This window comes from Rathayibacter sp. AY1C7 (assembly GCF_002931865.1).
In the GTDB taxonomy this organism is placed as follows: Bacteria; Actinomycetota; Actinomycetes; order Actinomycetales; family Microbacteriaceae; genus Rathayibacter.
In genome coordinates this window covers 1-55,451 of record NZ_PSWB01000012.1, presented here as the reverse complement: position 1 = coordinate 55,451, position 55,451 = coordinate 1, and the positions used below count along the sequence as shown (strand labels likewise).

Here is a 55,451-nt window from a genome sequence, read left to right as displayed (position 1 = left end):
GCCGAAGACCACCGGAGCGCCGAACGCCGAGAGGACGACGCCCGCCAGGGCCGGGCCGACCGCGCGCGCGCCGTTCACCGTCACCCCTCCGAGGGCCGACGACGCCGCGATCAGGTTCCGGGGCACGAGCTCCGGCTGGATCGCCTGCCAGGCGGGCGAGGTCAGGGTGGAGGTGATGCCGAGGAGGAAGGTGAAGGCCAGGATCGTCCACGGCGTCAGCGCGCCGACCGCCGCCACGACCGTCAGAGCGGCCGCCAGCAGCGCGCTGGCCGACGACCCCCAGATGAGCAGCCGCCGCCGGTCGAGCGAGTCGGCCAGCACGCCCGCGGGGAGGGCGACGAGGATCGAGGGCGCCAGGCTCGCCGTCTGCACGAGCGCGACGACCGCCGCGCCCGCGGCCGCCTCGACCAGGTACCACTGGGCTCCGACGGTCTGCATCCAGGTGCCGATGTTGCTGCCCAGCTGGGCGAACCACAGCACGCGGAAGGCGGTGATCGCCATGGGCGCCCAGGCCGACGGTTGCGCCGGCGCGGACGTCTGCGCCGGGGCGGCGGGAGCCGGAGCGACGTCCTCAGTCACGGGGCACGGCCTGCCGCACCGAGAAGAGGTTGCCGAACGGGTCCAGCAGCTGGCACAGCCGCTCCCCCGTGAACACCGTCTTCGGACCGCGGTGGGCGACGGCGCCGTTCGCCGTCCAGTCGGCGACGACGGCGTCGACGTCGGGGACCGTCCAGTACGGGCTCGTGCCGTCGGGTCCGGGCCGGTTCAGCTCGTCCCGCTCGTGCAGCGTCAGGCGGGTGCCGTCCAGGTCGTAGGCCACGAGCGCCCCGCCGCGGACGACGGGCTCGCGCCCGAGCCGCGCCGAGTACCAGTCGATCGCGGCGTCGAGGTCGTCGACGAAGTAGAAGACGTTTCCGACTCCGGCGAACTCCGTCGTCGTCATGCTCGGGCCGGCGGGAGGGCGTCGCGGAGGAAGGCGAGCGAGGGGCCGATGGCCGCCTCCGTATACCCCTCGGCGTGACGGGTGCCCGGGATCAGCTGCAGCGTGCTGGCGACTCCGACCGCGGAGAGCGCCGCCTGCATGGCCTGCGCGTCGCTCACGGGGACGAACTCGCCGAGCGAGTTGGCCAGGAACACCGGCCCGCCGTCCGGGGAGGCGTGGCGCGTCGTGGAGGCGGCGGTGAGCAGCCCGCGGTCGCCCCCGACCTCGTTGAGGATCGTCCAGCGCAGGAAGGCGTCGTTCCGGCCGGTCTGGTTGATGTCGGCGCTCTTCATGGCGTCGAGGTCCTGCGTCGTCGGCGTGGCCGGGAGGTCGTCGGTCGCCTCGACGATGCCGAGGAGGTCGAACATCCCCGACCAGCTGACGGCGGGCCGACCGGTGGCGATCGCGGCCTCCACGACCAGGTTCCCGCCCGCCGATCCGCCGAAGAACGCCAGCCTGCTCCGGTCGAACGCCCACTCGGACGCGACCGCCCACCGCTCCGCGGCGAGCACGTCGTCCCTGCTGGCCGGGAAGACCGAGTCCGGAGCCTCGCGGTAGTCCGCCGCGAACACGAGGTAGCCGGCGTCGACCAGCATCGTCGCGAGCGCCCGCTCCTTGCTCTTGTCCCCCCGGAACCACCCGCCGCCGTGGATCAGCACGACGGCCGGCCGAGCAGCGTCCTCGGCCGGGGACACCGACCTGCTGTACACGTCCAGCACCTGCGGCGACGACCCCCCTTCGACGTACGGAACCCCGATGCTCACTGACGGCTCGTCCGACACGGTGACCCCCTCCGGTCCAGATTCTCGACTGCAGTCAGACCGTAGGAGCCGGGGGCGGCGCGAGCCAGGCCCTGCCGGGGTCACCCAGGAGGGCTCCCGCAGGCCCGCCTCCCGCGGCGGCGCCGATCGCGACTAGCCTCGGAGGGTGTTCCTGACCGAGCCGTACGGCTTCCGCGACCGCTCCGCCCTCGACGAGCGCCGGGCCCTGCTCGAGGACGAGGCCTCGGTGCAGCCCCTCCGGGCGTTCCGCGAGGAGCTCCTCGCCCGGCGCACGCGCAGGCATCCCGGTGCCGTGGTGCCCGACTTCGACCCGGCCGAGGCCGGCGTCGAGGCGCGTGCGCTCATCGTGCTGGAGGCCCCGGGACCGATGTCGGCCGGCCCCGGCGGCTCCGGCTTCGTCTCGGTCGACAACGACGACGCGACCGCCGCCTCGACCTGGACCCTCCGCGACGAGGTCGGACTGCACGCCCGCACCCTGATCTGGAACATCGTGCCGTGGCAGCTCGACGGCGCCCCCGACGCGGACGAGGTGCGGCAGGGCGCGATGGAGCTGCGCCGGCTCCTGCCGCTGCTCCCCGACCTGCGGGTCGTCGTCAACGCCGGGACCGCGCCGACCAGCGGCTGGAAGAAGAACATCGAGCCGTACCTGGTCGACGGCCCGACGGTCATCGACTCGTGGAGCCCCGGCCAGCGGGCGATGAGCCAGCCCCGCAAGCGCGACGAGCTGAAGCGCGCCTTCGAGCGCGCGACGCACCTGGTCGGCTGAGCCCCCGAGGCTCCGAGGCGTCACGAACGGTCGTCATCCGAGCCGGGAGGCGGCCCTTCGCGACGCCTCGACCGCCGGCGGACGGTCCGCTCAGGCTGAGCGGGCGTCCCGCAGCGCGTCGGCCGACTGCTGCGCGGCGCGGCGGACGTCGCGGTCCGGGTCGCGGAGCATGCCCGTCAGGACGGCCTCGACGCTCGCCGCGAACTCGCCCTTCGCGTCGCGACCGGAGGAGATCCCCGCCAGAGCGGCCGCCACGAGAGCGCGCGCTCCTGCCGCGCGGACCCGGGGGTGCTCATCGGTGGTCAGGCGGGACAGCTTCTTCTGCCCGCCCAGCACGCGCTCGGCGCAGACGCGGGCGCACATCTCGCGGACGCGCCAGGAGGGGTTCGCGAGTCCGGCGGTCACCGCGTCGGCGGCGTCGTCGTCCCAGACGTAGAGGAGCGCGCGGGCACCCCAGAGCTCGGGCCAGTAGAGGGAGGGCGCTCCCTTGAGGATCCCGTCGGCGTGCTCGCCGCCCACGGTGAGGAGGAAGGACTCGCCCTCGTACCCGCCGGTGAGCAGGGCCGCGGATCGCAGAGCGACGTTGCGCTCCCCCTCGCGGGCGACCTGCGCGCGCAGGCGCTCCTCGAGCGGATCGGTGAGGGTGACGGTCGGTTCGTTGTCGCGTGCCATGAGGCTCCCGAGAGTACTCGCCCGCCCCGCGCCTTCGAAGACCCGCAGCGTTCGGCGCCGCGGCGGTCGGCCCTCTCCGTCCTGCGGCGATGGTCCGATCAGCACTCGTGCCACCTGCTGGTCGAGTGGCTCCGCAGGGATCACGGCTGAGGGACGCCTGGTAGATTCGATCCGATCGACCCCCTCCCAAGCCTCTCCGCGATGCTCACATGGGAGGGGCCTTTTTCTTCGGCACCGAGGTACTGCGATGGCACGGAAACCGAGCCTGTCGTGGAAGCAGCAGGTCCAGCTCCTCCGTGACCGCGGGCTCGGCATCGCCAACGGGGAGGCCTGCACGAGCTACCTGGCCGCGCAGAACCACTACCGCTTCTCCGGGTACGCCCGCTACTTCCAGCGGGCTCCGCACGACGGGGACGACTCGTTCGCGGACGGAGTCTCGTTCGAGGACGTCCGAGCGGTCTGCGACGCAGATGAAGCGCTGCGGCAGAGCCTGCGTGCTCGACTGGCCCGTGCCGAGATCCTTCTCCGCAGCCGTACGGCTCATGTCATCGCTCGTGAGGCACGGCCCGTACGAGTGCTATCTCGAGAAGAGCTTCTACTCCGAGTCTCCGAACGCGGAGTCGACAGTCGATTCGTGCCTCCGCGACATCGAGCGCAGCAGGGAACGGCATGTCCTCCGCTTCACGGAGCTCCCCGGCGGCAGGGGCGCGGCCGCCTTCGGCGAGCTACCGGTGTGGTCGGCCGTCGAGGCCTGGTCCTTCGGAACTCTGTCGAGATGCATCGAGCGAGGGGCGCGAGGATCGCTTGCGGGGGACGTCGCGTCCGGTCTGGGAGTCGCCCGAGCCGGTTTCGCCTACCGGGTCCGCGCACTCGTCTACCTGCGCAACCGGTGCGCTCACCACAGCCGGCTCTGGAACCACTCCGTGATCGATGCGGGCCCCACGCCCAACAACGTCCGTGCGAAGGCGAAACGTCTCGCCGGGCAGTTCACTCCGCGCTCGGTCGTGGACGTCATCGCTTCGTTGGACGACATCCTCCTACGAGGAGCGGACGCGGCCCCGATCCTTCCGGAGCTCGTCGCCGAGCATTCCCTGCACGACGTGTTCTGGCGAGGGCTCACGACGCCCCGGAGCCCCCTCGATCATCGAGGACCGCAGTGAGAGCAACGCGACCGGGACGGTCCCGCCCGCTCAGGAGGCGCCCACCGGGAGGTCGGCCCCGCCTGACTATGCTGGTGCCACCCCCGGCAGCCGAGCCCTCTGAGCCTCGTCCGCGCCGGGGTGGCGCGGCTCACCCGCCCGGGGAGCGGAGGAGGTCCTCTCATGGCCGATCGGCCGAACCTCCGCCATGTCGCGGCGGTCGCGGGCGTCTCGCACATGACCGTGTCGCGCGTGCTCAGCGGGCACCCCAACATCAAGGAGTCGACCCGCCAGAAGGTCCTCGAGGCGGTCGACGAGCTCAACTACAGGCCGAACATCGCCGCCCGCTCCCTCGTCACGCAGCGCACCGACCGCATCGGCGTGATGATCGAGAGCGGCGCCGAGTACGGGCCGTCGAGCACCCTCCGCGCGATCGAGCGCGCCGCCCGCGAGAAGGGGTACTCGATCACCTCCGTCGCGCTGCGGCCGGACCTCGAGATGACCCCCACCGACGCGATCGCCCACCTGATGGGCCTCGGGATCGACGCGCTCTGCGTGATCGCGCCGCGCTCCTCCTCCGTGGCGACCCTCCGCACCGTCGAGATCGGCGTGCCGACGCTCGTGGTGAAGAGCGACAAGGATCCGAGCTTCCTCACCGTCTCGGTCGACCAGCAGGCCGGCATGTTCCAGGCCGTCGACCACCTGGGCAACCTCGGCCACCGCGACGTGCTGCACCTCTCCGGCCCCCTCGACTGGCTCGACGCGCGCGCCCGCGAGCGCGCCTTCCACAGCCGCGCGAAGTCGTGGGGGATGCACGAGCGCCCCATCGTCATCGGCGACTGGACCCCGGACTCCGGGTACGACTTCGCCGCGAGCCTGCAGTCGGTGCCCGACTTCACCGCGATGGTCGTCGCGAACGACGAGATGGCGCTCGGAGTGATCCACGGCCTCGTCGAGCGCGGGATCCGCGTGCCCGAGGACATGAGCATCGTCGGCTTCGACGACCTGCCCACCGCCCGCCACTTCCTCCCGCCGCTGACGACGGTCCGCCAGGACTTCGACAAGCTCGGGACGACGGTCGCCGAGGTGATCCACGCGAGGATCCGCGGCCAGGAGAGCCCGCAGCGCACCCGGATCCCCACGGAGCTGGTGATCCGCTCCTCCACGGCCGCTCCCCGATCGTGACCCTCCTGTTCCCGTCCCGCCGCATGCGCTCGCGTATCATCGGCGGCAGCCCCTGGCACGCCGGACCCTGACGGCGCGCCGCACACGAACCGAGGACGGCACGTGGCGATCTCATCGAGGACGACCCGGAGCTCCGCGGCACCCGTCGTCGAGATGACCGGCATCCGCGTCTCCTTCGCCTCCGGACCCGCTCTGAAGGACGGGAACCTGCGGCTGGTGCCGGGCGAGATCCACGGGCTGATGGGCGAGAACGGCGCGGGCAAGTCCACGCTGATCAAGACGCTCACCGGCATCCACCAGCCCGACGCGGGCGAGATCCTCGTCGACGGCGTCGCCCGGCGCTTCAGCGGCCCGGCGGAGGCGAAGGCAGCGGGCATCACGGCCGTGTTCCAGGACGAGCGCCTCACCGACAACCTCAGCATCGGCGAGAACGTGATGCTCGGCCACGAGGTCCGCGGCCGCTTCGGCATCTCCTGGTCGCGCACCCACCACCGCGCGGCCGAGATGCTCGCCGAGCTGGGCCTGGAGGACCTCGATCCGCACCTGCCGCTGCGCTCGCTCTCGCCGGCGATCCGCCAGCTGGTCGCGATCAGCCGCGCGATGGTCGACCGTCCGCGCGTGCTCGTGCTCGACGAGCCCACCTCCAGCCTCGACCTCAGCGACGTGGCCCGCCTCTTCACGGTGCTGCGGAGGCTGCGCGACCAGGGCGTCGCGATCCTGTTCGTCTCGCACTTCCTCGAGCAGGTCCTCACCCTCAGCGACCGGCTGACGGTGCTCCGCGACGGCGGCACCGTCGGCGAGTACCCGGCGCACACCATGGACCGCGCGGAGCTGATCGCGAAGATGATCGGCAAGGACATCGACGCGCTGCGGCAGATCGGCTCCGACCGCCGCGAGCACCGCCGCCAGCCGGTCGGCCCGGCGATCTACCGCGCGCACGGGATCGGCCGCCGCGGCGCCGTGGGCCCGACCGATCTGGAGCTGCACCGCGGCGAGATCGTGGGCTTCGCGGGCCTGCGCGGCTCGGGGCGCACCGAGCTGGCGTCGCTGGTGAGCGGGGTCGAGAAGCCGGACACCGGCGAGGTGCTGATCGACGGCCAGCCCGCGCACATCTCCGACCCGGTGTCGGGCCTGCGCCACCGCATCGCCCACTCGAGCGAGAACCGCCGCGAGGACGGGATCATCGGCGACCTCTCCCTCCGCGAGAACCTCGTGCTGGGCCTGCAGGCTCTGCGCGGCTGGGCGCACCCGCTCTCGGCCGCCGAGACCGACACCCTGGTGCGCACCTACGTCGAGGCGCTGAACATCTCGCCGGCCGACCCGGACATCCCGGTGAAGTACCTCTCCGGAGGCAACCAGCAGAAGGTGGTCCTCGCGCGGTGGCTCGCGACCCGTCCGCGGCTGCTCGTGCTCGACGAGCCGGCGCGCGGGATCGACGTGGCATCGAAGGTCGAGATCCAGGCGCACATCGCGCAGCTCGCGAAGGAGGGGGTGACCGTCGTCTACATCTCGTCCGAGCTGGAGGAGGTGGTGCGCCTCAGCGACCGCATCGTCGTCTTCAAGGACCGCGAGAAGATCGGCGAGGTCAGCAACGGCCCCTGGCTCACCGTCGACACGATCGTCGAGATGATCGCCGCCGACCGCGACGACGACCTCGACGACGACGACTGACCTCCCCCGCCGGCCGAGCGGCCGCACCGTCCACCGGGTCTCGATGAGCCGTCCGGGCTGCTCGACCGCCAGGACCTCGGCGCGCCGGCGGGTCCCGCTCGGGCGCCGGGCCTGCGAGGATCCGGGGGTGGACGATCAGCGACCGGACGAGCTCGCGGAGCTGCAGCGGCGCGCCTACGGCCGAGGCTCCGACATCGAGCGGGACCCCGGCGCGCTCGCCCGGCTCTCCGCGCTCGAGGCCCGCGTCCGTCCCGCCCTCGGCACCGCACTGCCGGGCGCGGTGGTTCCCGCGGACTCCGGGGACGCGGCGCCGGAGGACGCGGCACCTCTCGCGGACGCCTCCGCCGACGAGGCGTCCGACCCCCTCGGCCACGTCCCGCCCCGCCGCTCCCGTCGGTGCGGCCTCCTCCTCCTCGCCGCGCTGGCCGCGACGGCCGCCGTCGCCGCGGGGGCCACCCGCCTCGCCACCGCCGAGGACGGACAGCCCGGCCGCGAGGTCGCCGTGCTGCCGCTGTCGAACGGCACCGACCTCCCCGGCTGGGAGGGACTGGGGTTCGACGGATCGGTCACCACCGAGGACTTCGGCGGGCTCACCGTCGTGCGGCAGAGCCTGCCCGCCGACACGGGGCTCACCGTCGTCCGGCAGCGCCGCTCCTCGAGCGCCGGCTCGTGCCTCTCCATCGTGCGGACCGCCGAGCCACAGGACGGCCTGTTCTTCCAGGGCTGCACGGCCGGAGCGTTCCCCGCGGTCGCGCAGTTCACCGTGACGTCGGCGGCGCCGGAGGCCCTGCGCGAGCGGTTCCCGATCGGCACGTCCCTGCGGTTCGCCCTCGAGGGCGACGAGATCCGCGTCCGATCCGACGCACCCTGACCACTCAGATCCCCGTCCGTCCGTGCGGATCGCCCACCTTCTTCGACTCGCTCGACCCGCGCTCGCGCAGGAACACGGCGAGCGCCGCCATGCTGCCCACCGCGAGGAACTCCGACTGCCAGTTCTGGAGCGTCCGGTTCCAGAAGTCGGCGGAGGAGACGTAGCCGAGCCAGTCGACGGGCGCCTCCAGGCTCGTCAGCTGCTCCTCGTTGTAGGCCACGACGCCCGTCACCGACTGCGCCGCCCAGGACAGCAGGAACACCGCCCCCATCACCAGCAGCAGCGAGTGCGAGAACAGCGCCTGCCGCAGGCCGCCGGCGGACGCCGAGGGCGGCGAGTCGTCCTCCGCGGACGCCCCCGCCTTCTGCTGCTCGTCGGTCTCGAGGCCCTCCTCGCCCACCCGCTTCGACTCGGGCGAGCCGCGCTGCACGAGCCAGACGGTCGCGCCGATGTAGAGGAAGAACTGGAGGTACTCCGACTGCCAGTTCTCGGCGACGTCGATCGCGAAGTCGGAGGAGGTGACGAAGCGCCAGTAGCCGACCTCCCGCAGCCCCTCCGCGACCTGGGTGTCGTTGTACGCGGCGAGCCCGGCGAACGACTGCCCGAGGAGAGCGAGCAGGAAGATCGCGAGGAAGAACAGCGAGAGTCCGTTCTGGCGCAGGAAGCGGCGCATCCGGCTCACCTCCCGAGGATCCCGACGGCGAAGAACCCGATCAGGCCGAGCACGATCACGGCGTAGTACAGGGCGGAGGCAGTGCGCACGTCAGCTCCCGTCCAGGACGCAGTCGAAGGGCGCGTCCGCCACCGGCGCGCAGCCGGCCGCGCGCACCAGCCAGCCGTCGTCGCCCGGAGTGAGGAACACCACGGTGCCGCCGGAGCGCACGATCGCCGCCCGGCCGTAGACCTCGGCGTCCCCTGCTCCGTCTTCCGCGATCCCGAGCTCCAGCACGCCGCCGGGGCAGTCGCCCTCCCGGTCCTCCACGGCCTCGCGGGCGGAGCCGGTGAGCAGCGCGCACGCCGCGCGGCCGTCGCCGTCGGCGAGCGCGGAGAGGAAGGCGTCGGCCGCGCGGCGGGCCGCCGTGCCGTCCGCGGAGCATCCGCAGAGCGCGAGCACGAGAGCCGCCGTCGCGGCCGTCGCGGGGACGGAGCGCGATCGAGGGAGCATCATGGCCAGGGAAGCTACTCCCGGGCCCGACCACCGGGCAGAGGGTTGCCATCGGGCCCTGCGGGCCCCGCGACCGGATCGTTACCGAAGCGCACCGCCGTGCTGTTGCGTCACAAGAATTGTTCACGGTAACATTTCGTCGTGGCGCTGCTTCGGCCGGCGCCCACTGCACATCCTGCACTCACCGCACCTCGGGCCGCTAGGCCCGCATTCGAGGCCCTTCGGGGTCCACCATCTCGGGCACTCTCTTCGTGCCCGCGATCTCAAGGAGGAGATCTATGTCCAAGACGAGGCGTATCGGCCAGTTCCTGGGTTTCGCAGCAGTCGGCGCACTCGCGTTCGGACTCGCGGGCTGCTCGGGCGGTTCCGGCACCGATTCGGGCTCCGGCTCGAGCGGTGACCTCACCACCGTCGGCTTCGTGGCCGTCGGCCCCGAGGGCGCGTGGCGCCAGGCGAACGAGACCAACATCGAGGACACGTTCACCAAGGACGCCGGCTTCGACCTGAAGTACGCACCCGCCACCAACGGAGACCAGAAGTCGCAGATCGACTCCTTCACCTCCTTCGTGGACGAGGGCGTCGACATCATCCTGCTCTCCGCCACGGAGGGCTCCGGCTGGGAGGACTCGCTCGAGCGCGCCCAGGAGGCCGAGATCCCGGTCATCCTGATCGACCGCGGCATCGAGCCGGACAACACCGACCTCTACGTGACCCGCATCGCGCCGGACAACATCGCGGTCAGCACCTCGGTCGCCGACTGGGCCAAGACCACCTTCCCGAGCGGCGCGAAGTACTTCACGCTCGAGGGCCCCGCGGGCGTCTCGGTCGTCAACGAGCGCAACGAAGGCTGGGACGAGGTCATCGGCGCCGACTCGAAGTTCACCAAGATCGGCGCGCAGACCGCGAACTGGTCCACCGAAGAGGCCAAGAGCGTCTTCGAGACCGTCCTGAAGTCGAACAACAACGACGTCCAGCTGGTCTTCGCACAGAACGACGAGATGGGCCTCGGCGCTGTCCAGGCCGTCCAGGAGGCCGGCCTCACCCCCGGCACCGACGTCAAGATCGCCACGATCGACGGCACCAAGAACGCCCTGCAGGCGCTGGCCGACGGCGAGCTGAGCTTCGTCGCCGAGTACAACCCGCTGTTCGGCGAGACCGCCCTCGACGCGGTCGAGAAGACCCTGGCCGGCGAGAAGGTCGAGTCCTCGATCGTCGTCCCGAGCGAGACCTTCGACTCGCCCGAGGCCGCCACCACCGCGCTGCCCGACCGCAAGTTCTAGTCGCTCAGCACCACCGGTCGCCCGGCGTCCTCCTCGACGCGGCACCACTCCCCCGGAGCGACCGGGGCCGGCCCACCCGCCGGCCCCGGTCGCTCCGACCCTTCGGCGCACCTGTTCGGCTGCGCCCCGCTCGAGAACGGAACGACGCGACATGACAGGTTCGCCTCCGATCGTCGAGATGAAGAACATCTCGATCAGCTTCCCCGGCGTGAAAGCCCTCGACGGCGTCGACTTCCGCCTGTTCCCGGGCGAGGTCCACACCCTCATGGGTGAGAACGGCGCCGGCAAGTCCACGCTCATCAAGGCCCTCACCGGCGTCTACCGCATCGACAGCGGAGACATCGTGATCGACGGGGAGACCCGTCGCCTGACCGGCACCGCCGACTCGCAGGCCGCGGGCATCTCCACCGTGTACCAGGAGGTCAACCTGGTCACGAACCTCTCCATCGGAGAGAACGTGATGCTCGGCTACGAGGTCCGCGGACCCTTCGGCATCAACTGGAAGGCCACGCACCAGGCCGCGAAGGTCGCGCTCGAGAAGCTCGGCCTCGGCCACCTCAACACGCGCCAGTCGCTCGCCTCGCTCTCGATCGCGATGCAGCAGCTGGTCGCGATCAGCCGCTCGACGGTGAGCGACTCCAAGGTGCTCATCCTCGACGAGCCGACCTCGAGCCTGGACGCGAACGAGGTCGAGAACCTCTTCGTCGTCATCCGCCGCCTCCGTGCGGAGGGCGTCGCGATCCTCTTCGTCTCGCACTTCCTCGACCAGGTCTACGCGATCAGCGACCGCCTGACGGTGCTGCGCAACGGCACCTTCGTCGGCGAGTACCTGACCCACGAGCTCGACCGCACCTCGCTGATCTCGAAGATGATCGGCAAGGACATCGCGGCGCTGCGCTCCCTCGACTCCGAGCGCGAGAGCCAGGACCACCTCTACCGCGACGCCCCGCTCTACACCGCGAAGGGCATCGGCAAGAAGGGCTCCATCGAGAGCACCGACCTGACGCTGCACCGCGGCGAGGTCGTCGGCTTCGCCGGGCTCCTCGGCTCCGGCCGCACCGAGCTCGCGCGCCTGATCTACGGCGTCGACAAGCCCGACACCGGCGAGATCACGATGCACGGCAAGAAGATCGACGTCCCGACGCCGACCGCCGGCCTCGCCCACAAGATCGCGTTCTCGAGCGAGAACCGCCGCGACGAGGGCATCATCCGCGACCTCTCGGTCCGCGAGAACCTCATCCTCGGCGTGCAGGCCAAGCGCGGCTGGGCCCGCCCCCTCTCCAAGAAGGAGAAGGACGAGATCGTCGGCAAGTACCTCGTCGAGCTCAACGTGCGCCCGGCCGACCCCGACCGCCCGATCAGCAAGCTCTCCGGCGGCAACCAGCAGAAGGTCCTCCTCGGCCGCTGGCTCGCCACCGCCCCCGAGATCCTCATCCTCGACGAGCCGACCCGCGGCATCGACGTCGGAGCGAAGGCCGAGATCCAGGAGAAGGTCGTCGCCCTCGCCGGCGAGGGCGTCGCCGTGGTCTTCATCTCGTCCGAGCTCGACGAGGTCGTCCGCCTCAGCGACCGCATCATCGTCCTGAAGGACCACCGCGTGATCGCGGAGATCCTCAACGGTCCCGCTGTCACTGCGGAGTCGATCGTCACTACCATCGCCGCAGAGGGAGTCGTCGACGAGGACGTCGTCGTCCTCGAGAGCGCCACGCAGGAGGCCGCATCATGAGCAGCGACACCCGACCCGCCCGGGGATCCGTCCTCGGCGGGATCATCCGCCGCCAGTACTTCTGGGGAGTCGTGGCGATCGCCCTGCTCCTCCTCGTCAACGTCGTCAAGGACCCGGGCTACCTGGCCGTCTCGGTCAGCCCCACCACCGGCTACCTCGTCGGCAACGTCATCGACATCGCCCGCGCCGCCGCTCCGATCCTGATGATCGCCGTCGGCATGTGCCTGGTCGTCGCGACCGGGGGCATCGACCTCTCGGTCGGCTCGATCATGGTCGTCGCCGGTGCCGTCTCGATGGAGTTCCTCAACTCCGCGGGAGCGCCCGACTCGCTCGGCGCGGCAGCGGGAGCCTTCGCGGTCGCCCTCCTGGTGGCCGCCGTGCTCGGAGCCGTGAACGGCGTCCTCGTCTCGGTGGTGGGCCTCCAGCCCTTCATCAGCACGCTGGTCGTGATGCTCGCGGGCCGCGGCCTGGCGAAGGTCATCACCGGCGGCCAGAACACCGCCGCCACCAACGAGCCCTTCCGCTGGCTCGCGAACGGGTACGTCTTCGGGCTCCCGGTCGTGTTCCTCCTCGCCATCGCCATCGTCGTGGTCGTCGGAGTCCTGGTGCGCCGCAGCGCCCTCGGCCTGATGATCGAGGCCATCGGCATGGACCCGAAGGCGGCCCGCCTCGCGGGCATCAACCGCCGGGGCCTGCTGATGACCGCCTACATCGGCAGCGGCATCCTCGCCGGAGTCGCGGGCGTGTTCGCCACGGCGAGCGTGATGACGGTCGACGTCTCGCGCACCGGCTACCAGCTCGAGCTCGACGCGATCCTCGCGGTCGTCATCGGCGGCACCTCGCTCGCCGGCGGCAAGTTCAACATCACCGGTGCCGCCGTGGGCGCGATCCTGATCGCCACCCTCGACAAGACCGTCGTGTTCCTCGGAGTCTCGTCCTCCGCGACGCCCGCCTTCAAGGCGATCGTCATCGTCGCGCTCTGCCTCCTGCAGTCCGAGCGCGTCCGCTCCGCCTTCAAGTCCCGTCGCGAGGCGCGCCGCAGCGTCCCGCAGAAAGAGGCGATCCCCGCATGAGTGCCGTGATGACCCGCTCCGCCCCTCCGGCGAGCACCCAGCGCACCTCCGGGGCGCGCGGCTGGCTGAGCCAGCACCTGGACAAGCTGCCCACCCTGGCCGCGCTGATCATCTTCTTCGGGATGATCATCTACGGCGAGGCCGCCTACGGCCGGATCCTGCAGGCGAGCACGATCTCGAACCTGCTGGTCAACAACGCGCACCTGATCATCCTCGCCGTGGGCCTCACCTTCGTGATCCTCACCGGCGGCATCGACCTCTCGGTCGGCGCGGTGATCGCGTTCAGCAGCGTGAGCGGCGTGCTCCTGATCAACGCCGGCTGGAACCCCTGGCTCGTGATGGTCCTGATGGTCGTGATCGGCGCCCTGTTCGGCGTGATCTCCGGCGTCCTGATCCAGTACTTCAACGTGCAGCCGTTCATCGCGACGCTCGCGATGATGTTCCTGGCCCGCGGTCTCGCCTCCATGCTGAGCACCGTCCCGGAGCGCCTCCCCGAGGACTCGGCCGTGCTGAGCCTGGCCACGCCGATCAAGCTGATCGACGGCCCGAAGGTCAACGACTTCGTCATCAGCCCCGGCGTGATCATCGCGATCCTCGTCGTGGCCGGCGCGTTCTTCGTGCTGCACCGCACCCGCCTCGGCCGCACGGTCTACGCGATGGGCGGCTCCGAGCAGTCGGCGGCCCTGATGGGCCTCCCGGTCGTGCGGACCAAGCTGTTCATCTACATCATCAGCGGCACGCTCGCCGGTCTCGCCGGTGTGGTCTACACCGCCCGCCTCGGCAGCGCGCAGAACATCACCGGCACCGGCTGGGAGCTCGACGCCATCGCGGCGACCGTCATCGGCGGCACGCTGCTCACCGGCGGCGTCGGCTTCGTGCTCGGCTCGGTGGTCGGCGCCCTGGTGCTCGGACTGATGAACGTCCTGATCACCCGCGACGGCGGCATCCCGCCGGAGGCGACCACGATCATCACCGGAGGCATCCTCCTGGTCTTCGTCCTCCTCCAGCGCGCCGTCATGGCCCGCAGCAAGACCTGACCGGGCTCCCGCCCGATCTCCCCCGGCGCCCCCTCGTCCCTCCGCGGACGAGGGGGCGCCGTCGTGTCCGAGGCGCTCCGCCGGCCTCAGGAGGCGGAGCGGCTGAGCGTCAGCGCGGCCTGCTCGCGGGTGCGGTAGCCGCACTCCTCGGCGAGGCGGGCGAAGTCGGCAGGGCCCCGCCGCCGCAGGCCGATGCGGCGCCGGAGGGTGCCCGCCCGGCGCGTCTCGATCTCCTCCGCCGGCGTGCGGCCGAGGAACGCGAAAGCCTGCGCGAGCATGCGGGGGCAGACGAGCAGCTCCCGGGCGAGCACCGCGGCGGAGAACGCCGGGTCGCGGTGGCGCGCCTCGATCACCGGGATCGCCTCCGCGTAGACCTGGTCGGCGCTCCGGGTCCGGACCCGCGGAGCGCTGTGCTCGACGATCCCCTCCATCAGCAGTTCGCTCGCCCGCCTCACGCCGGCGGCCCCGAGCACGGCCGGATCACCCTCGATCAGACTGTTGGCGAGGGCACGGGCAGGCGTCCAGACCGACTCGCGCACCGGCACGACCTCGTTGATCCGCTCGCGGACCCACCGGTGCTCGAGCACGGCGGCGTCGAAGCTCCAGGTGTACGAGAGGGTGGACCGCCGGTAGTCGATGCGTGCCGCGGTCCTCGCCTCGAGGACGAGGACGCTGTTCGGCACCGCCTCGAGCGAGCCCTCCTCGAGGATCATGTCTCCCCCGCCCTCCACGATCAGGGACACGTGCACCTCCTCGGACTCGGCAGCCCGGTCGAACGCCGGCGGACGGTCGACCCTGATCCCCCCCGGCGCCCAGACCCGCGTCACCCGGAGGCCCGGCCCGTACGCAGCATCCCAGCGGAGTCCCCGGGCGCCCGCCTGCGGCTCGTCCCACGCGCCGATGAACTCCTGCATCCGCTCCTCTGCGGCCCCCATCTCCCGCCTCCTCCGCGTCGAACGAACAGAATCCCTCATCTGTCGATCACCGCCGGACGTTCGCACGGATCTCCCAGGCCTCCGCGCCTCGCACTCGGAATCCGGCCGCACGCCGTCGCCGGACCGGGAGGACGGCCACGGGGACCGTCCCGGTCAGCGGCGCGGGGAGAGCCGCCACAGCGCGCGGCGAGCGCTCCCCTCGGAGGCGAAGCCCGCCTCCTCGGCCGCGCGCGCGAAGTCGGCCGTCGCCAGGGACCGCCCGCCGATCAGGAGCAGGAGGGTGCCCGCCCGGCGCCGCTCGAGCTCGTCGTCGGCCGTCCGCCTGAGGAAGGAGAACGCGCGAGCCAGCGTCAGCTCCGACACCAGAAGCTCGCGGGCGAGCCGGGCGGCGGTGAGGGCGGGATCGCGGTGGCGCTCCTCGATGAGGGCCATGGCCTCCCCGTAGACCTCCTCGGCGCGGGGACGTCTGCGCGGCGCGGAGCTCTCGACCAGCTCCTTCAGGAAGGCCTCGCCCGCCCGGGCGACGGCGGGCTGCTCCGCCAGAGCGGGGTCGCCGTCGAGGAGACCGTCGATCAGCGCCCGCGCCGGAGCCAGGAAGGAGTCGGCGACCGGCAGGACCTCGCCGAAGCGCTCCGTGACCCAGCGATGCTCCGGCGCCCGCTCGCCGAGCATCCAGGCGTAGATCACGGTCGAGCGGGGGAAGCACGCCCCGGTCCGCGGCTCCGCGTCGATGACCACCAGATCACCACTGCCGCACTCGAGCATCCGTCCGTCCTGTCGGATGCGTCCTCCGCCCTCGACGACCAGCAGCAGATGCGCGCCCGGCGGGCAGCGCGACTGCGGCTTCTGCTCGAGAACGCAGCCGCCGGGGATCCACAGTCTGGCGATCTCGAAGCCGGGCGAGCCCGTCCCCTCGACCCGCAGTTCAGAACGGGCCTCCACGCCGTTCCAGTGCTCGGCCATCCGCCGGTACATCTCGCCCGATCTCGACCCCATCGGGCGCCCCCTCCTCGCGGGCACGCTGACGCCTCACCACGGGAGTGATTCGCAGCCCGCGCGTGGTCCGTTTGTCACGGGACCGGTCACAGCGGACGGCGACGCTCCCACTCATCGCACCGGCGGCGCCCCGGCCGGAACGGGCGACCGAGGGGATCCCGGGTCAGGAGGGCTATCGCGACTCGGGACGGCGCCGGAGCTCACCACTCCCTCCTCACGGCAGCGCCACTTCCTCCTCACCTGCCCCCGAGCGCTTGGGCCGACCGCCCGCCCGCGGGAAGACTCCCCAGCGGTACGGCGCCCGTCGTACCTGCCGAAGCGGCCGAGCGGACGACGACCGTCCTCCGAGCAGGCCGCCGGCGAGAAGACAGACCGAGGAGCTTCACTGTGACTTCCGACAACTCTCCCGCTGAGCAGGGTCCGCTGAGGCGACGCACCGTCGTCGCCGGCGCCACCTGGTCCCTGCCCGTGATCGCCGCAGCGACGGCCACCCCGGCCGCCGCCGCCTCTGCCACGCAGACCCTCGTGTTCAGCTCCATCCCGACCATGATCGCGTGCATGCCCAACACGGCGCCGATCACGCTGACCCTCACCGGCGGCAACGTCGCGAACGTCCCTGTGCGGGTGAACACCCCGCCCGGCTTCCGCTTCGGAGGGAGCGGGACCGACACCTTCGTGACCGACGCGAACGGAGTCGCCACCATCCCCGCCGGCAGCGTCATCGCCGGCCCCTCGACAGGCTCGGCCCTCGCCTTCGGCGGCTCGGCGAAGACGAACGCCCCGTTCCCGGTCCGCCAGACCGGCGACCTGCAGTACAGCACGGGCCTCGCCACTGTTCCCGAGAACTCCGGATTCATCCACACCTCCTCGCAGGGTGTGAACGGCAACGTCTCCGTCAAGGCGAACGGCGACATCTGGCAGTACCGGCGGTCGGACGGCTGGCAGAAGCTCGGCACGGGCGCCTCCACGGAGCCCAGCACGTCCGGGCTCACGCAGCAGCCGGACGGAACCTACAACGCGCACTGGATCAAGGACGGAGTCCTCCAGTACGGCAAGGCGCTCGCGACCGTTCCGAGCAACTCCGGATTCGTCCGCACCTACGGTCAGGGCGCGGACGGGAACGTCTCCATCAAGTCGAACGGCGACGTCTGGCGGTACAACCGCCAGGCCGACGAGTGGACCCTTCTGGGCACCGGCGCCAGCACCGAGCCGAGCGCGGCCGGCATCTCCGCGAACCCGGCCGGGACCCTGAACGTCCACTGGATCAAGAACGGAGTCCTGCAGTACGGCACCGCAGCGGCCACGGTGCCGACCAACTCCGGATTCGTCCGCGTCTACGGCCTCGGCACCCGCGGCACGATCGCCGTGAAGTCGAACGGCGACATCTGGCGGTACACCCCGCAGGGCAACGTCTGGGACCTCGTCGGCACCGGAGCCAGCACCGAGCCGAGCGCCGCCGGACTGACCCAGCGGCCGGGCGGGACCTTCGAGATCCACTGGATCAAGGACGGGGTCCTGCAGTACGGCACCCGGCTCGCGACCGTTCCGGAGAACTCCGGGTTCGTCCGCACCTACGGTCAGGGAGCGGATGGGAACGTCTCCGTGAAGGCGAACGGCGACATCTGGTACTACAGCCCGGCGCAGAACACGTGGACCAAGATCGGCTCCGGTGCCAGCACCGGCCCCGATGCGGCCGGGATCACCGCCCAGGGAGACAGCGCGCTGAACCCCCACTGGATCAAGGCGAGAACCGACTGCCGCTGATCCGCGCCCGGCGGCCCTCTCCGCCCGCGTCCTGCCGGACCGCGGGCGAGGAGGGCCGCCTCCGCCCTCCCGCCGAGGACGGGCGCCTCGTCCGAGGAGGAACGCGCCACCCCGTCTCGGCGCCCCTCCCCCGGCCTAGCGTGGTCACCGCCCGCGCACCCCGTCCCCGCTGCGAAGGAGCCCGGTGACCGCTTCCGAGCAGCCGGCCGCCCCGCGCGGTCTCGTCGAGACGCTGCAGCTGAGCGGTCCCCGCGTGGAGGCGTGGCTGAGGAGCCTCGGCTGGGCGAGCGACGGAGCTCCGCCCCTGCACCTCGCCGGGGACGTGCTCGCCGTCGACGGCTTCCGGCTGAGCCGCCTCTGGCACACACCCGGCACGCTCCGGACCGACCCGCCCCTCCCCGCCCCCGACCGGGCCGAGGTCGACCTCATCGTCCCGGTCGCCGGCGAGATCGTCGTCGACGGCCCTCTCGAGACCGCTCGTCTGCGGCCCGGCGGGCTCGCCCTCCTCCGACGCGACGACTCCGCTCGGTTCCGGGCGGAGGAGGACTCCGCCTGGCTGGCGCTGAGGACCTCCTGGGGCAGGCTCGGCCTCACGAGCGCACAGTCCGGCGGGCCGTCCTGCACGCTGCTCGCCGCCGACAGCTACAGCGGCGCCTTCGTCTCCCTCGTCAACGCGACCCTCAACGCGGACCTCGCGGCGGGCGATCCCGGCTTCAGCGAGCTGCGCCGGGCGCTCGAGGCGACCGCGTCGGCCCTGATCAAGCAGAGCCTGCCGCCCGCCCGTCCGGAGGACGGACTCGAGGGCGTCCTCCTCCGCGCGATCGCCGTCATCGATGCGGAGGCGGGTGACGCGGACTTCACCGCCGGCGTTCTCGCGATGCGGCTCCGCGTCTCGCGGGCGACGCTGGACCGCGCCTTCCACCGCCGGGGCACGACCGTGGCCGCGACCCTCCGCGAGCGGCGCGTGCACCTCGCCGCGTCGCTGCTCGCCGCGAGCCCGTCGCTCTCGCCCTCGGCTCGCGCGGCCGTGGCCGAGCGGGCCGGCTTCCGGACGCTGAGGGCGATGGACCGCGCGCTGAGCCGTTCGCGCGACGTCGACCGCGGCTGATCCGACCGGACATCGGCGTACGCGTCGCTCCAGGATGCACCCGGGATTCGTCGAACCGGTTCGCCTCTCCTCTGGAGTGTCGGGAAATGATCCGGTTAGGCTCTTCACGTTGTCGTCAACATAGTGTTACCGTGAACATTGCCGCGTACGAAGCCGGCACACTCCCTCCCCTCAGCAATGGTGCCGACCCTGGAGCAAAGCGCGATGAAGCCTTTCCTGCGACCACTCGTCCTCGTGACGGCCGTGGCCCTCACCGTCCCCCTTCTGACGGCCCAGTCGGCGAGCGCAGCTCCCTCCGACAGCCTCGTCCTGCGCTACGCGCTCGACGAGACGAGCGGCACGACCGTCGCCGACAGCTCGGGCAAGGGCCGCACCGGCACGCTCGTCAACGGAGCCGCTCCTCGCGGAGCCGCGGGCGTCGCCCTCGACGGGACCGACGACTACGTCAAGCTGCCCGACGACCTGCTCGCGGGCCTGAACTCGATCACGGTCAGCACCGAGGTCCTGGTGAACGCGAACCAGGGCACGCCCTACTTCATCTGGGGCCTCGGCAACACGACGAACGGCGCCGGGAACGGCTACCTCTACACGACGGGCAACGGCTACAAGGCCTCGATCGCCACCGGCAACTGGACCACCGAGCAGACCGTCAACTCCAACGCGAACCTCGCGCGCAGCGTCTGGAAGACCCTCACCTACACGCTCGACGACGCGAGCGACACCGCACGCCTCTACCTCGACGGCACCCAGGTCGCGCAGCAGACAGGAGTGACCATCACTCCCGCCGCGATCGGCAACGGCACCACCACCGCGAACGCGATCGGCCGCTCCGTCTACACGGCGGACAAGACCCTCGCCGGCTCGGTCCGCGACTTCCGCGTCTACAGCACGGCGCTCAGCGCGGCCGACGTCGCGACCCTCCAGGCCCCGGACAGCACGCGCGTCTCCCGCGACTCCGCCGCCCTGGACCTCGGGAGCCTCTCCTCGGTCTCCGCGAACCTCACCCTCCCGACGACCGGCCCCAACGGCTCCGCCATCGCCTGGGCCTCGAGCAACTCCGCGGTCGTCTCGACCAGCGGAGTCGTCACGCCGCCCGCGACCGGGGTCGCCTCGGTCGAGCTGACCGCCACGACCACCCGCGGCTCGGCCACGGCCACCCGCACCTTCACCGCCACCGTGCCCGCCAAGGACGTGAACGCCGACGCCCAGAAGGCGCTGGACGCCCTCTCGATCGTCAACTCCGGCGACGTCCGCGGCAACGTGACGCTGCCCGCGAAGGCCGGCTCCTACGACGTCGCCTGGTCCTCCTCGAACACGGCCGTGCTCAGCACGACCGGCGTCGTGAAGCGCCGGTCCGCCGCCACGCCCGTCACACTCACCGCGACGATCGCCGGCACGACCGCGACCCGGCAGCTGCCCGTCACGGTGACCGCGGCTCCCGCGGACCTCGACACCGAGTACGACGCGGGCTACCTCTGGACCCACTTCGCCTCGACCGACTACGAGAAGATCTACTTCGGCTCCAGCACCGACGGTCTGCACTGGTCGAAGCTCAACAACGACAAGGCCGTGCTCGCCAACCTCGGCGGCACCCTCGGCGTCCGCGATCCGCACCTCGTGCGCTCCCCCACCGGCGACGAGTACTGGATCATCGGCACCGACCTGCACGCCGAGGGCACCGCTCCCGGCGGCACCTGGGACCAGACCAACGCGAGCAAGAACCTCGTCGTCTGGCGCTCGACGGACCTCGTGAACTGGAGCGATCAGAGCATCGTCTTCGCCGGCTTCCCCGACGCGGGCAACGTCTGGGCTCCCGAGGCGATCTGGGACGACGCGACCGGCCAGTACTACGTCTACTGGTCCGCCCGCGACAAGACGCTGACCGGCGGGGCCTCCGCCCAGCGCGTCTACGTCTCGACCACGCGCGACTTCGTCGGCTTCTCCACCCCGAAGGTCTGGCTGGACGAGAACCCCGCCGCCGGCGGCGGGAGCCGCGGCAGCATCATCGACACGACCATCGCGAAGGAGGGGGACACCTACTACCGCTTCTCCACCGCCGACTGGCGCACGGTCGTCGACAAGGCCCCGAGCCTCGCCGGCCCGTGGACCCGCGTGATCGGCTTCGGCGAGGAGAAGTCCCGCGGCCTCTCCGACCACCTCGAGGGCCTCACCGTCTACCAGCTGCCCGACGGCCGATGGGTCGTCATGGGCGACTCGTTCGGCTACTCCGCATACGTCACCGACACCCTCTCGGACATGCGGTTCACGGCGCTTCCTGTCGGCACCACCGGCGCGAACACGTACTCGTTCTCGAAGCCCTTCCGCCACGGCTCGGTGCTCCGCCTCTCGAGCGCCGAGGAGGCGCGCCTGACGGCCGCCTACGGCACCAGCAGCACCGGCCCCGCCGCGAAGCCGGTCAACGCGGCCGGCGAGATCCTCCGCTACACCTTCGACGGCGGCTCGGGCACCACGGTGCGCGACAGCTCGGGCAACAACCAGAACGGCACGCTGCCCTCGGGTGGCACCTGGAAGGACGGCGCCCTGCAGCTCGACGGCACCGACGACTACGTCAAGCTGCCGAACGACCTGCTCGCCGGAGTGACGGACCTCACCATCCAGTCCGACGTCTGGATCGACCCCGCGCAGGGCGGCGCCTACTTCCTCTACGGCCTGGGCAACACCACGAACGGCGCCGGCGACGGCTACCTCTTCACCTCGGGCAACAACTACCGCACCAGCATCGCGACCGGGAACTACACCACCGAGCAGACCGTCGCCGGCGGCTCGGCCCTCCCCCGCGGCACCTGGGCGCACCTGACGTACACGCTCTCCGGCACCACCGGCACGATCTACCTCGACGGAGTGAAGGTCGCCAGCGGCACCGTCACGACCGACCCGAAGGACATCGGCGGCGGCTCCACCTCGGCGAACTACATCGGGCGCTCGAACTACGACGCCGACAACCGCTTCCGCGGCCAGATCCGCGAGTTCTCGGTCTACAACCGGGCCCTCAGCGCCTCCGAGGTGCTCGCCGCCTCCGGCAACACGTCGGCCCTGGTCGACCTGTCGCTCAGCGGCGACGTCCTGAAGACGGCCCCGATCGTCGACTCGGCGAGCAGGACGGTCACCTTCCCGGTGAAGCCGGGGACCGACCTGACGAAGCTCACCCCGACCTTCTCCACCGCGGCCGGCGTCACGGCGAGCCCCGCCTCCGGCACCGTCCGCGACCTCTCCACCCCGCAGACGGTCGTGCTCACGCCCGCCGCCGGCGGCACCGCGACCACCTGGACCCTGAAGGCCGTCGTCATGAAGTCCCCGGTCCTCGCAGGCCTGAACGCCGACCCGAACATCGCGGTCTTCGGCGACACCTACTACCTGTACGCGACCTCGGACGGCTTCGCCGGCTGGGGCGGCAAGACCTTCTACGCCTGGTCCTCGAAGAACCTCATCGACTGGACCCGCTCGGAGCAGCCCTTCCTGACGCTCGACGGCGCGAACGGCAACGTGCCGTGGGCGACCGGCAACGCCTGGGCGCCGACGATCATCGAGAAGAACGGGAAGTACTACTTCTACTTCTCCGGCGAGAACTCCTCGCTGAACCGCAAGACGATCGGAGTCGCCGTCTCGGACAGCCCGATGGGCCCGTTCACGGCGCAGCCGACCGCGATGATCACCAACGGCGAGTCCGTGCGGTCCGGCCAGGCGATCGACCCCGCCGCGTTCACCGACCCGAAGACCGGCAAGAGCTACCTCTTCTGGGGCAACGGCGACCCGCTCTACGGGGAGCTGTCCGACGACATGCTCTCGATCAAGACCGGCACGATCAAGAAGATCAGCGGCCTGACCGACTTCCGCGAGGGTGCGTTCCTGAACTACCGTGACGGTCTGTACCACCTCACCTACTCGATCGACGACACCGGCTCGGAGAACTACAAGGTCGGCTACGCCACCTCGACGAGCGTCGACGGACCGTGGACCTACCGCGGCGTGGTCCTCGAGAAGGACACCTCGCAGGGCATCCTCGCCACGGGCCACAACTCGATCGTCAACGTGCCCGGCACGGACGACTGGTACATCGCCTACCACCGCTTCGCCATCCCCGGCGGAGACGGCCAGCACCGCGAGACGACGATCGACCGGGTGACCTTCGACAAGACGACCGGGCTCATGCAGAAGGTCGTCCCGACCCTCACCAGCGTCGCCGCCCAGACGATCGTCGACACCGCGCCGCTCGCAGCCTCGATCACGGGGAAGGCGACGGTGGGCAGCACGCTGACCGCCTCCGCCTCCTCCCCGTGGACGGCGACCGGCTTCCAGTGGAAGCGCGGTGGGACCGCGATCAGCGGGGCGACGGCGTCGAGCTACACGCTCACCGCCGCCGACCGCGGAGCGACGATCTCGGTGGCCGTGACCGCCGCGAAGCCGCAGTGGACGCCGGCGACGGCCTCCGCCTCCGTCGGTCCCGTGACCGACTCGGCACCCGCGATCGCCGTGACCACGACCTCCACGACGCGCTGCGCCGCCGGGAAGATCGTCGTCACCGCGACCGCCACGAACCCGAACGCCTTCGCCGCGAAGATCGTGATCGGCACGACGTGGGGCTCCAAGAGCTTCGCCGACGTCGCTCCCGGCGCCACCGTCTCGGCCGCCTTCACCACCCGGGCGACGAGCGTGACCGACGGATCCGCGACCGCCACGGCGACCGCGTTCATCAGCGGGAAGCCGGCCACGGCCTCCGCGACCGCCCCCTACTCCGCGGCCAGCTGCAGCTGATCCGCGGGCACGACCCACACCCATTGAGATCGAGCCGGCGACGACGCCGGCCGGAGAACGGAGAACACCCGACATGAACACCCGATCCCTTCTGATCCGCGGAGCCGCTGGACTGGCCGGAGGCGTCCTCCTGCTCGGAGTCGCCGGAACGGCGTTCGCCGCCGAGGTCAACTACGGCAACGACGACGTCGACATCAACGTCGAGATCGCCGACCTCCCCGGGACCGGCGCCCTCTCGATGACCGTCGCCGCGGACTCGACGACGCTGACCGAGACCGGCTCGGACAACGTCCGCCGCCAGTTCACCGGCACCCTGCCCACCGTCACGGTCACCGACACCCGTGACGCCGCGGACGTCTCCCCCGACTCCGCGTGGTACGTCATCGGCACGGCGAGCGACTTCACGTCGGCCGACGGCTCGACCATCGGCGCCGAGAACCTCGGCTGGACCCCGGACCTGGTCGACGGTGGAGACCTCGGCGAGGTCGCCGCGGGCGATGAGGTCGGCACCGCCATCGACGGCGGCGCCAACGGCGTCGGCCTGAAGGGCAAGGAGCTGCTCGCGATCGTCGCCAGCAACTCCCAGCAGGTCAACCCCGAGGGCTCCTGGAGCGCCGACGCCGACCTCTTCCTCCGCACCCCCGTGAACGTGGACGCCGGCGCGTACTCGTCCACCATCACCCTTTCGCTCTTCGAGTGACCCGTCGCGGCCGGGGGACGCACTCCCTCGGCCGCGATCCCACCACGGCCGACGCGGCCGGGCCCGCCCGCCCGGCCGCGTCGTGCTTCCCCCGTGCGACCATGAGGTTCTGATGACTGCTCCGCGCCGCTCCGCCGCTCCCCGCCGCCCGCTCCTCCCCGCGCTGCTCGCGCTGGTCGTCGCCCTCCTCGGCGCGGGCGTCGCCCCGCAGGCCGTCGCGGCCGACGGAGCGATCACCTGGGCGGTCAGCCCCTCCACCGACGGCGTCCCCGACAAGCGCGCGTGGGTCGAGCTCGAGCTCGCCCCCGGCGCGAGCGCCTCGGACGAGGCGGTCGTGCGGAACCTCAGCGACCAGCCCGTGACCTTCAGCATCACCAGCGCCGACGGCTACTTCACCGACACCGGCCGCTTCAACATGCTCAACTCGGACCAGGAGTCGGTCGACGCCGGGCTGTGGATCTCCGCCCCCGAGACCGTGACCGTCGATCCGGGCAGCAGCGGCGTGGTGCCGTTCACCGTGACGGTCCCCGACAACGCCACCCCCGGCGACCACGCCGCCGGCATCGCCGCCTCCGTGCTCTCGCAGGGCACCGAGGCGGGAGGTGCGAACGTCGGAGTGGAGAGCCGCATCGGCTTCCGCGTGATGACCCGCGTGACCGGCGAGGTGACCCCCTCCTTCTCCGTCGAGGACCTGGCCAGCGACTACCGCCTTTCTTGGAACCCGTTCCAGCCCGGCTCCCTCTCGCTCGTCGCCGACGTGGTGAACACCGGCAACGTGCGCCTGCTGCTCGACGGCACGGCGAGCGCCCAGGGCGCCACCGCCCCCGTCGTCGCGGCCGACGCGCCCCAGCAGGAGCTGCTGCCCGGCGACCGGCGCAGCGTCTCGGTGCAGCTCGACGGCATCTGGCCCCTCTTCGGGGTCGGCGCCGACCTGACCATCGCACCGACCGTCGCCGCCGCCGATCAGGAGCCGGTCGCCACCGCTCCTGTGACGGAGTCGATCACGGTCGCCGCCGTGCCGGTCCCGCAGCTGCTCGTGATCCTCGGCGTCGCCCTCATCCTCGCGGCGCTGCTCGCCGGGCGCTCGCGCTCGCGCCGCCGCATCGCCGCCCTGGTGCAGCAGGCCAAGGAGGAGGGCCTGCGCGAGGGCGCGCGCGTCTCCTCCTGAGCACCCCCTCCGCACGCTCCCTCCCCCCTCCCTGCCGCCGAGGGGCCCCGGGCCGTCGGGGGGATCCGCTACACCGGGTTCCCCCGACGGTCCAGGGTTCGCTCACCGCGCGGCCATGCGTCAGAGTGAGCGGATGACCACCACCTCCCTGGAGGCGCCGACTCGGCGTCTCGGCCTCATCGCGCTCATCGCGACCCTCGGCGGCCTCCTCTTCGGCTACGACACCGGCGTCATCAACGGCGCCCTGGAGCCGATGTCGGCCGAGCTGGGCCTCACCGCGCTGACCGAGGGGGTCGTCACCAGCTCGCTGCTCTTCGCCGCCGCGATCGGCGCGATCTCGGGCGGACGCCTCGCCGACGCCCTCGGGAGGCGGACCATGATCCGCCTGCTCGCCGTGCTCTTCCTCGTCGGCGCCCTGGTCTGCGTGGTGGCGCCGGGCTTCGGCGTGATGGTCCTCGGGCGGGCGGTCCTCGGGCTGGCCGTCGGCGGCGCCTCGGTGGTCGTGCCGATCTACCTCTCCGAGATCTCCCCCTCCGAGATCCGCGGCTCGCTCGCCGGCCGCAACGAGCTGATGATCGTGATCGGCCAGCTCGCCGCCTTCGTGGCCAACGCCGTCATCGGCACCGTCTGGGGCGAGCTGCCCGGCGTCTGGCGGATCATGCTCGCCGTCGCCGCGCTCCCCGCCGCGGCGCTCCTGCTCGGCATGACCCGGGTCCCGGAGTCGCCGCGCTGGCTGATCGCGCACGGCCGCCGCGACGAGGCGCTCGACGTGCTCACGACCATCCGGACGCCCGACCTGGCCCATGCGGAGGCGGAGACCATCGCCCGCTCGATCGGCGCGAAGGACGGCCCGAGGATCCCCCTGCTGCAGGCGCTGCGCGAGCGCTGGGCGGTGCGCATCCTGCTGGTCGGCATCGGGATCGGAGTCGCCCAGCAGCTCACCGGCATCAACTCGATCATGTACTACGGCCAGTCGGTGCTGAAGGAGGCGGGCTTCGACCACGACGGCGCGCTCGTCGCCAACATCGCACCCGGGGCGATCGCCGTGATCGGCGGCCTGATCGGGCTGCGGCTCATGCAGACGATGAACCGCCGCACGACCCTCCTGCTCGGCTACTCCCTGACCACCGCGATGCACTTCCTGATCGGCATCGCCTCCGTCGCTCTCCCCGTGGGGAACCCGGCGCGGCCGTACGTGATCCTGGTGCTGGTCGTCGCGTTCGTGGGGAGCATGCAGACGTTCCTCAACATCGTCACCTGGGTGATGCTGTCCGAGATCTTCCCGCTGCGGATCCGCGGCGTCGGCGTCGGCATCGCGATCTTCTGCCACTGGACCACGAACGCGGTGCTCGGCCTGTTCTTCCCCACCCTCGTCTCCGGCGTCGGCATCACCGGAACGTTCTTCCTGTTCGGCGCCGTCGGCCTGCTCGCGCTCGTCTTCATCTGGAAGCGCGTGCCCGAGACCCGCGGCCGCGCCCTCGAGGAGGTCGAGGCGGGCGTCGTCTCCGGCGAGCTCCTGCGCCGCTGACGCCCGCCCTCGGGATCCGCCTACTGGTAGGTGACGAGGTCGGGGAGGGGGCGCACCTCGGCCATGGTCTCGGCGGGGGTGAGCATGGGCGCGTCCTCGTCGTAGAAGTTCTTCCAGCCCCAGCCGATGCCCTCGGGGGCGCCCTCGTGCAGCGCGTCCCAGGTCGCCTGCTTGTCGGGCTGCGAGCCCTGGCCATCGACGTGGATGAGGAACTCCAGCTCGGGCCGGTCGCGGCGGATGCTGTCGCGGTCCTGCAGCATCGACAGCCGGAACTGGTGCAGCACGAACATCTTCGGCGGCAGCCCCTCGCTCTGCACCAGGTCGGCCAGCCACTCCGACACGCTGTCGACCTCGGCGGCCGAGACGCGCCCGATCTGCTGCAGCGGCTTCTGGCCGGGCAGCAGGCGCCACTCCGGGTCGAGCGCGAGGCCGACGTTGGGCAGCGACAGGAGGTCCGCGTACTGCTTCGCCTGGGTGAGGAAGTCGGTCAGCCCCGACTGCAGGTCGAGCACCACGTACATCCCCGCCGCCTGCGCCGCGTCGATGTAGGGGCGGATGTCGGCGGCGTCGAGCTCGTTGGAGTAGTCGCCGTCCTTGCCGGGGTCGCCCGCCGCGACCGTGGTGATGATCTCGAGGCTCGGCACGACCTGCTTGTCGGTGAGCGCCCGGTACGGCTCGGCCACCGCCTGCGCCCGCGCGATCGTGGGCTCGAGGCCCTGCTCCCCCAGCACGCCGAGGACGGGAGCGCCCGGAGTGCCGTAGATCGCGACGAAGAGGTGCCCGCCGAACATCCGCTGCCCGCCGCCCGGCAGCTGCCAGCCGCTCGCGGCCGCGCGCACGGCCCACTCGGGCTCGGGTTGCGCGGCGAGCACGGGGCCGAGCAGCAGCGTGCAGGAGGCGTCGGCCTCGGCGATCGCGGTCACGGCTCCGCCCGAGGCGAGCAGGTCGTCGCCGTCGACCACGGTGACGGGCACGCCGGCCGCGCGGGCGGTCGCCAGAGCGGCGACGTCGGCGTCCTGCGCGCGGGCGAGGGCGTGCAGGCCGGTCAGGGCGTCGGCTCGGGCCGGGAGGGCGCCGAAGGGGGCGTCGGAGGCGGTGGACGGCGCGGCGGCGGCGAGGTCGGCGAGCGCCAGGTCGGTCACGGTCAGGCCGGACGCGGTGCTGAGGGCGGCCGCGTCGGAGGCGGAGGCGACGACGTCGACGCCCTCGGGCGCGGTGACGTCGCCGATTGCGAGCACGCGGGTCACGCCGAGGCGGGCGAACTCGGCGGCGAGGGCGTCGGAGGTCGGAGCGGTGGAGGACGGAGCGACGGACGGGGTCGCGGAGTCGGACGGGGTCGCGGAGTCGGACGGCGTCGCCGAGTCCGACGGCGTCGCGGAGTCGGACGGCGTCTCGGAAGCCGTGGATCCCGCGGCCGCGGCGTCCGCGGACGGGGCGGCCGTCGCTCCGGATCCCGCCGAGCCGACCAGCAGCGGCACGCCCCAGGCGATGCTCACCTGGGCGGCGCGCAGGCGGGACTCGGCGACGTCCTCGACCAGGACGACCAGCGGAGCCGCGGCGAACAGGGCCGCACTCGCGGCGAGCGCGTCCGGGGCGAGCGCCACCGGACCGCTCGGAGCCGCGGTGCGGGTGCGGGGCGCCTCCTGCTGGGCGTCGTCCGGAGCGGAGGAGTCGGGCGTGCAGGCGCTGAGCAGCGGGAGCACCGCGAGACCGCCGATCACGACGCTGCGGCGCGAGAGCCCGGAGCGGGAGGGGACGGAACGGGGTGTCGAGGGCATGGCAGGCCTCTCCTCTCGGAGCCCGATCGGGGCTCTCTGGTGCGTGGCTGGTCCTCTCGACTATCGCAGGCCCGGCGGCGGCGAGCGCCGAGGGGCCGTCCCGGGCGCGCCTCCGACGCCGTCCGGACAGGCAGAAGGGGAGCGGCGCCGCAGCACCGCTCCCCGTCGAGAGGCGGGATCAGACCGTGCGGGGGGCCTTCGCGAGGTTGGCCTCGAGCTCCTCGCGGTTCTGCCGCACCACGTAGGCGGGGCGGTCGCGCTCGACGCGCCACGACTCGCTCAGCGGCGTGATCGCGACGGTGTCGAAGCCGATCCGGTCGTAGAGGTCGGTCACGAAGTGGATCGCCTCGGGGTAGTCGCTCGACGTCGCGAGGGCGCGGCGGTCGGGCGTGCCGGCCGGGGTGCCGTCGGTGGTGATGTCGGCGGCCATGATGTGGTTGAACGCCTTGACGACCTTCGACTCCGGGAGGTGCTGCTGGAGCATCTCGCTGGTCGTGGTCTCGCCCTTGTCGAGCGCCTCGATGCGGCCGTCGCGCTCGAAGTAGTAGTTGTTCGTGTCGAGGACGATCTTGCCGGCGAGCGGGGCGACCGGCACCTCCTCGAGGTTCTTCAGCGGCACCGTCACCACGGCGATCTCGGCGGCCTCGGCCGCCTCCTGAGCCGTGGCGGCGCGGGCCTTCGGGCCGAGCTCCGCGATGAGGTCGGCGAGGGTCTCGGGGCCGCGCGAGTTCGCGATGACCACCTCGTCCCCGAGGGCGATGACCGCCCGTGCGACCTGGCTGCCGATGTTGCCTGCTCCGATGATTCCGTACGTCGTCATGCTGAGGAGAACGCGGAGGGCGCCCCGGCATTCCGCTCTGCGGCGTTCTCCCACGCCGCACCCAGGTGAGCCCGTGCCTCCAGTAGCCTCGATCCTCGGGCGCCGCTGCCCGAGAAGGAGTCCGTGATGCCGCAGTACGACCTCCCGCTCGACCTCCTCGAGCAGTACGCCCCCGAGATCGCCGAGCCCGCCGGGTTCGCCGAGTTCTGGCGCGACACGATCGCCGAGGCGAGGGCCGTCGCGACCGAGCCGCGCCTCGAGCGGGTCGACGCCGGCTTCGGACTGCTCGACACCTTCGACGTCACCTACTCCGGCTTCGGCGGCCACCCGATCCGCGCGTGGCTGATCCTCCCCCGTGGCGTCGAGGGGCCCCTCCCCGGGCTCGTGACCTACATCGGCTACGGAGGCGGCCGCGGGCAGCTCGCGGAGTGGACCGCGATGTCGGCCGCCGGCTACGCGCACCTGGTCATGGACACCCGCGGCCAGGGGTCCGGGCACCGCTCCGGAGCGACGCCCGACCCGGTGGGCAGCGGGCCGCACGTCTCCGGCTTCATGACGCAGGGCATCGAGTCGCCCGGGGAGCACTTCTACCGCCGCGTCTTCACCGACGCCGTCCGCGCGCTCGACGTGCTGCGCGCGCACCCCGCGGTCGACGCCTCCCGCGTGGCCGTCTCGGGCGGCAGCCAGGGAGGCGGGATCGCCCTGGCCGTCACGGGGATCCTTGGCCTGCTCGGCGAGTCGGAGTCGGCGCGCGCCGCGATCGTCGACGTGCCGTTCCTCTCCCACATCCCGCACGCCGTCCGGCTGGTCGACACGATGCCGTACGGCGAGATCGTGCAGTACCTGCACACCCACCGCGGCGCCGAGGCGCGCGTGTTCGACACCCTCTCGTACTTCGACGGCACCTCCTTCGCCCCCTACGCGCAGTCCCCCGCGCTGTTCTCGGTGGCGCTCCGCGACGACATCTGCCCGCCGTCCACCGTCTACGCCTCCTACAACCGCTACGCCGGACCCCGCGAGATCCGCGTCTACCCCTTCAACGGCCACGAGGGCGGCGAGGCGTTCCAGATCGGCGAGCACGTGCGCTTCCTGGGGCGCGAGCTGGCCTGACGCCGCCCCGGATCTCATGAGATCTCGCGAGACGTGCCGCTACGGACGAGATCGCGCCGCACTGCACGGCACCTCGTCCGCAGGGGACCACCTCGAGAGGCTCCCCGCTCTCGACGGGCGCCGCTTTGTGACGCCGTGCGTCGCGCTCGATACCCGTTCGCTGCTCTTCTGGGCACTATCGACTCCATGACCCGCCAGATCCGCTTCAACGCCTTCGACATGAACTGCGTCGCCCATCAGTCCTCGGGCATGTGGCGCCACCCCCAGGACCAGTCCTGGCGCTACAAGGACCTCTCGTACTGGACCGACCTGGCGAAGCTGCTCGAGCGCGGCACGTTCGACGGTATCTTCATCGCCGACGTGCTCGGCACCTACGACGTCTACGGCGGCTCGAACGAGGCGGCGATCCGCCACGGCGCGCAGGTCCCCGTCAACGACCCGATCCTCCTCGTCTCGGCGATGGCCGCCGCGACCGAGCACCTCGGCTTCGGCATCACCGCCGGCACCGCCTACGAGCACCCGTACCCGTTCGCGCGGCGCATGTCGACGCTCGACCACCTGACGAAAGGCCGCGTGGGCTGGAACGTCGTCACCGGCTACCTCCCCAGCGCCGCCCGCAACATGGGCCACGAGGACCAGCTCGAGCACGACGACCGCTACGACGTCGCCGACGAGTACCTCGAGGTGCTCTACAAGCTGTGGGAGGGGTCGTGGGAGGACGACGCGGTCGTCCGCGACCGCGAGTCGGGCGTCTTCACCGACCCGGCGAAGGTGCACGAGATCGGGCACCGCGGCAAGAACTTCACCGTCCCCGGCATCCACCTCTCGGAGCCGTCGGTGCAGCGGACCCCCGTCATCTACCAGGCGGGAGCGTCGCCGCGCGGCATCCGCTTCGCGGCGGGCAACGCGGAGGCGATCTTCGTCGCGTCCTCGACGAAGGCCGGCCTGAAGGCGACCGTCTCGCGCATCCGCGACGCCCTCGAGGCGGCCGGCCGCGACCGCTACTCCGCGAAGATCTACACGCTGCTGACGATCATCACCGCCGAGACCAGCGAGGCCGCGCACGAGAAGCACCGCGACTACCTCTCCTACGGGAGCGAGGAGGGGGCGCTGGTCTTCATGTCGGGCTGGATGGGCATCGATCTGTCGCAGTACGACCTCGACGAGCCGATCGGCAACGTGAAGAGCAACGCGATCCAGTCGGCCGTCGCCAACTTCCAGGAGGCGAACGAGGACGGCTCGGAGTGGAAGGTCCGCGACATCGCCAAGCTCAGCGTGATCGGCGGGCTCGGCCCGTTCGTCGTCGGCTCGCCCGCGGAGGTCGCCGACCACCTGCAGGAGTGGGTCGAGGAGACCGACGTGGACGGGTTCAACCTCGCCTACGCGATCACACCCGGCACCTTCGAGGACGTGGTGGAGTTCATCGTGCCGGAGCTGCGCCGCCGCGGCGCGTACCCGGAGGAGTACGTCGAGGGCAGCCTCCGCCAGAAGCTGCACGGCCGCGGCGACCGGCTGCCGGAGGAGCACCTCGGCGCCGGCTTCCGCTACGCGCCGGCGGCGGTCTGACGACAGGGGGCGCCGGGCGGCCGGTGGGGGCGGGGGTCTCCATAGGCCGCTCCGCGGCCGCGCCGGACGCACGAGCACCCCGCCGCGATGCGCGACGGGGTGCTCGGGACGTGCGGAGGGGCTCAGCCCTCGAAGGTGGCGTCGAGCGTGATGTCGACCCCGGTGAGCGCCTTGCTGACGGGGCAGGTCTCCTTGGCCTCGTCGGCGGCCTTGAGGAAGGCGGCCTCGTCGATGCCGGAGACCTCGCCGCTCACGATGAGCTTGATGCCGGTGAGCTTGAATCCGCTGGCCGAGTCCGGGCCGAGCGAGACGTCGGCGCGGACGTCGAGCGCCTCGACGGTGCCGCCGGCCTGGCCGAGGACGGCCGAGAACTGCATCGCGTAGCAGGCGGAGTGGGCGGCCGCGAGGAGCTCCTCGGGGCTGGTCGAGCCGTTGGCGTCGTCGGCGGCGCGCTTGGGGAACGAGACGTCGTAGGTGCCGATCTTCGAGCTCGAGAGCTCGACCTGGCCCTCGCCGGTCTCGAGCGAGCCGTTCCAGGCGGTGCGTGCGGTACGAGTGGGCATGAGTCCTCCTTGGGGGGCGGGGAGAACAGTAGAACGATCGTTCTCCCCTGATGCGCCGAGCCTAGGCGGAACGCGCGGCGTCCTGCAACCACCGGCCTCGGACCCTCGGCGAGATGCCAGTCCGGCGCGCCTCCGTCGGCGTGTCGCGTACGGGAGCGGCCTATCGCGGAGGAGAGGACGGCCGCCAGGTCAGTGCACGAGCTTCAGGCCGACGACGCAGCCGACGATCCCGAGGACCAGCAGCGTGCGCACGAGCGAGAAGGCCTCGCCGCCGAAGAACATGCCGTAGAGGACGGTCAGCGAAGCGCCGATCCCGACCCAGACCGCGTACGCGGTGCCGGTGGGCAGCTCGCGCATCGCGTAGGCGAGGCCGGCCATGCTCGCGACGACGCCGACTCCGAAGACGACCGACGGGCCGAGCCGCGTGAATCCCTCCGACTTGCCGAGGGCGGTGGCCCACACGGCCTCGAGGACACCGGAGAGGATGAGGACGATCCAGGACATGACAGCTCCTACGAGTCAGTCTTGTCGCGTTCCGGGTACTGCTCCCTCGTCCGGTCGCCGTCATCGGCTCCGGACAGTCTGCCCGTGCGCGCTGGGCAGGCCCTGGGCAGCGCGCGGCGGGGGCGGAGCCGCCGCGACCACGGCTCCGCCCGCCGCCCTCAGCGCGGCTGAGCCGGGTTCGTCGGCACTCCGTGCGAGGGCGGGTTGATCGGCGGACCGGACGTCGCCGGCGAGACCGGCGATCCGGACGACGAGCGGGACACCTCGGGCAGCGACTCCGGCACGCTGCCCGCCGGCTCCGCTCCCCCGCGCAGCTGCTCGAGGCGCGAGTGCAGGATCGTCGTCACCGGCAGGCGGTGCCCGTGCGCCTCCTCGTAGGCGAGCAGCGCGCCGAGGCCGGCCTCGTCGAGCGGGCGGATGCGCTCCGCGAGCGTGCCGAGCGGGATGTCGTTCCAGTCGGGGAGCGGCAGCTCCTCGCGGGAGGGTGTGTCGGTCATTCGTGCTCCTTCCGTTCCCTCCATCCCACGCCCCGGGCGGCTGTCCGCCCAGGGGCTTGACCGGTCGCGGGGCGAGCGCGGCGGTCGGGAGGGACGGTCCGGCGGAGCGGCGGCCCCGCCGGGACCGTCAGCGGATCAGGCGGTGCGGCGGGACGAGCGACGGGTCGCCAGGTGCAGGAGGACTCCGACCACGAGGAGGATCCCCGCGTAGAGCCAGACGATCGGGTCCTGCTGGCTGAGGAGCAGCACGCACGAGGCGATGCCGAGCACGGGGATCACCGTCCACACGCGGAAGTGGTCGTGCTCGACCTTGTCGCGCCGCAGCACGAGCACCGAGACGTTCGTGCTGATGAACACCAGCAGGAGGAGCAGCACCACGGTCTCGGCGAGGGTCGCCAGATCGCCGACCAGGGTCAGGAGGCACGCCGCCAGCGTGGTCACCGCGATGGCCACCCACGGCGTCCGGCGCTTCGGCAGCACGCGGCCGAGCACGTCCGGGAGGAGGCCGTCCTTCGCCATGCCGTAGGTGACACGGCTCGCCATGATCATGGTCAGCAGCGCTCCGTTGGCGACCGCGACGAGCGCGATCAGGCTGAACAGCCATGCCGGCACCCCGGCTCCGCTCGCCGTCACGACGTCGAGCAGCGGGGCGGAGGATCCGGACAGCTCGTCGGCGGGCAGCGCGATCGAGCTCGCGAGGCCGACCAGGACGTACACCGCACCGGCCGTCAGCAGCGAGCCGAACAGCGCGCGCGGGTAGACGCGGCTGGGGTCGCGGATCTCCTCGGCGATGTTGGCCGAGGTCTCGAAGCCGACGAAGGAGTAGTACGCGATGATCGCCGCGCCGAGCACCGCCAGCGCCGGCGCCTGCTCGGAGCTGAGCTCGACCGTGCGGGCGAGGTCGCCGCCTCCGCCCGCCACGAGCAGCGCGACGCATCCGATCACGATCAGCAGGCCGCCGACCTCGATCACGGTCATCACCGTGTTGCTGAGCAGCGACTCCGCGACGCCCCGCGCGTTGAGGCACGCGACGAGGATCAGGAAGACGATGGCCGTCGGCACGGTCGGCACGTCGAGGAAGGTGCCGAGGTAGTCGCCGGCGAACGCGAGCGACAGACCGGCCGCGCTGGTCACTCCGGCCGCGAGCATTGCGAAGCCGACCAGGAACGAGACGATCGGGCGCTTGAACGCCCGCTGCGCGAACACCGCCGCGCCTCCCGCCTTCGGGTACTTGGTCACCAGCTCGGCATAGGAGCCGGCGGTCAGCAGCGCGAGGCCGAGCGCGAGCAGGAGGGGCATCCAGACGGCGCCGCCGACCTCCGCCGAGAGCGTGCCCATGAGGGCGTAGATGCCCGCGCCGAGGACGTCGCCGAGGATGAAGAAGTAGAGCAGCGGGCCGGTGATGCGGCGGCGCAGGGAGGTGCCGCCGGCCTCTCCGGTCGCGGGGGCGTCGCTCGTGGTGGCCATGTCGTCCTCTCGTCGCGCGCTCGGGAGCGAGCACGACGGGCCACGCTAGGGAGGAGGGGGCCGGGAGGTCGAGAAGGTTGACCGGGCGGGGTCGGGGGCGCTACACGCGCGGGACGGGGCGTCTGCGGAGCGGGCGCCTGCGGGCCGGGCGCGTCCCCCGGCCGGGCACCGCATGCCGCGCCCCGCGCCGGCCGTCAGCCGAGGACGACGTGCTCCCCGCCGCGCTGCTCGGCGATCTCCTCGCCGACCTCCTCCGCCTCCTGGCGCGACTCGTGGTGGCTCAGCGGGACCCGGGCGTGGGCGATGCGGTTGTGCCAGCCCTGCTCGTCGGAGTAGGTCTCGATGGGGAGGACGGTCGTGGTGCTCATGGTGCTCCTTCGTAGTGGTCCCTCCATGGCACCTCGCGCCCCCCGCCGCTCGGGAGAGGGTTGACGCGAGCCCGTGTCTCGAGCAGGACCAAGGCGTCTCGGCGGTCCAGCAGCGAGCGGCGGCGGCGCGGCGGGTCAGGGCGAGACCATGCCGCCGTTCACGTTGAGGGTCTCGCCGGCGACGAAGCTCGACTCGGCGGACGCCAGGAACACGTAGGCCGGGGCCTGCTCGGCGGGCTGCGCGGCACGGCCCATCGGCGACTCGCTGGAGCCGAAGTCGGGCAGGCTCTCGGGGTCGACGCCGCCGCTCACCTGCAGGGCGGTCCACGTCGGGCCGGGCGCCACGACGTTCACGCGGATGCCCTTCGCGGCGAGCTGCTGCGCCAGGCCCTTCGAGAGGTTGTTGATCGCGCCCTTCGTCATCGCGTAGTCGAGTCGGTCGGGGGCGGGCTTGTGCGCCTCCGCCGACGCCGTGTTGATGATGGTGGCGCCCGCGGGCAGGTGCGGGAGGGCCGCGCGGATGATCCGGAACGGAGCGAAGACGTTGACCGCGAAGGTCGCCTCGAACTGCTCGTCGGTGATGTCGAGCAGGTCCTCCTTCCAGATCTGCTTCCCGGCCACGTTGACCACCGCGTCGAGCCCGCCGAGGCCCTCGACCGCCTCCGCCACGAGCCGCGTGCAGTACTCGGCACTCGTGAGATCGCCGGGGATCGGCACGGCGGTGCGCCCCTCCGCGCGGATCAGCCCGATCACGTGCTGCGCGTCCTCCTCCTCGCTCGGGAGGTAGGCGAGGGCGACGTCGGCCCCCTCGCGGGCGAAGGCGATGGCCACGGCGGCGCCGATCCCGGAGTCGGCTCCCGTGATGAGCGCGCGGCGGCCCGCGAGCCGGCCGGTGCCGCGGTAGCTCTCCTCGCCGAGGTCCGGCACCGGGGTCATCCGCGACTGCAGCCCGGGCTCGGGCTGCTGCTGGACCGGCGGAGTCACATCCGGGTACTGGGTGGCGGGGTTCGTGAACGTGTACTGGTCGGGCATGGCTCCTCCGTCCGCGGCACCCGGATCGGGCCGCTCCCCTCCATCCCAGGCGAGCCGCGCCTCCGGGGCCACCCCGTGCACGGGCGGGCGGCGCTGTGGTAGCCGGCGCCGCGCCTGCTCGGAGGACCGGCACGGCGGCCCGGACGTGCCGGTGCCCCCCTCCGCGGCTGAACACCGGACGACAGTGGGCTCCCCCACGCGCCGACGCCGCGCGGGCGTGCGAGGCTTGATGGTCGTCCCCCTCCCGCCCGCCCCCGACCTCAGGACACCGTGAACCCTCAGGACACCGCGAAAGCCCCCGCCTTCCCCTGGATCGGCCTGCTCACGCTCGCCGGCGCCGTCTTCGTCTCCGTGACGAGCGAGTTCCTCCCGACCGGGCTCATCCCCGACATGTCGCGCGACCTCGGGGTGAGCATCTCGCTCACCGGCCAGCTCGTCACGATCTTCGCCGCGACCGTCGTCGTCGCGACGACTCCGCTGACCCTGGTGACCCAGCGCTTCTCGCGCAAGAGCCTCCTCCTCGTGGCGCTGTGCACCATCGCGGTCGCCAACGTCCTCGCCGCGCTCGCCCCCACCTTCGGGCTGCTCATCGGCGCGCGCATCCTCGGCGGGCTCGCCCACGGCCTCTTCTGGGCGATCGTCGCCGCCTACTCCGCGCACCTCGTCGCTCCGGAGCAGCTCGGCCGCGCGACCGCGATCACGGCGGGCGGCGGATCCGCGGCCTTCGTCCTCGGCGTCCCCCTGGGCACGGCGCTCGGGCACGCGTTCGGCTGGCGGCCCACCTTCGCGATCCTCGGCGGCGTCGTGCTCGTGCTCGCGCTGATCGTGGTGAAGTTCCTGCCCGCGGTCGACCACCACATCCCGCTGCGGACCGGCGAGATCCGCCTGCCGGCGCGGAAGGACCGGACGCTCCCCCGCATCATCGGCGTCTGCGTCGTCATCCTGCTGGTGCTGATCGGCCAGAACACCCTCTCGACCTACATCACGCCCTGGCTCGAGAACGCCTCCTTCGCCCCCGACACGGTGCCGCTCGTGCTCTTCGCGTTCGGCGGCGCAGGGGCGGTCGGACTCGTCCTGGCCGGCTTCGCGACCGACCGGTTCCCCCGCTCGGGCTTCGTGGTCGCCGCGATCGCGGTCGTGCTGGCGCTCGCGGGCCTGGCCGTCGCCGCGGGCACCGGCGCCGCCACGGCCGTGGTCGTCGCCGCCGTGGTCTGGAACATCGCGTTCGGCGGCATCCCGGCGATGCTGCAGACCCGGATGCTGCGCACCTCCTCCTTCCAGCTGCGGAGCCTCGCCGCGGCGCTCCAGACGACGGCGTTCAACATCGGCATCGGCGGCGGCGCGGTCGTCGGCGGACTGGCGATCGACGCGAGCGGGCTCGACGTGCTGCCGTGGGTCGCGATCGTCATCGTCGCGGTGGGGCTCGTCGTCAGCCTGATCGTCGACGCCCGGGCGACGGCGGCGGTGCGGGCGGAGGCGGTTCCTACTCGCTGATCCTGTTCATGACGGAGGTAGAACGTGCTCCGGCGCGCGCCGATCCGCGTGTTCACGCTCGAGCTGGAACGTTCTTCCTCCGTTGTGAAGACGGCGGCCTCCGGCTTCGTGGACACGGCGGCGTTCCTCCGGCGCGAACACCGGGATGTCGTCCGCACGGACGACGCGGCGCCCCGGGGAGCAGGGGATACGGTCGAGGGATGAGAGACGGAACCCGATGAGCCCGAGCACCCCCGAGCCGCCGCTGACCCTCCCCTACTACGGGGCTCCGCCGATGGCGGCGCTCCGCCGCTTCTTCGGCAACTACCTCCGCTTCCGCGGGAGGGCGAGCCGGGCCGAGTACTGGTGGATCATCCTCCTCGGCAGCGTCCTCACCGCGCTCCTGCAGCTGGCTGACGGCGGCCCGTGGCGCCTCGACTTCACGCTGACCCCGTACCCGAGCGGCGCGCCGTTCCAGACCTTCTGGGTGTCGCTCGCCGCGGGCGCCATCGCGCTGGCGACGTTCCTCCCGTCGCTCTCGCTGATCTGGCGGCGACTGCACGACGTGAACCGCAGCGGGCTGTGGATCCTCGCGATCCTCGTGCCGATCGCCGGCTACGTGTTCCTGCTGATCCTGTTCGTGCTGCCGCCGCGGCCGGAGGGCGCGCGGTTCGACTGAGCGGCGGACGCGTCGGCGGTAGAGTGCCGGACCCGGTCGACGAGTCAACGGCCGGCAGACCGGCCGGCGCCTCGACGGGCGCACCAGGCCGCCACCTGTAAGCGCTGGCGCATCGGATGGAAACCTCCGCGGGTCGCCTGATACCGTGCTGCGCAGGTCAGGGTCTCCGCGCGCATGTCTGGGCGTGAGCGCTAGGAATCCGGCCGCACACCTCGGCCCATTCGACGAGAACTCGAGATAATGCACAGCAGTCCTCCTCGCCGGAGACGGTGGAGGAAACCTCCGGACCTCACGAGTCGACGGACGGCCTGGAGGCCCTTTGTAAAGGCGCAGCGGGGCCGTGGGAGCCCCCCGCCTCATCCGGGTCGGCTCGGGGCTCCAGGAGCCTCACCGCGAGCCGGTCGGTCGCAACGACCGCCCTCGAAGACGCGCCGCATCAAGTGACCGTTGGGCACTCGGCTTCACTGCTCTCCCTCAGGGAGCGGAAGGGTGACGTCGACGGCGCGCAACTCCGTCATGTTCGAGCGCTCGACCGCCCGGTAGACCGCCGAGCGCGTCGCCCCAAACTGCTCCGAGAGCTCGGCCACGATGTAGTTGCCCTAGCGGCACTCCGCCACCAGGTGCGCCTCGATCTTCGGGAAGCGCTTCGGCTGGCGGCCGCGCAGGCGCCCCTTCGCCTTCGCGATCCGCATCCCCTCGCGCGTGCGCGACCGGATCAGGTCGCCCTCGAACTCCTCGATCATCGCCAGCACGTTGAACAGCAGCCGGCCCATCGGGTCGTTCGGGTCGTGCAGCGACCCGCCGATATTCAGTCGCACTCCCCTGCGCGCGAGCTCGTCCACGACGTCGCGTGCGTCGGTGGTCGAGCGGGTGAGCCGGTCGAGCTTCGTCACGAACAGAGTCGAGCCGGCGTCGCACGCCGCCAGGTCCTCGCGCAGCGCGGGCCCCTCGCGGTTGCTGCCGGTGAGGCCGGCGTCAACGTAGATCCGCTCCGCCGGCACACCGGTCGCAAGCAGCGCGTCGCGCTGCGCCTGCGCGTCCTGCTTATCCGTCGAGACGCGGGCGCCTCCGACAAGCTCATGACGTCCGCCTACGACCACAAACCGGGCCTCAGACCGACCGCCCCTCTACGGACCTCGAGCTGATCGCGGTCCAGATCGCGCTGAACCTCGCGTCATCGGCGGCCTTCATACCGAAGAACGAACGGTCACCGTAGGGGGCGAGCACGACCGATCCGCCCTCCTCGAGGACGACCTCGATCGATCGCCGGGTGAAGAACCGGTCGAGCAGCGGAGTCGGCCGGACGGACGCGATTCGCGACCACGGGAAGGTGACCCGCCGCGCATTCGCCTGCGACAGGATGCTCAGCCCGGTCTCGTCCAGGTGAACGACCGGGTACGACCCCATGCTGACGTCCGGGTCCAAGCCCCTCACCAGCGACCGCAGGTGCTGATGGTAGACGCACGCGAAAGCCTCCCCCGAGGTCCCGGGATCAAGTTCCGCCACCCTCCGCGCGGAGCGCCCGGCTGACGCCCTCGCCCAGAGGAAGAGCCCCACCGCCAAAACCACTAGAGCCCCATCGATGACAGCGACCACCGAATATGACCCGCTCCGGCTCAGAACGAAGAAGTGCTGCGCGACGACGGCACCGACCGCGAGCACGAGCGGAAACCAACGAACCCGGAGAGCAGGAATCGCAGAAACGGTCACGGCATTGGTCATTTGTTCCTCGCTTGTCGCCGAAGTAGCGCCGCAGTCTTCCAGTCCAGATGCGGCTCGCCTGCCTCCCGCAGGATGACACCGGTTCTCGAATCCACCGCAGGAACCGTGATGCGCCCGAACCCCAGGGTCGTGTAACCGGCTTCCTTCTCAGCGGTGACCCTGGATGTGCCGATCGCGAGACAGATCATTGACCAAGCGAGAGCGGCGAAGAACAGCGCCAGCGGCACGAAAAGGGGCAGACGCGATCCCGGAGGAAGGACCGCGAACCCGATGACGAGCCAGATCCAGGCGATCGCCTGGGCGAGCGTTCCCCACCCGGTGTTGAGAATACGTGTACGCGCAGACCACCCGGGCAGCACTTCCACCCTCCCCGGCACCAGCGCAGGTTCCCTCTCCGCCCCCGACATCACGCGCCCTCCGTCGACAGCGCCAGGGCGACGGCCCCAGCGGCGCGCGCATCAGCCCGCTGCACCGCCCGATAGACCGTCGAACGCGCGACCTTGAACTCCGCCGCGAGCTCGGCAACGGTGTAGTTCCCGGCACGATGCTCTGCGACCAGATGCGCCTCGATCTTCGGCGACAGCTTCGGCTGACGGCCACGCAGACGCCCCTTGGCCTTCGCGACCTTCATCCCCTCACGCGTGCGGGCGCGAATCAGGTCCCCCTCGAACTCCGCGACCATCGCGAGCACGTTGAACAGCAGCCGGCCGATCGGATCCTCCGGATCATGGACCGACCCCCCGATGCTGAGCTTCACGCCGCGGCGGGTCAGCTCATCAACGATGTCGCGAGCGTCTGTGATGGACCGCGCGAGCCGGTCGAGCTTCGTCACGAGCAGAGTCGATCCGGCGTCGCATGCCGCCAGCGCTTCCCGCAGCGCGGGACGCTCGCGGTTCCGGCCCGTCAGACCGGAATCGACGTAGATCCGATCGGATGGGACGCCGGCCGCCCGGAGTGCGTCGCGCTGCGCGGTCGCATCTTGCTTGTCGGTTGAGACGCGGGCGTATCCCACGAGAGCTGCCACGCGCTCAGTGTGTCAGTTGACGCCCCATCATCGGGCATTTCATCGGGCGGGTCTATTGCGACAAACAGCGCCGCGAGATTCCGGTCTCATGCGCGGCCATCCTGGGCGGACGGATGACGACCCCTAAACGGACGCCGCGGCGCTGGTAGAGCTATCTTCAAGATGGACACGGGAGGGCTGATGCGAGCCGAATGGAACGAAGCGTTCTTTGGCGCGCAGCGCGAGGAACCGCTGACCTATTGGGTCTGCTTCTGGATTGGCGCCGATGACGAGCTGGCGGTGACCCATGACCCGCAGCGGATCACGGACGCCGACTCGGTCGAGGAGGTCCTGGCCTGGATTCACGACACGAAGGGCGACCGAGACTTCGAGCTGTTCGTGGAGACCCTCAACCACACCGAGACCCGCGAGCACGGCTGGATGCCAGCCCGAAACCTCATCCACCTCGCCGGCAATTACCGCCCACCAGGAACGACTTCCACCCTCTCTGCAAGCTCGGAGAACTAGCAGCACCTCCACCCCGGCCGGGCGACACGAGAAAACAGCTAGCCGCCCAGCAGTGCCCGCCCGGGGCGACGTCGACCCGAACCACGCGAAGCCTTGGCGGGGCAGCGGGCTCCGGGTTGGACGAGCACATGCAGAGCCGAAAGTCGAGCAGACCAGCGACCAGCCGCACGTCATCGATCCGGTAGTCGTACTCCGGAACCGGATGACGCCGCCGCACCCCGACGGCCTCGATCGCTGCGGCAAGCTCGGCATCCGGCAACATGCGCTGATCCTCTCAGACGCACGGCCAGCGATCCCCTTACGGGACAGGCGTCTTCCATGGTCCTGACGTGCTTGAACGAGGCCGGAGCGGATCGGGCTCAGAGCACATCGACGCGGCTACCCACTCCGTCATCCAGTGACCCGTTGCGAAGCTGCCGTGGCTCGAACAGGCTGAGGCCGTGCACTCCAGCCTTGAGGACCCGTACCCGCCGTCGCTTGATGAAGTGACCACTCGATTCCCTGGTGCGCTGTTCACGTTGCAGCAGCAACCCTCCGTCGAAGAGATCGCTGTAGGGACGATCGCGCACACCACAAACGAGCAGAGCCGCTACCTCTCCGCGGCGATCACCTACACCCTCTGGCGCCGACCGGAGAACCGAGACGATCCCGCCAACCTGGCCGACATCAGCAGCGAGCTGCGCACTCAGCTCGACGAACCACCAGTGCGCCCCCTTCCCGCACGACTCATGGAGATAAGAGCTCGACTCCAGTTCCCGATGCTCTGGGAAGCAGTGCTGACGACGCTCATCGACCCGAAGGACCCCGGTCCACGAACGATCGAATCAACGCTGACGGATCATGTGAATCACGTGCTGAGGAACCGATTCCGCGATACGCGCGTCCAAGGGACGCTGCCAGGGGAACTGCTAGGCGGAGCGACCGCGGCTGCGGTCGAGCGTGGCGTGGCAGTCAGCGTCGACAGCCGACCGGAAAACGGGGTTCTACTTGATACCGACGCTCACGTCCTCGGTATCGGAGCCGAACTCGAGGGTCGCCACATAACGGCCGTCATCGCACGCGACGATCTACCCTTCCTCAACCTCGCGTTCGCGACCAGACAATCCACGGGCGCCCTTTGACGGGCTGATCCAGCCCTGTACGGGAGGGGCGGATCAACCCCGGTGATCCGACCGTCCCGCGTGGGGATCCCCTTTCGGGACGATCCGGAGCGTCCTCGCAACGCTGCGCGTTCGTCGTGTTGCAACTCCTCGTCGTGCAGACATGTACAGAGTGAGGGGCGAGGGGGTGCACGTGGAGAAGGACGATCGCGACGTCTTCGAGGAGCTGTTCGCGGCGAACTTCGACGACCTGATCCGCTATGTCCGGCGTCGCGCCCCAGAGCAACTTGTGGACGACGTGGTGGCCGAAACGTTCCTCATCGCGTGGCGCCGGCGCGGGGACCTTCCCGCGCATCCGCGTCCCTGGCTCTTCGCCACGGCCTCGAACGTTCTGCGCAACGCCGTCCGGCGGGAGGCGCGCGAGCATCTTGTCGCTGAGCGCGTCTGGCTACCGGGCGCAGCCGATGCCGACAGCTCCGCCGAGATCGATGCGCTCCACGCGCTGCGATCGATGTCCGAGGCGGACCAGGAGGTGCTCGCCCTGCACGTCTGGGAGGACCTCTCGGACGCGGAGGCGGCGAAAGTGCTCGGGTGCAGTCGTGCCGCATTCTCGATGCGCCTGTCGCGGGCGAAGAAGAGGTACGCGGCGATCCTCGACCCGACCCGGCCGAGCCGTGCGCGGCTCACCGCGCTCCCCACGGCAGGTCTCTCATGACGCCCACCGACGAACTGCACGCCCTCAAGCGGGCCGACCCCGCACGCCGAGGAGACGACTCGGCCGACGCGGAGCGACTCCACGAACGCATCCTCGTCAGCATCGAGTCCGAGACAACACCCCACGAGAGCCCGAGGACGGATATCCGCCGGCGGCTGATCGTGGGCGTGTGCGCGCTCGGGTTCGCTGCGTCTCTCGTCGCCGTCGCGGCGATCGCCGGTCGTCCAGCGGCTCCCGTCAGCACGGTGGCGCTGAGCGCAGGGGGGATCTCCCCTTCGGGCCTGGCGAGCTGGACGCCTGAACCGGAGGCAGGCGCACGCAGCTCCTCCGTCCTTGAAAACTGCATCGACACCCTCGACGCCAACTCGAACACCTCCGAGCCAGCTGACGTCGTGTCGGCGGACACACGGGGCACCGTCGAATCAGTGCTCGTCGAGAGCGGTCCCTACGTGGCCTGGTGTGTTGGAGAGAGCGCCACCGTCCCGACCTATCTACTGCTCGACGGCCCCGGCAACGCCACACAGGCTCCTTCATCCGACTCGGTCACACTCTTCGCGTCAGGAGGGCACCTCTCACCGGACGGTTACGGCTTCGCCGCGGGCGAGGTCGGTCAGGACGTCGCCAGCGTCACGCTGACCGAGGACGGTCATGAGGTCGCGGCGACCATCTCTAACGGGTGGTGGTCCGCCTGGTGGCCTAGTACCGACGACACCCTTCTCCTCGATGGACGCATCACCATCGAGAACGCGGATGGCGGAACGACGACGATCGGCGCTCAGACGCTCCAATGAGCCACCCCCTGACGGAACGGCGCACCCACGAGGTCACGCCCCTACTCTCTCTTCATGGAGTCAGGAGTGCTGGTGCGGAGGGTGTCACCAGAGGACGTGAGGGCGATCGCTCGCGTTCACGTGCAGTCGTGGAAGGAGACCTACCGCGGCGTGATGAGCGACGCCGTGCTCGATGACCCCGCACTACTCGGCCAGCGTGAATACTTCTGGACGGCCGCGCTCACCGACCCGTTGTACGCGGGAAACAGGATCGCCATCGCGGAGCTCGAGGGCGCTGTTGTCGGTGTAGCGATGGCTGGACCCGCGCTCGACCGATTTTCCGGCGTGGCCGAGCAGCTGTACCTTCTCTACACGCTCTCCGAGGTGCATGGCCGAGGAGGCGGCGCGGCGCTCCTCGAGGCCGTCCTTGACCCGGACGTGAGTACAGGGCTCTGGGTGGCTGACCCCAACCCTCGGGCGCAGGCCTTCTATCGCCGGCACGGGTTCATCGCCGGCGACGCGAAGATCGAGGACGGCGTACGGGAAGTGTGGATGACCCGCCAGCGAGCAGCTGCCGCCGCCTACTGAGCGGTGGCGCGTCGGCGCCGACGTCGATCAAGTGCTCCGCGAGGCCGAGAAGATCACCTGATTCGCCAGAGCAGCTGACGACGCTGCACAAATTTCCAGTGGCCCCCTAACGCCCGAAGGACGGTCCGTTTGTGGAACAGTTCGGCGGCGTTCGCGTCGGCTGTGCAGGGGACCTTGAACATCTGAATGCCCACGGTCGTCTGCACGAGTGCCGGGATGGCGCGAAGCGATGTGCATGCGTCCGCGAGTAACGACACTCATGCGCGGCCATCCTGGGCGGCCGGATGACGACCCCTCATCGGACGCCGGACGCATCGACGCACTAGCCCTCCGAGGCTCGCGCCGCACTACCGTCGAATGCGCCCGCCCAAGGCACCCCTAATCCAGTAAGGGGGTGTCCTGCCCGCAGCACGGTGAGGGTGGCAGCCCGTTCGAGCCGGGCCGGGTCAGAGGAGCCTCGCGCTGCGGGCGCGAGGCTCCCGCTCGACGCGGAGAGCGATTCCCTATCGGTACGCATGTCCAAATCCTCGCGCATCGAACAGGGGCCGGAGAGGCTCCTCGACGCCGGAGCGGCTGTCCTCATCTACTCCGGAGGTGTCCGTTAGGGGGACTTGGGTTCAGCCGGTCGTTGCAATACCACCGTGAGTCGGAGTGTTGGCGATGGGATCGAAGTTGAAGCAGCGTGCCCGGGGTGGCGCGGTTCTGGGAGCTGCCGAGGGAAGGGTCGAGTCGGTCGGCGGCCCGTGATGCTGTCGGCGTGCCGGTGAAGAGCCGCTCAACGGAGCAATCAGCTGCTTTCCGTCCGTCGCCTCGCAGGGGGTGTCTGCTCGGATCTTATGCTTGATTCGTCACATTGTTTAGTGGTTCAGTATCGCGTCGACGTTTTCGGTCGTTCCGTATCCCACCATTCGATGAGGTTGGCGTGCAAGATTAGCGCGAAGGCTTCGACTGCAAGGTCGCCTCCGGTGGTCAGGGAATCGATTGCGGCAGGGTCCCACTGGTCGAGATTCACTACCTCGTCAGTGGAGGTGGGTGTAGCTCGAATGGTTGTGTCAACGCTCCATCCGTTTGAGCTGTGGGTTGCGGTAGCCGCGATGACGTCGTACGGGGTGGAGTAGTGGCGGCGCATCCACCCCACGACGTCGGCGAGGTCGCGGGTGTCGGTCAATCGTTCTCGATCGGGGTGTAGACGGGGCATCCGGTCCCATAGGGCGGTTGGATGATGGGTGCGGCGGTGGTGCTGCTGGTAGATCGGGTGTTTATGGTGCTGTCGATTTTGTAGGCGTTGACGATGCCGATGGGGTTAGCGAGGGGATCGGAGCCGTTGTAGGCGTTATATCCGAAGAGAACGAAGTAGACGGGTGTGCAGTTCGCGTCGTAGAGCGTCTTAGAGCCTGAGCTCCCGGGTGCGTAGAGGCCGTAGCTGAGTGTCTGCTGAATATCGAAGTTGGTGTCCGCGTCAAAGTGGCCGCGAGCGATGATGTGATTCAGTCCGAACCGGGAATTTCCGCAACGCATCGGCAAGTCCCCCTGGTCGTTGCTGTAGCTGCCGAGCGAGTGGTCGTACGTCTGTCCGTCGCAGGAATGAGTGTTCAGTCCTGGTACGTCAGCCTGAGCGGCAGGTGCGACAACCGTACCCAGGACGAGCGCAACGAACACCGTGGCGATTTTGCCAGCGGACCGATTTCATGAGGTGTGCATGACTATTACGACCTTCATCCAAGTCCCCGCGCTCACCCCTTGTGAGCGGTCGTCGTGCACGTCTAGGTCTACTCCGCATAGCTCGGCAATACAACCCTGGGTGTTGCCGACACCCGGGCTTGGCAGCGGGACACGCATGCCCTTCGAAGATCATCAGTGGGACAGTGTTCGTGGCAGCGAGCTGCAAGTTGGCGTCTGCGGGAGGGCCGTTCCCCGCACCAGCCCGGCGCGCGGGATGCGCCGCGCGCGGGCGCGGGCGGCAGCGTTCCGCAGGACAGCCGCTCGCGGCCATCACTGCTACTGCAGCGACCAGCGCCAGTTCCGAGCGCAGTAGGAACATCCCGCGCTGATGTCCTCCGGCCCGAACGTCGGAGTAATGATCGACGGTGTGAGCTTCACCGCCACAGGCTTCGCGGGACGATACCGCTGCCCGCAGACGTCTAGGCGCCCGGCCAACCATGGTCGACCGGGCGGCCGGTAGGGGTCGTTCGCACGTGCTCGTCCGCGCGGTCGACGTGAGGAACAGGGTGGTTAATACCGGCGGATGGACACGTTCTCGCCAAGGCTCGTCCAGTCGATGCCAGTAGCGTCGTCTGGACCGGCGCCATCGGTGTGAATCTGGACGGCCCATGCTCCGTTCAGCGACAGCGCATCCCCGCAGCCGCTTCCGTCTTCGTTGTCGCCGTCTCCGTCCACGATGACGCACCGGCCTCCGGTCGTGGTCTGCGACCCGATCCAGACGTCCAGCCCTTCAGCTGACCCGACGTAACGGATCGAGGCGGGGTCGTAACCGTCTCCTACGGTGCCGACGTCGGGAAGAGCGTCCCGCTCGTCCTGCGCCCGCTCGAAATCGGAGTAGGCCTCGGTGTCGGGACCGGAACACCCGGCCATGAGCGTCATCGTGAGCGCCACCACTGCCGCTCCGGCCACCCACCTCAGGCGCGTTGTCGATCCCACCGCATTCCCCCGTGCCTCGTCAGCACACCGTATCGCGCCGCGAAGGAGACGAGCGCTGGCGCTGTGATGATGGGTCTTCTTCAGCGTCCTGTGCCTCTACTGTGGAGCAATGAGGCACCGCCCCATCCACACAGCAGCTGGCCTTGTTCTTGTGGCGGCTCTCGCCGGCTGCACACCGGTACCAGGCGAAGATCCTCGCATCACGCAATGGCGCGAAGAGCGCCAAGCGGAAGTGGCAACGGATCGCGACGTCGTAGCGGTCCTCTCACTGAACGTCGCGGCCGACGATGACGGCGGCCGCGTCGACGTCACCCTCGAGAGGCCGGCGCTGCCGACCGCGATCACCTTCGACTGCCTCGGCGAAGGAGTGATCGACCTCGAAATCGGATCGCTTTCCACGGCTGGGGGACCGGCGACGAGGACGACGACCACCCTCGACGCGATCGACTGCCGACGGCCCACACGAGATCGATCCCACGTCGCTCGGCGAGAAGCCGATATCGAGTGTCAACGCCACCGCATCGGACGCGGACAACGACACCGTCTGGGTCCTCACAGTGCGCGGAGACCGCGACCCCTCCTGACATCGGCGGGACTACTCGACGCGCTCGGTCGGCGTCGTCCTCAAGCGTGTGTCGGCACTGCTGTCCCGTATGGAGATCCCTTTACGGGACGGCTTCCCGCAGCGTCGACCTCACCCGCACATAGCCTGAGCAGATGAATGGCGTGGTCGATCTGCTCACACCCCGCCTCCGCCTGCGTCGCCTCACCCGGGACGACGAAGCGTCGGTCATGGCGTACCGGGGCGACGCCCACGCCTCTCGGTTCCTCGGCCACCCGTCGCTCTCGGACGGGCAGTACGCTTCCTGGTTCGAGGAGCGGGACAGCGAGTGGGAGCTGCGCGAACCGGGTCATCGCCGCTTCTACGGAATCGAGGTCCGAGCATCGGCGGCCCTCGTCGGCGATGCCGTCCTGATCCGTTCGGCGGACGGGGAGCAGGGCGAGATCGGCATGTTCCTCCACCCCAACACGGCCGGCTTGGGCTACTCGCTCGAGGCGGGCGCCGCCCTGCTCGACGTCGGGTTCGGATCGCTCGGTCTGCACCGCATCATCGGACGTGCCGCAGCTCACAACCGCGGCTCCGTGCGCGCGATGGAGAAGATGGGCCTGCGGCGAGAGGCCCTGTTCCTGCAAAGTGAGAAACGCGGCGAGACCTGGATCAACTCAGCGGTCTACGCGATCCTCGCGGAGGAGTGGGAGCGGAAGCGGCACCACTCGAAACCGACCGGCTGACCATCCCTCAACGGGACGCTCAGCGCAGAGAGCGGCTGAGTACGATCGGGCCATGTAGCGCACCGTAAGCGGAGTTCTCATCGAGGTCACCCACGCGAGAACCGATGACGCGACTCCGACACCCGACGGTCCGATCCAGGTGTGGACGATCGCCCTCTCCGGAGCAGGCATCGATCACACTGCGACTGTCGGTGTCGCCGGCACTTCCATGGAGCCGAACGATGACGTGTTCGCCACTGTTCTCGACGTGGCCGTGGTGCATTACGACTCCGTGTCCGAGGACACGGACCCGCTCGCGACCCCTGCGATCCGCGAGTGGAAGCAAGACCACGCGACCGAGCTACAGGAGCTCGTGAAGACGCTTCGAGCGACCAGCAGCTAGAACCCTCGCGGCGCACTCGGTTCCGGACTCTTCATGGCTCAACACAGGCTGACGTTCGAACGACGGCCGCCGGCTGAACCGGTTAGTGATCCATTTACGGAATACACGATCGTGCAACCGCGCCGCGTGCTGCTCAACCGACGATCACGGCGGTACGCAGAGCCAGAACCCAGCTGGTGAGGGCGCCGACCACGCTCAAGGCGAGCAGCAGCCACCCCCATCGAGCGTGGGAGCGCGTGCGAAGGCGCATCGCTGCGACCAGGAGAACGAAGGTCGCGAGGGCGACAAAGTACAGAGCCGGCCACGCGACGTGGAACCCCGTGCACTGAGGCGGAAGGGACTCGTTGCACGCGAACGTAAATCCGTCGAGGAAGACGCCCGCGACGAGGGCGAGGAGAGTGATGGTGCCCGCGATCACGGCGGAAGTCTTGAGCGACGGTGACTGCACACCATCACTCTCGGACCAGCGAGTGAACGGCAGGAGCGCACTGGTCCACCCGGGTCGGATCCGTCCCGGTCACCCATCCCCTTTCGGGACGCGCGTGGTGGGTGGTGTCCGCCCTACTCTGACGGGATGGAACTCCGGACCGCGAAGACCCTCGGCATCCTCGCGATGGTGATCGGAACCCCAGTCGCCCTCCTCACCCACACGATCGGCTGGGTTCAGACCGGCTGGGAACCCGCCGCCGTGCAGTGCCAGCACAGCGAGTACCCCGACGGGATCGACCTCTACTCCAGCCGCGTATCGGGCGAGAAGATCCTCTACCCGCTCGGACTGTCCTGCACCTACGCAGCCAGCGAGACCTCACCAGGCATCACCATCCGTCACTACAGGTGGGACGCCACCGCCCTCTTCACCGCAGCCGCCGCACTCGCTCTCGCGGGAACCGTCGTCGCGCTCAGAGCCGAACGCAAGCAGGAGCTCATCACCGAGTCGCCGGAAGACCGAGCGACGACATAGCGCAGCGCCCCCCCTGCCGCTCAACCATCCCCAAACGGGACGCCTGTAAGACGGTCCGTCAAATGGGTCGAGTGCAGGCTTCGTCAATCGCTTCTTGCTCGTCGTCGGTCAGCCACGCTTCGCTCGTGCTGGGGAACCATCCCTGGTTCGGCCACTGGTCGATGAAGTCGGTGCGGCTGGGCGCGTCGGGGTTCTCGATGCCGTTCGCTTCGTAGCAGGGCACGAGGTACTCGGTCAGGTAGCTGTAGAGGTAGTCGATCTGCTCGGACGTCATGGGCACCACGGGGGTCGTGGGATAGCTCGACCAGCAGGTGAACGCGGCGACCGATTCGGCTTCCGTCGAGGCGGACGTCATGATGCTGACGGGTCCGCCGCCGGCGGCGTTCGAGCCGAGGTCGACCGTTAGGCCGGCCGCGGTGAGGCAGCCCAGGAGTGCTGTCGAATCGTTCGGGTCGCGGTATTCCTGGAACGGGTCGGCGGGTCTCGTCGCGTCAGGGAAGCCTGCCAGGACTCCTTCCCATTGGCGGTCCTGCTCCTGGATGCGCAGCTGCTCCTGCTCGTCGGGCGCGAGAGGTGTTGGGGCGGGAGAGGGACCAAGATCGGGCACCGGGTAGGCGACGACAGAGGAACTGGTCGCCTCAGGGGTGGGGCCAGGTGCGAGAGCCCACGTCGAAACCAGGGCGACCGCGAGGACGATGACGGCTCCGGCGGCGACGATCCAGATCACCCTCGCGCGGCCGGCTGGCGTGGGGTGGGTGCGGCTCTCGCCCAGGGCGGCGGCCGCGATGGATTCCGGTTCGTCGAAGGACCGCACGCGCTCGATGGCTTCTGCCGGCTCGAGGCCGGCCAGCTCCTCATCTATCCCGTCTCGGATCGCGGAGGCGACGTCACGAGGGACGGGCCGTAGCACCCGGTCGAGCCGCTTCAAGTAGGTCTGGACCTCGCGGGGTGCGCTGGTCGGGGTCATGTGTCGTCTCCTGCCACGATCGCTTGGACGGAACGGGTGAAGGGCTCCCACTGGCGGCGGAACTCGCCCAGCTCGGCCTGTCCGGAGGGGGTGAGCTTGTAGTACTTCCGGACCGGGCCCGAACCGCTCTCCCCTGCGTAGGAGGTGATCAAACCGCGATCCTTCAACCGCCCGAGCACCGGGTAGAGCGTGCCGATGCTGGCGATCATGCCCAGCGACACCAGCTCCTCCGACAGGCGCCAGCCGTACATCGGCTCCCGCGATAGGAGCCCGAGGGCGCAGTACTCCACCACGCCCTTCCGGATCTGGGCCCCCACGTCAACTGTCATGCTTCGCATGTTAGCGTGCAATACACACTAGGGGCGGTGGGTTTCTGTCGGTCCGGCTACCGCGCGACAGGGGGACGCAGATGCAGCACGATCAGGAGGAACCGTCAGGACAGCTTTCCGTCCTCAGGCGTGCGCTGCGCGTGCTCGGCCAGATCCTTCTGGTCTTGCTGGTGGTCGCTGCGCTTCTTTTCCAGCTCGTAGCCGCCTGGACACCACTCGGCCGAGTACTCGCGGAGTGCTACAACCTTGGATGGGTGCCGGTCGAGGCGTACTGGTACGGCGCTTCCGTACTCGTCATCACAGCTGCTGTGAGCATCACCTCCTGGATGCGCCGGGCGGTCGACAGCTCAGGGGTCCTCGCTGGAACACTTCTCGCAGTCGGCGTCTTGACCGCGCTGCTGTTCGTCCTCGTTGCCTTCGTGAGTCTCGCGTTCTGGGAGCGGTGGCATGACGTCTCCGCCGCTCAATGGTGGGGCCAGTTCGTCGTCTACATCGCCGCCTACGCGACCCCTGCCCTCGCGCTGATCCTCGCTGCGCGCCTGATGTTGATTCGACGCAAGGGCGAACCCCTTCCGCTGGCCGTACCGCCCGCCGCTTTCCTGGTCTTCACGCTGGCGAGCGTGGCGTTCCAGGTCATCCGAAACTGGGTGGTGTGCTGAGCTTGCGGGTGACCCTGAACAGCCGCACCCTGTTCGAAGACACCGTTTCGGAGGCATCTATCGATGCGGGAGCGAACCCACGGGACCAGACCTCCCGGCACGGCTTACTCCGGCTCCCCGCCGGATGCCAGACGACCTCTACCGGACCCCCGGGGGACCATCCCCATACGGGACGGCCTCGAGCACCCCGATAGTTACAGTGGGCGCGTGAAAGCAGAGCTGCACGATCCGCGCGACCAAACCTTGCAGGTCGACGGTCCGACGTACCGCGTCCACTTCTGGTCCGAAGACGGCACGTCGAACCAAGAGTGGGAGCTTTCAGAAACCGACCTCGACGAGGTGCTGGCCTGGATCCCGAAGCGAGCTCTCGGCCGGCCCCATAGCCTCTGGGTAGTTACCCGCGGCGACCAGGACGTCTGCCTCATCCGTCTTCGCGGCATCGACCTAGACGCGGCCGAGAGTTACTGGCCAAGCTGGGCGGCACGCACCTACTCAGCCGAACCCAAGTGAAGCGCTGAGCGGACGTCTAGTCGAGTGGCGCGTGACGGTCTGCGACCGATCTAACCGTTCGCACGAGTTGTGGATCCTCGCCTCGGGCGAGTCCGGCGTACTCGAGGCGCAGCGAGCCGTCCTCGGCCGGGGTGGCCTTGATCCAGACTCGTCGGCGCGGCACGAATAGTGACGTGAGAAGCCCGGCGAGGACGAGTATCGCGAAGAGCAACACCCAGCCCTGGGTGGCGTCGTGGTGGATGTCGAAGGACGCGAAGCGGCGGACGCTGTCGGTGCCGATGACGTCCGGGTCGGCTCCGACGTTCTCGAAGGTGACGGTGCCCAGTCCGTCGGGTAGGTTCGTGGTCTCGCCCGGCTTCAGCGTCAATGGTGCTACTCCGGTGTCGCCTCCGGTCAGTCGAGTCAGAGAGTCGACGGCGAGCTCGTAGACAGAGGTCGGCACTCCGCCGTTCAATCCCAGGTCGCCCGAGAACACGTTGAGCGAGAGCACGGGGTACTGAAGGTCCGGGAAGACGGACGTCGATGCCCCTGTCGCGAGCTGGTCCTGGGTGGGGTAGAAGAAGCCGGTCATGCCGATCTGCTCAGCAAGGCCGTCCGTCACCTTCACCACTCCGACCGAGGTGAGGTTCGCGTTGGTCGGGAGGAAGGGCACCGAGTCGGTGAAGATCACCGTGCCGGAGGGGTCGCGGACCGTGATGGTCGGGGCGTAGCCGTTGCCGAGGAGGTAGACATTCGTGCCCCCGATCGCCAGCGGCTCGTTGACCTTGACGGTGCGCTCTTCGCTGCTGCCTCCGCGCTGGGTGGTGGTGACGGTCGCGGTGTAGTCGATCGGCTGTCCGAACGCCTCGCCAGGCTCGGTCACGTACTCGACGGCCAGGCTGTCGAGGTTCAGCTGGTACGGGTCGAGCTGGCTGCTGTCGAAGAAGCGCCCCGGGTTGAACGAGTCGTAGGCCGCGAGGTTGTTCGCGAACCCCTGACCGCCCTCGACCAGCACGCGCTGGCCGCTGTAGCCGAATCCGCCGCCGATACCCACGGCGACGAGGATGCCGACCAGGGCGGAGTGGAAGACGAGGTTGCCGGTCTCGCGGAGGTAGCCGCGCTCAGCGGAGATGCTCGACCAGCGGCCGCGTGGATCGTTGTACCGCTCGATGCGGTAGCCGGCGCGGCGCAGCATCGCGTGGGCGCCCTCGATCGCCTCCTCCGCAGTGGCGCCCTCAACCTCTCGGACGGTGTAGCCGGCGAGGCGTTGCAGACGGGCCGGCGTCTTCGGCGGGCGCGAGCGCATCGCCTGGAAGTGGTGCTTCGTCCGCGGGATGATGCAGCCGATCAGCGAGACGAACAGCAGCAGGTAGATGCTCGAGAACCACGCCGAGGTGTAGGTGTCGAAGGCCTGCACCTTGTCGAGCAGCGGCGCGAGGTCCGGGTTGTCGATGAAGTACTGGGTAACTCCGTTGGGGTCGGAGGAGCGCTGCGGCACGAGCGAGCCCGGCACCGCCGCGATCGCCAGCAGCAGCAGCAGGAACAGCGCGGTACGCATGCTGGTGAGCTGGCGCCACATCCAACGGACCCAGCCGGTGAAGCCCAGGGTCGGCTGCGTGATCGACCCGTCGGAGTCGAAGTGGTCGGCGGGGCGGAAGTTCGCATCGGTGCGAGCCTGAGCCGTGTCGGGCTCGCGCTCGAGAGACGCGTCGTGGTCAGATCGCTGATCGGACGTCATGGATCACCGCGCCGAGAGCGTTGCAGGCGAGCGCACTGCTCGCCCCGCCGGCCATCAGCAGCCCGCTGACGGCTGCACCGCGACGGCGGAGGCGGGGACGATAGCGAGCTTGTCGTCGCGCACGAGCTGGATTCGATCAGCAGTCACAAGTCCTCAGTGTATGGACGCCGCTCGATGTCCGGCTGACGCCGCCGAGCCGGTGAGCGACGCGGCGGCCACACTCGTCACGATCGGCCTCCGCGAGCCCGCGTAGCTCGAAACGTTCCGCTCACCGATCCCGTTACGGGAGGTTCGACCGGCGCTGCCCTCCGGATCTCTACCGAAGGCCGAGTGCGGGACATCAACGGTTTGATGACGTTTGCGGCGCTCGT

The 55,451-nt window shown here is 70.3% G+C and carries 56 protein-coding genes, 1 pseudogene and 1 riboswitch (1 of these 58 running past the window's edge); of the genes and pseudogenes, 29 read left to right on the top strand and 28 right to left on the bottom strand.

What is annotated here, in order from left to right; translation table 11 throughout:
- The 3 genes in view from C5C69_RS08425 to C5C69_RS08415 are tightly spaced (each overlapping or abutting the next) and all read right to left on the bottom strand, a layout consistent with a single transcriptional unit that may run on beyond the window.
- Nucleotides 1-579: the 5' portion of an MFS transporter gene (locus C5C69_RS08425; RefSeq protein ID WP_244230571.1), read on the bottom strand. 1,053 nt of this gene lie to the left of the window's left edge; only the first 579 of its 1,632 coding nucleotides appear in the window; the start codon lies at nt 577-579; the stop codon falls past the left edge of the window.
- On the bottom strand, nt 572-943 hold the full coding sequence (locus C5C69_RS08420) for a VOC family protein (protein WP_104257734.1): 372 nt from the start codon (nt 941-943) through the stop codon (nt 572-574). The genes C5C69_RS08425 and C5C69_RS08420 overlap by 8 nt, the downstream gene beginning before the upstream one ends.
- Nucleotides 940-1,677, bottom strand: coding sequence for an alpha/beta hydrolase (locus C5C69_RS08415; protein WP_159940689.1), 738 nt, complete (start codon nt 1,675-1,677; stop codon nt 940-942). Before C5C69_RS08415 ends, C5C69_RS08420 begins: the two co-directional genes overlap by 4 nt.
- Nucleotides 1,678-1,909: 232 nt before the next feature.
- Here C5C69_RS08415 and C5C69_RS08410 point away from each other — a divergent pair, with 232 nt between their 5' ends.
- Entirely contained in the window at nt 1,910-2,530 is a 621-nt protein-coding gene (locus tag C5C69_RS08410) for a uracil-DNA glycosylase (RefSeq protein ID WP_258066031.1), read from the top strand.
- A gap of 90 nt (nt 2,531-2,620) precedes the next feature.
- Here C5C69_RS08410 and C5C69_RS08405 read toward each other — a convergent pair whose 3' ends face one another.
- On the bottom strand, nt 2,621-3,202 hold the full coding sequence (locus C5C69_RS08405; protein ID WP_244230570.1) for a HEAT repeat domain-containing protein: 582 nt from the start codon (nt 3,200-3,202) through the stop codon (nt 2,621-2,623).
- Here C5C69_RS08405 and C5C69_RS17465 point away from each other — a divergent pair.
- From C5C69_RS17465 to C5C69_RS08385, 4 genes and pseudogenes are all read left to right on the top strand, one after another.
- A pseudogene (locus tag C5C69_RS17465) lies at nt 3,201-4,362 on the top strand (Abi family protein). The gene C5C69_RS08405 and the pseudogene C5C69_RS17465 overlap by 2 nt on opposite strands.
- A gap of 162 nt (nt 4,363-4,524) precedes the next feature.
- A complete protein-coding gene (locus tag C5C69_RS08395; RefSeq protein ID WP_104257732.1) occupies nt 4,525-5,526 on the top strand; it encodes a LacI family DNA-binding transcriptional regulator in 1,002 nt (333 codons plus the stop codon).
- A gap of 153 nt (nt 5,527-5,679) precedes the next feature.
- Entirely contained in the window at nt 5,680-7,197 is a 1,518-nt protein-coding gene (locus C5C69_RS08390) for a sugar ABC transporter ATP-binding protein (protein ID WP_104227030.1), read from the top strand.
- A 127-nt stretch (nt 7,198-7,324) separates the two neighbouring features.
- Nucleotides 7,325-8,068 carry a hypothetical protein gene (locus tag C5C69_RS08385; RefSeq protein ID WP_104257731.1) on the top strand — a complete coding sequence of 248 codons (744 nt, stop codon included), beginning with the start codon at nt 7,325-7,327 and terminating at the stop codon, nt 8,066-8,068.
- A 4-nt stretch (nt 8,069-8,072) separates the two neighbouring features.
- On the opposite strand, the gene C5C69_RS08380 is transcribed toward C5C69_RS08385, so the two are convergent.
- Together C5C69_RS08380 and C5C69_RS08375 are read right to left on the bottom strand one after the other, a co-directional pair.
- Nucleotides 8,073-8,741 (bottom strand): DUF6766 family protein, encoded by a 669-nt coding sequence (locus C5C69_RS08380; protein WP_104257730.1) that lies wholly within the window; start codon nt 8,739-8,741, stop codon nt 8,073-8,075.
- Nucleotides 8,742-8,831: 90 nt separating this feature from the next.
- Complete coding sequence (locus C5C69_RS08375) at nt 8,832-9,236, bottom strand: hypothetical protein (RefSeq protein ID WP_104257729.1); 405 nt, start codon at nt 9,234-9,236, stop codon at nt 8,832-8,834.
- A gap of 275 nt (nt 9,237-9,511) precedes the next feature.
- Here C5C69_RS08375 and C5C69_RS08370 point away from each other — a divergent pair, with 275 nt between their 5' ends.
- The 4 genes from C5C69_RS08370 (at nt 9,512) to C5C69_RS08355 (ending at nt 14,349) form a co-directional block, all read left to right on the top strand.
- Nucleotides 9,512-10,513, top strand: a complete 1,002-nt coding sequence (locus C5C69_RS08370; RefSeq protein WP_104257728.1) for an ABC transporter substrate-binding protein — start codon at nt 9,512-9,514, stop codon at nt 10,511-10,513.
- A 151-nt stretch (nt 10,514-10,664) separates the two neighbouring features.
- Entirely contained in the window at nt 10,665-12,239 is a 1,575-nt protein-coding gene (locus tag C5C69_RS08365) for a sugar ABC transporter ATP-binding protein (RefSeq protein WP_104222393.1), read from the top strand.
- Entirely contained in the window at nt 12,236-13,312 is a 1,077-nt protein-coding gene (locus C5C69_RS08360) for an ABC transporter permease (protein ID WP_104238658.1), read from the top strand. Before C5C69_RS08365 ends, C5C69_RS08360 begins: the two co-directional genes overlap by 4 nt.
- A complete protein-coding gene (locus C5C69_RS08355) occupies nt 13,309-14,349 on the top strand; it encodes a sugar ABC transporter permease (RefSeq protein WP_104257727.1) in 1,041 nt (346 codons plus the stop codon). Before C5C69_RS08360 ends, C5C69_RS08355 begins: the two co-directional genes overlap by 4 nt.
- 86 nt (nt 14,350-14,435) lie before the next feature.
- Here the strand turns inward: C5C69_RS08355 and C5C69_RS08350 are convergent, their stop codons facing one another.
- Both C5C69_RS08350 and C5C69_RS08345 read right to left on the bottom strand, forming a co-directional pair.
- Nucleotides 14,436-15,284: a hypothetical protein gene (locus C5C69_RS08350; protein WP_104257726.1), complete on the bottom strand. Its 849-nt coding sequence runs from the start codon at nt 15,282-15,284 to the stop codon at nt 14,436-14,438.
- Between the two features lie 153 nt (nt 15,285-15,437).
- Nucleotides 15,438-16,280, bottom strand: coding sequence for a hypothetical protein (locus C5C69_RS08345; RefSeq protein ID WP_146078488.1), 843 nt, complete (start codon nt 16,278-16,280; stop codon nt 15,438-15,440).
- A gap of 387 nt (nt 16,281-16,667) precedes the next feature.
- On the opposite strand from C5C69_RS08345, the gene C5C69_RS08340 reads away from it, so the two are divergent.
- The 6 genes from C5C69_RS08340 (at nt 16,668) to C5C69_RS08315 (ending at nt 27,321) form a co-directional block, all read left to right on the top strand.
- Nucleotides 16,668-18,044 carry a hypothetical protein gene (locus C5C69_RS08340; protein WP_104257724.1) on the top strand — a complete coding sequence of 459 codons (1,377 nt, stop codon included), beginning with the start codon at nt 16,668-16,670 and terminating at the stop codon, nt 18,042-18,044.
- A gap of 184 nt (nt 18,045-18,228) precedes the next feature.
- Nucleotides 18,229-19,152: a helix-turn-helix domain-containing protein gene (locus tag C5C69_RS08335; protein ID WP_104257723.1), complete on the top strand. Its 924-nt coding sequence runs from the start codon at nt 18,229-18,231 to the stop codon at nt 19,150-19,152.
- A 204-nt stretch (nt 19,153-19,356) separates the two neighbouring features.
- A complete protein-coding gene (locus C5C69_RS08330) occupies nt 19,357-23,925 on the top strand; it encodes a family 43 glycosylhydrolase (protein WP_181110587.1) in 4,569 nt (1,522 codons plus the stop codon).
- Between the two features lie 73 nt (nt 23,926-23,998).
- Nucleotides 23,999-24,625 (top strand): hypothetical protein, encoded by a 627-nt coding sequence (locus C5C69_RS08325; protein WP_104227017.1) that lies wholly within the window; start codon nt 23,999-24,001, stop codon nt 24,623-24,625.
- Between the two features lie 112 nt (nt 24,626-24,737).
- Nucleotides 24,738-25,793, top strand: a complete 1,056-nt coding sequence (locus C5C69_RS08320; RefSeq protein WP_104257721.1) for a WxL protein peptidoglycan domain-containing protein — start codon at nt 24,738-24,740, stop codon at nt 25,791-25,793.
- Between the two features lie 133 nt (nt 25,794-25,926).
- Entirely contained in the window at nt 25,927-27,321 is a 1,395-nt protein-coding gene (locus C5C69_RS08315) for a sugar porter family MFS transporter (protein ID WP_258062918.1), read from the top strand.
- A 20-nt stretch (nt 27,322-27,341) separates the two neighbouring features.
- On the opposite strand, the gene C5C69_RS08310 is transcribed toward C5C69_RS08315, so the two are convergent.
- The gene (locus C5C69_RS08310; protein ID WP_104257719.1) at nt 27,342-29,099 is read right to left on the bottom strand and encodes a hypothetical protein; all 1,758 of its coding nucleotides are present in this window, start codon (nt 29,097-29,099) and stop codon (nt 27,342-27,344) included.
- 178 nt (nt 29,100-29,277) lie between these two features.
- On the bottom strand, nt 29,278-29,919 hold the full coding sequence (locus tag C5C69_RS08305) for an NADPH-dependent F420 reductase (protein ID WP_104227021.1): 642 nt from the start codon (nt 29,917-29,919) through the stop codon (nt 29,278-29,280).
- Between the two features lie 126 nt (nt 29,920-30,045).
- Between C5C69_RS08305 and C5C69_RS08300 the strand changes: the two genes are divergently transcribed.
- Together C5C69_RS08300 and C5C69_RS08295 are read left to right on the top strand one after the other, a co-directional pair.
- The gene (locus tag C5C69_RS08300; protein WP_104257718.1) at nt 30,046-31,029 is read left to right on the top strand and encodes an acetylxylan esterase; all 984 of its coding nucleotides are present in this window, start codon (nt 30,046-30,048) and stop codon (nt 31,027-31,029) included.
- 186 nt (nt 31,030-31,215) lie between these two features.
- The gene (locus tag C5C69_RS08295) at nt 31,216-32,595 is read left to right on the top strand and encodes an LLM class flavin-dependent oxidoreductase (protein ID WP_104247810.1); all 1,380 of its coding nucleotides are present in this window, start codon (nt 31,216-31,218) and stop codon (nt 32,593-32,595) included.
- A gap of 122 nt (nt 32,596-32,717) precedes the next feature.
- Here C5C69_RS08295 and C5C69_RS08290 read toward each other — a convergent pair whose 3' ends face one another.
- From C5C69_RS08290 to C5C69_RS08265, 6 genes are all read right to left on the bottom strand, one after another.
- Nucleotides 32,718-33,158, bottom strand: a complete 441-nt coding sequence (locus C5C69_RS08290; protein ID WP_104257717.1) for an OsmC family peroxiredoxin — start codon at nt 33,156-33,158, stop codon at nt 32,718-32,720.
- Nucleotides 33,159-33,347: 189 nt separating this feature from the next.
- Nucleotides 33,348-33,662, bottom strand: a complete 315-nt coding sequence (locus tag C5C69_RS08285; protein WP_104257716.1) for a multidrug efflux SMR transporter — start codon at nt 33,660-33,662, stop codon at nt 33,348-33,350.
- 9 nt (nt 33,663-33,671) lie between these two features.
- Nucleotides 33,672-33,735: riboswitch (guanidine-III (ykkC-III) riboswitch) on the bottom strand.
- Nucleotides 33,736-33,820: 85 nt separating this feature from the next.
- Nucleotides 33,821-34,159: a hypothetical protein gene (locus C5C69_RS08280; protein WP_104257715.1), complete on the bottom strand. Its 339-nt coding sequence runs from the start codon at nt 34,157-34,159 to the stop codon at nt 33,821-33,823.
- Between the two features lie 135 nt (nt 34,160-34,294).
- Nucleotides 34,295-35,626 carry an APC family permease gene (locus C5C69_RS08275; RefSeq protein ID WP_104257714.1) on the bottom strand — a complete coding sequence of 444 codons (1,332 nt, stop codon included), beginning with the start codon at nt 35,624-35,626 and terminating at the stop codon, nt 34,295-34,297.
- Nucleotides 35,627-35,820: 194 nt separating this feature from the next.
- A complete protein-coding gene (locus C5C69_RS08270) occupies nt 35,821-35,994 on the bottom strand; it encodes a DUF2188 domain-containing protein (RefSeq protein ID WP_159940661.1) in 174 nt (57 codons plus the stop codon).
- A 135-nt stretch (nt 35,995-36,129) separates the two neighbouring features.
- Nucleotides 36,130-37,026, bottom strand: coding sequence for an SDR family oxidoreductase (locus tag C5C69_RS08265; protein ID WP_104227027.1), 897 nt, complete (start codon nt 37,024-37,026; stop codon nt 36,130-36,132).
- A gap of 270 nt (nt 37,027-37,296) precedes the next feature.
- On the opposite strand from C5C69_RS08265, the gene C5C69_RS08260 reads away from it, so the two are divergent.
- Both C5C69_RS08260 and C5C69_RS08255 read left to right on the top strand, forming a co-directional pair.
- Nucleotides 37,297-38,520, top strand: coding sequence for an MFS transporter (locus C5C69_RS08260; protein ID WP_104223333.1), 1,224 nt, complete (start codon nt 37,297-37,299; stop codon nt 38,518-38,520).
- 217 nt (nt 38,521-38,737) lie between these two features.
- Nucleotides 38,738-39,178 (top strand): DUF805 domain-containing protein, encoded by a 441-nt coding sequence (locus C5C69_RS08255; RefSeq protein ID WP_181068431.1) that lies wholly within the window; start codon nt 38,738-38,740, stop codon nt 39,176-39,178.
- 461 nt (nt 39,179-39,639) lie between these two features.
- On the opposite strand, the gene C5C69_RS17390 is transcribed toward C5C69_RS08255, so the two are convergent.
- The 5 genes from C5C69_RS17390 to C5C69_RS08235 are packed head-to-tail and all read right to left on the bottom strand — an operon-like array spanning nt 39,640 to nt 41,924.
- Nucleotides 39,640-39,765, bottom strand: a complete 126-nt coding sequence (locus C5C69_RS17390; RefSeq protein WP_258061582.1) for a hypothetical protein — start codon at nt 39,763-39,765, stop codon at nt 39,640-39,642.
- A gap of 12 nt (nt 39,766-39,777) precedes the next feature.
- A complete protein-coding gene (locus C5C69_RS08250; protein ID WP_308471007.1) occupies nt 39,778-40,278 on the bottom strand; it encodes a recombinase family protein in 501 nt (166 codons plus the stop codon).
- Between the two features lie 10 nt (nt 40,279-40,288).
- Nucleotides 40,289-40,900: a hypothetical protein gene (locus C5C69_RS08245; protein ID WP_104257712.1), complete on the bottom strand. Its 612-nt coding sequence runs from the start codon at nt 40,898-40,900 to the stop codon at nt 40,289-40,291.
- Nucleotides 40,897-41,259, bottom strand: coding sequence for a hypothetical protein (locus tag C5C69_RS08240; RefSeq protein ID WP_146085429.1), 363 nt, complete (start codon nt 41,257-41,259; stop codon nt 40,897-40,899). The genes C5C69_RS08245 and C5C69_RS08240 overlap by 4 nt, the downstream gene beginning before the upstream one ends.
- A 47-nt stretch (nt 41,260-41,306) precedes the next feature.
- Nucleotides 41,307-41,924 (bottom strand): recombinase family protein, encoded by a 618-nt coding sequence (locus tag C5C69_RS08235; RefSeq protein ID WP_104226408.1) that lies wholly within the window; start codon nt 41,922-41,924, stop codon nt 41,307-41,309.
- A 162-nt stretch (nt 41,925-42,086) separates the two neighbouring features.
- Between C5C69_RS08235 and C5C69_RS08230 the strand changes: the two genes are divergently transcribed.
- The 5 genes from C5C69_RS08230 to C5C69_RS08210 all read left to right on the top strand — a co-directional run bounded on the left by C5C69_RS08230 (nt 42,087) and on the right by C5C69_RS08210 (nt 45,604).
- Nucleotides 42,087-42,431 (top strand): hypothetical protein, encoded by a 345-nt coding sequence (locus C5C69_RS08230; protein ID WP_104257710.1) that lies wholly within the window; start codon nt 42,087-42,089, stop codon nt 42,429-42,431.
- A gap of 440 nt (nt 42,432-42,871) precedes the next feature.
- A complete protein-coding gene (locus tag C5C69_RS08225; RefSeq protein WP_104257709.1) occupies nt 42,872-43,552 on the top strand; it encodes a hypothetical protein in 681 nt (226 codons plus the stop codon).
- Between the two features lie 172 nt (nt 43,553-43,724).
- Nucleotides 43,725-44,246 (top strand): RNA polymerase sigma factor, encoded by a 522-nt coding sequence (locus C5C69_RS08220; RefSeq protein ID WP_219812357.1) that lies wholly within the window; start codon nt 43,725-43,727, stop codon nt 44,244-44,246.
- Nucleotides 44,243-45,037: a hypothetical protein gene (locus tag C5C69_RS08215; protein WP_104257707.1), complete on the top strand. Its 795-nt coding sequence runs from the start codon at nt 44,243-44,245 to the stop codon at nt 45,035-45,037. The genes C5C69_RS08220 and C5C69_RS08215 overlap by 4 nt, the downstream gene beginning before the upstream one ends.
- 54 nt (nt 45,038-45,091) lie before the next feature.
- Nucleotides 45,092-45,604 carry a GNAT family N-acetyltransferase gene (locus tag C5C69_RS08210; RefSeq protein WP_104257706.1) on the top strand — a complete coding sequence of 171 codons (513 nt, stop codon included), beginning with the start codon at nt 45,092-45,094 and terminating at the stop codon, nt 45,602-45,604.
- Between the two features lie 1,164 nt (nt 45,605-46,768).
- Here C5C69_RS08210 and C5C69_RS08205 read toward each other — a convergent pair.
- The 3 genes from C5C69_RS08205 to C5C69_RS16700 form a co-directional block, all read right to left on the bottom strand.
- Nucleotides 46,769-47,263: a hypothetical protein gene (locus C5C69_RS08205; RefSeq protein WP_104257705.1), complete on the bottom strand. Its 495-nt coding sequence runs from the start codon at nt 47,261-47,263 to the stop codon at nt 46,769-46,771.
- Nucleotides 47,264-47,836: 573 nt separating this feature from the next.
- On the bottom strand, nt 47,837-48,220 hold the full coding sequence (locus C5C69_RS08200; RefSeq protein WP_104257704.1) for a hypothetical protein: 384 nt from the start codon (nt 48,218-48,220) through the stop codon (nt 47,837-47,839).
- A 307-nt stretch (nt 48,221-48,527) separates the two neighbouring features.
- Nucleotides 48,528-48,803, bottom strand: coding sequence for a hypothetical protein (locus C5C69_RS16700; RefSeq protein ID WP_146083619.1), 276 nt, complete (start codon nt 48,801-48,803; stop codon nt 48,528-48,530).
- 176 nt (nt 48,804-48,979) lie between these two features.
- Between C5C69_RS16700 and C5C69_RS08195 the strand changes: the two genes are divergently transcribed.
- Nucleotides 48,980-49,555, top strand: coding sequence for a GNAT family N-acetyltransferase (locus tag C5C69_RS08195; RefSeq protein WP_104257703.1), 576 nt, complete (start codon nt 48,980-48,982; stop codon nt 49,553-49,555).
- A 208-nt stretch (nt 49,556-49,763) separates the two neighbouring features.
- On the top strand, nt 49,764-49,937 hold the full coding sequence (locus C5C69_RS16950) for a hypothetical protein (protein WP_181074634.1): 174 nt from the start codon (nt 49,764-49,766) through the stop codon (nt 49,935-49,937).
- A gap of 133 nt (nt 49,938-50,070) precedes the next feature.
- Here C5C69_RS16950 and C5C69_RS08185 read toward each other — a convergent pair whose 3' ends face one another.
- A complete protein-coding gene (locus C5C69_RS08185) occupies nt 50,071-50,385 on the bottom strand; it encodes a hypothetical protein (RefSeq protein WP_104257701.1) in 315 nt (104 codons plus the stop codon).
- A 126-nt stretch (nt 50,386-50,511) separates the two neighbouring features.
- Between C5C69_RS08185 and C5C69_RS08180 the strand changes: the two genes are divergently transcribed.
- On the top strand, nt 50,512-50,898 hold the full coding sequence (locus C5C69_RS08180; RefSeq protein ID WP_104247868.1) for a hypothetical protein: 387 nt from the start codon (nt 50,512-50,514) through the stop codon (nt 50,896-50,898).
- A gap of 58 nt (nt 50,899-50,956) precedes the next feature.
- Here C5C69_RS08180 and C5C69_RS08175 read toward each other — a convergent pair whose 3' ends face one another.
- Together C5C69_RS08175 and C5C69_RS08170 are read right to left on the bottom strand one after the other, a co-directional pair.
- Entirely contained in the window at nt 50,957-51,865 is a 909-nt protein-coding gene (locus C5C69_RS08175) for a hypothetical protein (RefSeq protein WP_104257700.1), read from the bottom strand.
- Nucleotides 51,862-52,194 (bottom strand): PadR family transcriptional regulator, encoded by a 333-nt coding sequence (locus C5C69_RS08170; RefSeq protein WP_104223417.1) that lies wholly within the window; start codon nt 52,192-52,194, stop codon nt 51,862-51,864. Before C5C69_RS08170 ends, C5C69_RS08175 begins: the two co-directional genes overlap by 4 nt.
- Before the next feature lie 80 nt (nt 52,195-52,274).
- On the opposite strand from C5C69_RS08170, the gene C5C69_RS08165 reads away from it, so the two are divergent.
- Both C5C69_RS08165 and C5C69_RS08160 read left to right on the top strand, forming a co-directional pair.
- On the top strand, nt 52,275-52,853 hold the full coding sequence (locus C5C69_RS08165; RefSeq protein ID WP_104257699.1) for a hypothetical protein: 579 nt from the start codon (nt 52,275-52,277) through the stop codon (nt 52,851-52,853).
- 207 nt (nt 52,854-53,060) lie between these two features.
- Nucleotides 53,061-53,363 (top strand): hypothetical protein, encoded by a 303-nt coding sequence (locus C5C69_RS08160; RefSeq protein WP_104248266.1) that lies wholly within the window; start codon nt 53,061-53,063, stop codon nt 53,361-53,363.
- Between the two features lie 16 nt (nt 53,364-53,379).
- Here the strand turns inward: C5C69_RS08160 and C5C69_RS08155 are convergent, their stop codons facing one another.
- Entirely contained in the window at nt 53,380-55,080 is a 1,701-nt protein-coding gene (locus C5C69_RS08155; RefSeq protein WP_104257698.1) for a cytochrome c biogenesis protein ResB, read from the bottom strand.
- Nucleotides 55,081-55,451: the final 371 nt, after the last annotated feature.

Coding starts and splice junctions, on each gene's coding strand:
- C5C69_RS08420 (WP_104257734.1), bottom strand. CDS start 943: ATGACGACGACGGAGTTCGCCGGAGTCGGAAACGTCTTCTACTTCGTC.
- C5C69_RS08405 (WP_244230570.1), bottom strand. CDS start 3,202: ATGGCACGCGACAACGAACCGACCGTCACCCTCACCGATCCGCTCGAG.
- C5C69_RS08395 (WP_104257732.1), top strand. CDS start 4,525: ATGGCCGATCGGCCGAACCTCCGCCATGTCGCGGCGGTCGCGGGCGTC.
- C5C69_RS08390 (WP_104227030.1), top strand. CDS start 5,680: ATGACCGGCATCCGCGTCTCCTTCGCCTCCGGACCCGCTCTGAAGGAC.
- C5C69_RS08380 (WP_104257730.1), bottom strand. CDS start 8,741: ATGCGCCGCTTCCTGCGCCAGAACGGACTCTCGCTGTTCTTCCTCGCG.
- C5C69_RS08375 (WP_104257729.1), bottom strand. CDS start 9,236: ATGATGCTCCCTCGATCGCGCTCCGTCCCCGCGACGGCCGCGACGGCG.
- C5C69_RS08370 (WP_104257728.1), top strand. CDS start 9,512: ATGTCCAAGACGAGGCGTATCGGCCAGTTCCTGGGTTTCGCAGCAGTC.
- C5C69_RS08365 (WP_104222393.1), top strand. CDS start 10,665: ATGACAGGTTCGCCTCCGATCGTCGAGATGAAGAACATCTCGATCAGC.
- C5C69_RS08360 (WP_104238658.1), top strand. CDS start 12,236: ATGAGCAGCGACACCCGACCCGCCCGGGGATCCGTCCTCGGCGGGATC.
- C5C69_RS08355 (WP_104257727.1), top strand. CDS start 13,309: ATGAGTGCCGTGATGACCCGCTCCGCCCCTCCGGCGAGCACCCAGCGC.
- C5C69_RS08350 (WP_104257726.1), bottom strand. CDS start 15,284: ATGGGGGCCGCAGAGGAGCGGATGCAGGAGTTCATCGGCGCGTGGGAC.
- C5C69_RS08345 (WP_146078488.1), bottom strand. CDS start 16,280: ATGGGGTCGAGATCGGGCGAGATGTACCGGCGGATGGCCGAGCACTGG.
- C5C69_RS08330 (WP_181110587.1), top strand. CDS start 19,357: ATGAAGCCTTTCCTGCGACCACTCGTCCTCGTGACGGCCGTGGCCCTC.
- C5C69_RS08325 (WP_104227017.1), top strand. CDS start 23,999: ATGAACACCCGATCCCTTCTGATCCGCGGAGCCGCTGGACTGGCCGGA.
- C5C69_RS08320 (WP_104257721.1), top strand. CDS start 24,738: ATGACTGCTCCGCGCCGCTCCGCCGCTCCCCGCCGCCCGCTCCTCCCC.
- C5C69_RS08315 (WP_258062918.1), top strand. CDS start 25,927: ATGACCACCACCTCCCTGGAGGCGCCGACTCGGCGTCTCGGCCTCATC.
- C5C69_RS08310 (WP_104257719.1), bottom strand. CDS start 29,099: ATGCCCTCGACACCCCGTTCCGTCCCCTCCCGCTCCGGGCTCTCGCGC.
- C5C69_RS08305 (WP_104227021.1), bottom strand. CDS start 29,919: ATGACGACGTACGGAATCATCGGAGCAGGCAACATCGGCAGCCAGGTC.
- C5C69_RS08300 (WP_104257718.1), top strand. CDS start 30,046: ATGCCGCAGTACGACCTCCCGCTCGACCTCCTCGAGCAGTACGCCCCC.
- C5C69_RS08295 (WP_104247810.1), top strand. CDS start 31,216: ATGACCCGCCAGATCCGCTTCAACGCCTTCGACATGAACTGCGTCGCC.
- C5C69_RS08290 (WP_104257717.1), bottom strand. CDS start 33,158: ATGCCCACTCGTACCGCACGCACCGCCTGGAACGGCTCGCTCGAGACC.
- C5C69_RS08285 (WP_104257716.1), bottom strand. CDS start 33,662: ATGTCCTGGATCGTCCTCATCCTCTCCGGTGTCCTCGAGGCCGTGTGG.
- C5C69_RS08280 (WP_104257715.1), bottom strand. CDS start 34,159: ATGACCGACACACCCTCCCGCGAGGAGCTGCCGCTCCCCGACTGGAAC.
- C5C69_RS08275 (WP_104257714.1), bottom strand. CDS start 35,626: ATGGCCACCACGAGCGACGCCCCCGCGACCGGAGAGGCCGGCGGCACC.
- C5C69_RS08270 (WP_159940661.1), bottom strand. CDS start 35,994: ATGAGCACCACGACCGTCCTCCCCATCGAGACCTACTCCGACGAGCAG.
- C5C69_RS08265 (WP_104227027.1), bottom strand. CDS start 37,026: ATGCCCGACCAGTACACGTTCACGAACCCCGCCACCCAGTACCCGGAT.
- C5C69_RS08255 (WP_181068431.1), top strand. CDS start 38,738: ATGAGCCCGAGCACCCCCGAGCCGCCGCTGACCCTCCCCTACTACGGG.
- C5C69_RS08245 (WP_104257712.1), bottom strand. CDS start 40,900: ATGACCAATGCCGTGACCGTTTCTGCGATTCCTGCTCTCCGGGTTCGT.
- C5C69_RS08230 (WP_104257710.1), top strand. CDS start 42,087: ATGGACACGGGAGGGCTGATGCGAGCCGAATGGAACGAAGCGTTCTTT.
- C5C69_RS08215 (WP_104257707.1), top strand. CDS start 44,243: ATGACGCCCACCGACGAACTGCACGCCCTCAAGCGGGCCGACCCCGCA.
- C5C69_RS08210 (WP_104257706.1), top strand. CDS start 45,092: ATGGAGTCAGGAGTGCTGGTGCGGAGGGTGTCACCAGAGGACGTGAGG.
- C5C69_RS08195 (WP_104257703.1), top strand. CDS start 48,980: ATGAATGGCGTGGTCGATCTGCTCACACCCCGCCTCCGCCTGCGTCGC.
- C5C69_RS16950 (WP_181074634.1), top strand. CDS start 49,764: ATGGAGCCGAACGATGACGTGTTCGCCACTGTTCTCGACGTGGCCGTG.
- C5C69_RS08180 (WP_104247868.1), top strand. CDS start 50,512: ATGGAACTCCGGACCGCGAAGACCCTCGGCATCCTCGCGATGGTGATC.
- C5C69_RS08175 (WP_104257700.1), bottom strand. CDS start 51,865: ATGACCCCGACCAGCGCACCCCGCGAGGTCCAGACCTACTTGAAGCGG.
- C5C69_RS08170 (WP_104223417.1), bottom strand. CDS start 52,194: ATGACAGTTGACGTGGGGGCCCAGATCCGGAAGGGCGTGGTGGAGTAC.
- C5C69_RS08165 (WP_104257699.1), top strand. CDS start 52,275: ATGCAGCACGATCAGGAGGAACCGTCAGGACAGCTTTCCGTCCTCAGG.
- C5C69_RS08155 (WP_104257698.1), bottom strand. CDS start 55,080: ATGACGTCCGATCAGCGATCTGACCACGACGCGTCTCTCGAGCGCGAG.